The organism is Micromonospora sp. NBC_01638 (assembly GCF_045209745.1).
In the GTDB taxonomy this organism is placed as follows: domain Bacteria; phylum Actinomycetota; class Actinomycetes; order Mycobacteriales; family Micromonosporaceae; genus Micromonospora.
This window is the reverse complement of the sequence record NZ_CP109273.1, coordinates 2,628,178-2,685,848: the sequence shown is the minus strand read 5'-3', so window position 1 is coordinate 2,685,848 and position 57,671 is coordinate 2,628,178. Positions and strand designations below refer to the sequence as shown.

Here is a 57,671-nt window from a genome sequence, read left to right as displayed (position 1 = left end):
CGGGACGGCCGGTACAGCGGCGAGGTCGAGTTCTACGCGGCCGGTCCGCGCAAGGTCGAGGCGGTCGGCGAGTTGGCCGCCGCCCGGGGTTACGACCTGGCCGACTCGTACGCCTACTCCGACTCGTACAGCGATCGCCCGCTCTTGGAATGCGTCGGCCACCCGAGCGTGGTCAACCCGGATCGGCAGCTGCGCAAACTGGCCTCGGAGAACGCGTGGCCGGTGCTGGAGTTCCGGCACCCGATCCCGCTGGGCCGACGCCTGCGGGAGCGGCCGGCGGTCCCAGTCGCCGCGGCGGCCCTGGGGGTCGGGGTGGGCGTGGCCATCGGCATCGCGTGGTACGGCCGGCACCGTCGCACCCGCGCCGCCACCACAACTGCATGATCGACGCCGCAGAGGCGGGGCAGGGCGGGGGCGCAGGGCGGCTCAGGCGGCGGCGAGGATCTCGTCGCCGATGGCGGTGAGCTGGTCGGCGCCGACCTCGACGGCTGCCATGTAGTGGCGTAGCCAGGAGCGCAGCCCGTCCGGGGTGCCGGTGGCGAAGGCACCGGCCGAGCCGACGTACTCGGGCTCCCGCTCGCGGTGCCCGACGTCGACGGCGAGCAGGCCGCGCGGGTCGAGGCCGCTGGCGAGCAGCACCAGCCGGGCGGCACCGCGGGCTACCACGCCGGACGGCCCGGCGAACGGGCGCAGGTTCAGCAACTCCCCGTGTACGACGGCGGCGAGCACCAGCGGGGAGACCTTCGTGCCGCCAGCGACCAGCCCAGCCAGCCCGTCCAGCCGGGTGGCGACCACCGGGTCAGCCACCGGGCGGCCCAGCTCGGGCTCCGGCACCATGTCCCGGGCGGCGAGCACGTGCAGCTTCGCGAGAGCCTGCCGGGGGGCCTTCGGCCACAGCTCGCTCAGGCCGGGCAGCGCCCCGGCGACCCGTAGCGCCCCCTGGAGCACGGGGTCGGTGACGGTGCCGGCGCGGACCGCCTCGCGTTCGTGTGCGGACCCCTCGAGGGCGGCGCTGGCCACCGCGGAGCGGAGGCTGACCTCGGCCGCGACCTGGCCACCATGCCGGCGCAGCGCGCGGTGCCCGAGCGCCTGGTCGAACCGCTCGCGGGCCTGTTCCACAGCGGCGGCGATGTCGGCGAGCGCGAGCAGGGGCGCGAGCGGGTCGGTGGTCACCCCGCCACGCTAGCGACCCAGCCCGATCTCGCGGGTCGCACCCGCCCGCAACGCGACCCGGGCCACCTGACCCGGGTACGCCCACCCGGTATTACCGAACTCGCGTCGATCAAGCGGACGGGGCCAGGCGCGCACAGGGCCAGGCGCGCGGGTGGGCGCGGGCCGCGCCGGCCGTCGGGCGCGCGGCGGGGGCCGCTGGGCGCGACGGAGTGGGCAGTCGTCGCCGGTCGAGAGCCCCGCGACTACCCTCGTGCCCAACGAGACGCAGGTCACCCCGAGGACGAGGAGTCACGGCATGAGCGAGGCATTGGCAAATCTGCTGAACGAGACGCGCCAGTTCCCCCCGCCGGCCGAACTTGCCGCGCACGCCAACGTCACCGTCGACGCGTACGCCGAGGCCGAGGCCGACCGGCTCGCCTTCTGGGCGAAGCAGGCTGATCGTCTGGCCTGGTCGAAGAAGTGGGACGAGGTGCTCGACTGGTCGAACCCACCGTTCGCGAAGTGGTTCGTGGGCGGGCAGCTCAACGTGGCGTACAACTGCCTGGACCGGCACGTCGAGGCGGGCCGGGGTGACAAGGTGGCGATCCACTGGGAGGGCGAGCCGGGCGACACCCGCACCCTCACGTACGCCGACCTGCACAGGCTGACCTGCCAGGCGGCGAACGCGCTGACCGAGCTGGGCGTGACCGCCGGCGACCGGGTGGCGATCTACCTGCCGATGATCCCGGAGGCCGCGGTCGCGATGCTGGCCTGCGCCCGGATCGGCGCGACGCACAGCGTGGTCTTCGGCGGCTTCTCCGCCGACGCACTGACCAACCGCATCCAGGACGCCAGCGCCAAGGTGGTGATCACCGCGGACGGTGGTTACCGGCGGGGCAAGCCGTCGGCGCTGAAGCCGACGGTGGACGAGGCGGTGGCCAACTGCCCGTCGATCGAGCACGTGCTGGTGGTCCGCCGCACCGGCGAGGACGTCGCCTGGTCGGCGAAGGACCGCTGGTGGCACGAGACGGTGGAGACCGCGCCCGCCGAGCACACCGCGCAGGCGTTCGACGCCGAGCACCCGCTGTTCATCCTCTACACCAGCGGCACGACGGCCCGGCCGAAGGGCATCCTGCACACCACCGGCGGCTACCTCACCCAGACGTCGTACACGACGCACGCGGTCTTCGACCTGAAGCCGGAGACGGACGTCTACTGGTGCACCGCGGACATCGGCTGGGTCACCGGGCACTCCTACATCGTGTATGGCCCGCTCTCCAACGGCGCCACCCAGGTGATGTACGAGGGCACCCCGGACACCCCGCACAAGGGCCGGTTCTGGGAGATCGTCGACAAGTACGGCGTCAGCATCCTCTACACCGCCCCCACCCTGATCCGGACGATGATGAAGTGGGGCGACGACATTCCGGCCGGCTTCGACCTGTCGTCGCTGCGGCTGCTGGGCAGCGTCGGTGAGCCGATCAACCCGGAGGCGTGGATCTGGTATCGGCAGCACGTCGGCCGGGGCGAGCTGCCGGTCGTGGACACCTGGTGGCAGACGGAGACGGGCGCCATCATGATCTCCCCGCTGCCCGGGGTGACCGCGGCCAAGCCGGGTTCGGCGATGACTCCGCTGCCGGGCATCGTGGCGGACGTGGTGGACGACCAGGGCCAGTCGGTGCCGAACGGTGGTGGGGGCTACCTGGTGCTGCGCGAGCCGTGGCCGGCGATGCTGCGCACCATCTGGGGTGACGACGACCGGTTCATCGACACGTACTGGTCGCGGTTCCAGGGCATGTACTTCGCTGGTGACGGGGCGAAGAAGGACAACGACGGGCACATCTGGCTGCTCGGCCGGGTGGACGACGTGATGTTGGTGTCCGGGCACAACATCTCGACGACCGAGGTGGAGTCGGCGTTGGTGTCGCACCCGTCGGTTGCCGAGGCGGCGGTCGTCGGTGCGACCGACCCGACCACCGGTCAGGCGATCGTCGCGTTCGCCATTCCGCGCGGCAGCACGGACATCGCTGGCGAGGCGGGTGAGCAGCTCATCGCCGACCTGCGCAACCACGTGTCGAAGACGCTCGGCCCGATCGCCAAGCCGCGGCAGATCATGCTGGTGGCGGAGCTGCCGAAGACCCGCTCCGGCAAGATCATGCGCCGGCTGCTGCGGGACGTCGCGGAAAACCGGTCACTGGGCGACGTGACCACGTTGCAGGACTCGTCGGTGATGGACCTGATCTCCTCGGGGATGAGCGGCGCGAAGTCCGACGAGGACTGACGGTAGGCGTACCCCAGCGGTGGGTGGCGGTCCGGACGGACCGTCACCCACCGTTGTCTTTTGTGGAGGTACGCCCGCAGCACAGCAATCGACGGATAACGCATCGATCACGATCCCGCCGCACGGGATGTTTGTCATTTAGTTTCACGCTGGCCGGGCGGTCTCGATGCGCCTCACCGCACACCGCGACCGGCCGACGTCCTCTGCCGAGAAACGGAGTGGCATGAACAGAAACTCCCATCCGGGGTCGCGCCGACGACTACTCGTCGCGTTGCCCGTCATCGCCCTCGCAGCCACGTCACTGACCGTGACTGGCAGCGCGGCCGCTCAGTCGTCGTCCGGCACCCCCCGGGCGGTGATCGGGGCCGACGAGTACTACATCAACTACGCCGAGCCCGAGGTGCAGCCGGACACCGCCGGCCGCGAGGTCAAGGGCAAGGGCGGCGTCTACACCCCTGCCGTGGACTCCGCGCGCGCGTTCGACCAGAAGCACGCTCGGGGCAACCCCGTGACGGCCCGCCAGTTGGCCAAGGTCGAAGCTGAGTCGATCAAGACGGGCAAGAACCCCCGGAAGTTCAAGAAGGCGCCGACCACGCAGACGGCGAAGCTGCTCACGCTGCTGGTGGAGTTCAACGACAAGGCGAACGACGACTTCACCGGCGTGATGGTCCCCAAGACGGTGTTCGAGGACCGCAGCTGCGTTCCCGGCACCGTGCAGAACGGCCCGAAGCACAACAACATCGCGAACCCGGCGACGCTGCCGCACGAGGACAACAACTCGATGTGGGTGCCGGACTTCTCGCCGTCGCACTACGACAAGATGCTCTACAGCAAGCAGGGCATCACCGAGCGGGTCCGCAAGGACCTGAAGGGCCCGGACGGCAAGAAGGGCGTCGACCTGTCCGGTCGCACCATGCACAACATGTACCTGGAGATGTCCAAGAACGCGTACACGGTGGACGGGCAGGCCAGCCCGTGGATCACCGTGCCGCACTCGGAGGGCTGGTACGCCGCCAACCGCTGCACCCAGGACGCGAACGGCAACTGGGTCCCCGGCCGGCAGCAGTCGATGAACGGCCACCCGGACAACCCGGCTGGCGCCGGCCGGCTGGCGGCCGACGCGATCACCGCGCTCGCCGCGAAGGACCCGAGCTTCCCCTGGGCCGACTACGACATCGAGGACCAGGCCGACCGCGACGGTGACGGCAACCTCTTCGAGCCGGACGGCGTGATCGACCACCTGGTGCTGGTGCACGCCGGCCAGGGCAAGTCGCGCGGCGGCGGCGACCAGGGCGTGTACGCCGTCTGGGCGCACTCCTCCTCGGTTCCGGGTGGCTACAACATCCCGGGCACCAACCTGAAGGTATCGAACTACATCGTGCAGCCGGAGGACGCCGGTGTCGGCGTCTTCGCCCACGAGTTCGGCCACGACCTGGGCCTGCCGGACCTCTACGACACGTCCGGCAACGCCGACTCCGACATCGACTTCTGGGACCTGATGGCCTCGGGCTCACACTCGGGTGAGATCTTCCAGGCGCTGCCGACGCACATGGGCATCTGGGACAAGTGGGTGCTCGGCTGGGCCGACCCGCTGACCATCCGCCCCGGCTCGAACCCGCGTGAGGTCAAGCTCGGGCAGAGCTCGCGTACGCCGATCGACGCCGAGGACGGCATCAAGGTCGACCTGCCGGACAAGATCACCACGCTGGCCACGCCGCACAGCGGCACCAAGATGTGGCACAGCAACAACGACCAGAGCTGGGCCGACGTCAAGTTGAGCCGCTCGGTCGACGTGCCGGCCGCCGCCGACGCCAAGTTCTGGATGTGGAACAACTACATCATCGAGGATGACTGGGACTTCGGCTTCGTCGAGCTGTCGACCGACGGCGGCGCGACCTGGACCGAGCAGAAGGTGTACGCCGAGGGCGGCACCGTGGTCACCACGCCCGACGGCTACCCGGACCCGAACGGCCGGATGACCGACTTCGGCGGCAAGAAGTACGGCCTGACCGGCAGCACCGACGGCTGGCGCCACGACTACCTCGACCTGTCGGCGTACGCCGGGACGACCGTGCAGGTGCGGCTGCGGCAGGCCACCGACGCGGCGTTCGAGGAGCGCAACTGGTTCGCCGACGACTTCTCGGTCACCGGCGGCGGCACCACCACCTGGAGTGACGACGTCGAGGGCGGCGCCAACGGCTGGACCGCCACCGGCGGCACCTTCACCGACACCACCGGGGCGGGCTGGAAGGTCTCCAGCGGCACCGAGATCCACGCCCAGTACTACCTGGCGGAGTGGCGCAACTTCGACGGCTTCGACAAGGGCCTGAAGTACGCCTACGACACGATCTACTCGCACGAGGCGTGGAAGGTCGACCGGATCTCCTACAACGCGCCGGGCATGCTGGTCTGGTACCGGGACACCGCCCTCGGCAACGTCAACCACGTCACCGGGCAGATGACCGCACTGCCCAGCTACGGCGCGAAGGGCGGGTTGCTCATCGTCGACTCGCACTTCGACCCGTACCGGCGCACCGGCAGGGCGGCGGAGAAGGACCCGTCGGTGACGGACAACCTGCCCAGCCGTCCACAGTCGTCCAACGCGGCGTTCGGACTCCAGAAGACGTACCCCTTCACGGAGTGCCTGGAGGCGGCGGGCGAGCCGTACAGCGCGTACTGCACGAAGTTCAAGGCGCAGGCGTCGGTGAAGTCCTTCACCGACGCCAAGGGCTGGTACCCGGGCATCGAGATGCGCGATGGTGCTGCCTACGCCCGGGACAACGACGCGTCGGTGGTCCTGCCGTCGCGCAACAACGCGCCGTACACCACCCGGGTCACCCACCCGGACGGCAGCCCGGCGCCGCAGTTCTACGGCGTCACCCTGGGCGGCGGCGCGATCGTGCTGGGCACCGGTAACCCCGGCGACCAGGGCGTGAACTACGGCGTCTCGCTCACCGTCAAAAAGGCGGCAGGGGACAACTCGTCGGCCACGATCTACGTGACCCCGGCGAAGAAGTGACAGTTTCTGCTCAGCAGTAACTGACAACAGCGGGGTCGGTGGGGCCGGTGGCGGAGACGCCACCGGCCCCACTGTCTCAGGTCGATCAAATCGATCGATAATAGTCGTTGCATACCTTGGCGCCCGGTCCCCGCTGGTCAGCCGTGGCTGATGAAGCGCGGGTGTGTGACGGTGAAAAGCATTCCCAACAAAATCTTGCAACAAATCGACGCGAGCGTCTTCCCACCCGTCCCGCCAGTGTCTAAGTTCACCATTGGTCCCACTAGTGGGATCGTTCTCCCACCGGCCTGTACCCCCGTTGGGCCGGTTCCCTCACACCGGAGGTACCACGTGCGCAAAGTCGCAGTGGGTCTGCTCGGGCTCTCGCTGACGGCGACGGGGCTGGTTTACGGCCCGTCCGCCTCGGCGGCGCCCCAGCCCAAACTGCCGGCAGCAGCACCTGCCACTGCCGAACCGCAGGCGCTGAAGGACGAACTCCCCGACAAGCTCGAGGACAAGCGCCGCGCGCTGCGTCAGCAGGGTCTCAGCGACGTGTTGAGCGGTCGCAGCAAGCCGATCGAGCGCAACGGAAGCACGGTTGTCAAGGTCGGCAAGGCGAGCGAGACGGGTGCCAACGCCCGCACCGCCGCTGGCGCAAAGAAGACCAAGGACCAGTACGTCGAGCTCAAGCGTGAGCGGACCGACAAGATCTTCGTGATCCTGGCTGAGTTCGGTGACGAGCGGCACCCGTCCTATCCGGACAAGGACTTGAACCCGAACATTGCCGGACCGGCGACGTTCGACGGGCCGCTGCACAACAAGATCCCGCAGCCCAACCGGGCCGTGGACAACTCCACGATCTGGCAGCCGGACTTCAGCCCGGAGCACTTCCGCCAGATCTACTTCGGGACCAACCCGGGCGACGAGTCGCTGAAGCAGTACTACGAGGCTCAGTCCTCGGGTCGCTACACGGTCGACGGCCAGGTGACCGACTGGGTCAAGGTCCGGTACAACGAGGCCCGCTACGGTCGCTCCGACGACCCGAAGGCCGACGACGACCCGACCGGCGACCCCGCCGTCTGCGGCGACAGCGTCTGCTCGAACACCTGGGCTCTGATCCGCGACGCCGCCAACCAGTGGGTCGCCGACCAGAAGGCCAAGGGCCGGACGGACGCGCAGATCGCCGAGGAGATGCGCTCCTACGACCAGTGGGACCGGTTCGACTACGACGGCGACGGCGACTTCAACGAGCCGGACGGCTACATCGACCACTTCCAGATCGTCCACTCCGGCGGCGACCAGGCCGACGGTGACCCGCAGCAGGGTGAGGACGCCATCTGGAGCCACCGCTGGTCGGCCTTCAACAGCTCGCCCGTCGGCCCGCCGAACTTCCCGATCGGTGGCACCCAGATCGGCAACACCGGCGTCTGGATCCGCGACTACACGATCCAGCCGGAAAACGGTGGCCGCAGCGTCTTCTACCACGAGTACGGCCACGACCTGGGCCTGCCGGACGACTACGGACCGGCGGACAACAACAACGAGCACTGGACCCTGATGGCCCAGAGCCGGCTCGGTGCCAAGAACGACCAGGGCATCGGCGACCGCGGCGGCGACCTCGGTGCGTGGAACAAGCTCCAGCTCGGCTGGCTCGACTACGAGGTCGTCGTGGCGGGGCAGAAGCAGACGCTGAAGCTCGGCCCGCAGGAATTCAACTCGAAGGAAGCACAGGCCGCCGTGGTCGTGCTGCCGAAGCGGGAATACACCTTCAACTACGGCGCACCCTTCGAGGGCTCGAAGCAGTACTTCTCCGGTAACGACAACAACCTCAACCAGACCATGACGAGGACGTTCGACCTCACCGGCAAGTCCTCGGCGGCACTGTCGCTGAAGGGCAAGTACAGCATCGAGAAGAACTACGACTTCCTCTACTTCGAGGCGTCGACGGACGGCGGTCAGACCTGGACCGACCTGGACGGCACGGTCAACGGCCAGCCGATCGGTGTCGACGGTGCCGGCCGCCCGGCCCTCGACGGCACCAGCAACGGCGCGTGGGCGGACATCAACATCCCGCTCAACTCGCTCGCCGGCAAGGCGGCCCAGGTTCGCCTGCACTACGTCACCGACGGTGGCCTCGCCGCAGGCGGCTTCTTCGGTGACGCGATCACCGTGACGGCTGACGGCCAGACGGTGTTCAGCGACGGTGCCGAGAACGCGAACGCCGGCTGGGCGCTCAATGGCTGGCAGGCCGTGGGCGCGAGCTACAGCCGCCTGTTCGACAACTTCTACATCGCCGGCAACCGGTCGTACGTGTCGTACGACAAGTACCTGAAGACGGGCCCGTACTTCTTCGGCTACGCGAACACCCGCCCCGACTGGGTGGACCACTACGCGTACCAGGAGGGTCTGCTCATCTCGTACTGGAACACCCGCTGGACGGACAACAACACGGTCGCCCACCCGGGTGAGGGTCGCAACCTGTACATCGACGCGCACCCGCGCCCGATCTACAACCTGACCGGCGCTCCGTGGCGTGCCCGCGTCCAGGTGTACGACGCACCGTTCAGCCTGAACAAGGCCGACTCGTTCACCCTGCACCTCAACAGCCAGCCGCAGTACATCCGCGGTCAGGATGCTGCGCCGCTGTTCGACGACACCAAGAAGTACTTCTACGAGGAGCTGCCGAACCACGGCGTCAAGCTCCCCGCGGCCGGTGTCAAGATCAAGGTTCTGGAGCAGGACGGCACCACGATGAAGATCCGGATCAGCTGACCACTGATCCCGCACCAACCAGCGACGCCCGGGCAGGTCACCTGCCCGGGCGTCGCCCGTTGTCGAGCCGGTGACCTTGCCGTGGGCAGCTTCGTCACCCTCCGCATCGCGGCCCGATCGTCCGAGGTCGACTGCGGCCCGGGCGTCCGCGCCCGCATCGTCGCGCGGTGACCCCGCACTTCGGCGCCTCCCGCCGGGTAGGGGACAACCCCGGGCTTTCCCCTGTTCAACGCGACCGCCGGGGTCGTCGGCGGCAATCGGGTCCTAGGCTGTCTGCCATGACCGACCAGCGCGGCGGAGTCGTCGACGAGTCCTGTGTCCTCACCGAGGGGCCGTGGACGCACCGCTTCGTCGGCGCCAATGGCACCCGGTTCCATGTGGTCGAGGCCGGCACCGGGCCGATGGTGCTCTTCCTGCACGGCTTCCCCGAGCACTGGTGGGCGTGGCACCAGATGCTGCCGGCGGTCGCCGACGCCGGCTTCCGGGCGGTCGCCGTCGACCTGCGCGGCTACGGCGCCAGCGACAAACCACCCCGGGGGTACGACGGCTACACCCTCGCCGCCGACATCGCCGGGCTGATCCGCGCACTCGGTGAACGGTCCGCGACGATCGTCGGCAGTGGCGTCGGCGGCCTGGTGGCCTGGACGGTGGCCTCGTTCCACCCGTCCCTGGTCCGCCGGCTGGTGGTGCTGGGGGCGCCGCACCCGCTGCGGTTGCGCGCCGGCATCTTCGCCGACCCGCGCGGGCAGTTCGCCGCCTCCACTCCGGCGCTGAAGTTCCAGCTACCCCGCTACGAGCACGTGCTGACCCGGGACGGCGCGGCGGCCGTCGGGGAGATCCTGCACCGCTGGGGCGGCCCACACTGGGTGGCCGGGCCGGACTTCGAGGCGTACGCCGCGCGGTGCCGGGAGGCGATGCGCATCCCGCAGGCCGCGTTCTGCGCAATGGAGGGGTACCGCTGGGCGTTCCGCTCGCTGCTGCGGCTGCAGGGCTACCGGTTCGTCCGCCTGATGCAGAAGCCGCTGGCCACCCCGACCCTGCAACTGCACGGCGCTCTGGACGTCGCCTCCCTGCCCCGGACCGCCCTGGGCTCCGGCCGCTACGTCGTCGCCCCGTACGAGTGGCGACTGCTCGACGGGGTCGGGCACTTTCCGCACCTGGAGGCACCAGAACTGGTGCTCGGCGAAATCCTGCGCTGGGCCAAGACCTGATCGGTCAGACCCGCTGCTCCCGCAGGTCGGTGACCTCGGCGGCCGGTGCCCAACCCTGGTAGACGCCGAAGTCGAAGACCTCCAGCCGCATCGCCTCAGCCACCGGCCAACGGCCACCGGTGTATTCCACCCGCAGCCAGGCGTCGTGCTCGCCGAGCACGATGAACGGCTGTCCCTGCCAGGTGCAGGTGGTCCGCACGTACGCCAGGTCCTCGATGTCGCTGGCCGGCAGCACCCGGACGTACCGGCCCGCGCGGACCTGCTCGAAGCCCTCGCCCGGCTCGGGCTGGTAGAGGCGGATGTCATTGCCGTCCGGACTGGCCTGGTATTCCCGGCCCTGCCAACGGGCCACGTATCCGTCGCGCATCACGCCTCACCGACCCGTCGCCAGACAACCGCGTCGGTGTCGAGCTCCGCGACCACCCGCTCGGTGCCGTCCGCGCCGATCCGCCACAGCTGTGTGCCGTGCGGGAGGCGCGCGCTGTCCACCTTGAACTCCGCCACCACGTCGCTGCTCTCGCCCGGGGCGAACCCGTTGCCCCGGAACGGCGGACGCTCGATGACCCAGCCCTCCATGGCCCGCATCGCCGGCTCGTTCTGACCGCCGTACGGGATCCGGTAGAGGCTCGGCCGGTGCGCCGGCCAGCGCAGCACGTAGATCTCCTCGGCATCCCGGGTGAACGGCGACCCGGGGTAGCTGAGGCCGAGCGCGTCGTGCACCTGAGCCGGCGTGGTCAGGTGGGCCAGCTCACCGGCCCGGTGCACGAAGCCGGAGACCCGGTCGTACCCCCGATCCAGGTAGTACGCGAGCTGACTGGGCGCGATCGCCTTCTGCATGACCGTCGGTCGGGTCGGGTCGACCGCCGCTGGGGCGTACCGGGGGCGGGCGGTGGGCTCCGCCACGGCCGGCGTTTCCTCCGGGTCCACCTCCAGGTCGTCACCGAGCCCCACCTCGGCGGCCCAGTTGGCCAACGCGACGATCTGCTCTCCGGGCAACTTCGCACCGACCGGGGTGCCCGGGTTGACGGCGAACGACCAGTCCTCCTCGGGCCAGCGCCGGATCAGTTGGGCGAACTTCACCCGGACCGTGTCGACGTCACCCTCGGTGTGGTCGGCGAGGCGCTCCGGCGACGTGTAGACCACCACGTACGTCTCGCCGTCGAGCTGCCCGGTACGCCAGACGAAGCCCGGATCCCCGGGGCGGCTTCCCCGCACCGAGTCGGGTGCCGCCGGCAGCAGCACCCGGGCCAGCAGCAGAGTGGACAGGAACGTGTCCGTGCTGCCGGCACCGGCGGCGCTGAGCAGGTCCTCCTCGACCGTGTTGGCCGGCTCGAACTCGACCGGCGCCGGTTCGTCGGCCGGCGGGCGCTGCCCGTCGCCGTCGGTGATCGTGCTCTCGTCGGTGATCGTGCTCTCGTCGGTGATCGTGCTCTCGTCGCTGCCGACCCGATCCGCGCCGGTCACGCCGGCCGACAGACCGCCGGTGTCGGCGCGATCGCCGCTGACCGGGACGCCGGGGCGGTCGTCGGCGCCGCCCACACCAGCGCCGACAAGGTCGGCCTGCGCCGGACCCGTGGGGCGTGGAGCGGACGGGCCTGGACCGGACTGGCTGGGGCTGAACGACGCGGGGCCGGGAGGGCTGGGGCGCAAGGACGACGGACCGAACAGGCCCGGACCGGAGAGCGCCGAGCCGAACGGCGGCGGGGCAGCCTCGGCGGGGCCGGGCCGGCGGGCCGCATCGACCGGGCCGTTGTTGTCGACCGGGTCGGTGAGGTCGCGGGACTCGATGATGGTGCCCTCGATGACGATGGGCGTGAAGCCGCGGCGCGGCGCGGGCGGGCCGGAGACCGGTTCCGCGGCGGACGCCGACAACTCCTCCACCGGCCCGAATCGGCTCGGCCGGTCGCGCGGAATCGCCTGGGTCTCGTCCGCCGGAGGGCTGGGCCACTCCGACGCCCTGGTCAGCGGAGGCTCACCGGGCATCCGGAAGGCGCGGGTGGGCTCCTCTCCCACCGGGTCGGACCAGCGCGGAGGCAGGGGCTGGGTGATCTCCTCGCCGGGTGCCGGTGCGTGTACCCCTCGGGACGCGGTGACGTCGCCCGCCGGCTGCCGCAGCGGCCGGGTGGCGTCCGGATCCGTCCTGGGAAAGGCCCGTGTCACGGTCTCGTCGGCCAGCGCTTCGGGCGGACGGCGGCGTGGGAAGGGCTGGCTGCCTCGGCCGAAGCGGGTCGGTGGGGCCGCGCGGTCACCGGACCGGCCGGCGCTCGGGGTCGGATCGGGCGCCCGATCCCGGGCGGAAGTGGGTTCGAAGAAGGAGCGCCGAGGGGCCTGGGGTCCGCTGTTGCCGTTACCCGCGGCCAGGCCGTCGACGTCGCCCGGCCGATTCGCCGCCGGCCAGCCCACGCCCGGGCCTGGGTGGTCGGTCGGACCGACACCGGGGCGTTCGGGGGGCGTCAACGGTGCGAACCGGGACGGCCGGTCCGTGCGGGGCAGGGCCCCGGTGCCCGACGGACCGGTTCGAGGCGGGCCGGTCGGGTGCCGCTGACCGGCAGCGGGCATGTCCTCCTCGCCGGATCGGCGCGACGGCTCAGCGGGGCCGGGTGTCCGGGGCGCCGGACCCGGCACCGACGGGGCGCCCACCCGGGGCACCGTGCCCCGCACTGGCCTGCGGGGCGGGATCGGGGCAAGCGGGGTCGGGGCGAGCGGGATCGGGTCGGGCCCGGACGACGCCGCACCCATCGCGGGAGGCGATCCAGCGGCTGGCGTGCCGTCCCGGCCGGGCACGCCGGTCCGGGTGCGGGCCAGGGTCTCCGCCCGTTCCAGCCGAGCGCGGGCGCCCATGGCGCGACCGGGCAGGCGCACGTCGCCCCGGGAGAGTTGAGACACGAACCAGGCCGGCAGGTAGCCCTCGACCGGCAGACCCGGGTTGACGGCGAGCCACCACTCCTGGTTGGGCCAGCTGACCGCGAGGTCGGCGAAGGGGATGCGCCGGTTGCTGCCGGAGTGCTCGCCGAGGCAGGTCCGCAGTGCGGCGGCGGAGGTGAAGGCCAGCACATGGGTCCGGCCGCCGGTGGTCCAGGTGCCCCAGCCAGAGGGTGCCTGGCCGGGCTGCGTTGGCGCGGAGACCGGCAACAACAGATCGGTGCGGGACAGGAGCCGGAAGTAGAGCTCCTGATCGTTGGCGCGCAGCGCGTCGCGCATCGCCACCTCGGCCTCCGTGGCCGGCTCCCATTCGGTCACGGCCACCTCTCCTTCCGAGAACAGGCCACCGGTGTCGCGTACAACCTACAAGGTGGCATCAAGATCACAATGGCTGGCCGTCGGCGGTCTGCCAGGGCGCGGACAAGGCGATAGCATCCCGTCCCGGAGCCGACACGATACGGAGGCTGTCGATGTCCCGATCGATCACGCGCCCGGTCCTCGCAGGTCTGGCCGCCAGCCTGCTGACCGTACCGGCCCTCCCGATCGTCGCCGCCACCGCCAGCCACCGGGCGGCACCGGCCTGCGCGACCCCACTCGCCCCCAGCCGGCCGGTCACGGCCGCACCCTGGCCACAGCAACGGTACGACCCCGCCCGGCTCGCGCCGCTGGCCACCGGCGCCGGGGTGACCGTCGCGGTGGTCGACTCCGGCGTGGACCGGGTGCACCCTCAACTGGCCGGACGGGTGCTGGCCGGCACCGACCTGCTCGACCCCGGCGGCGACGGCAGTCGGGACTGCGCCGGGCACGGCACCGGCGTGGCGAGCATCATCGCGGCGGCACCCCGCGACGGAGTCGCCTTCCGCGGCCTGGCGCCGGGTGCCCGGATCCTGCCGGTACGGGTGAGTGAGCAGCAGGTGGTGCAGGGGCGGGAGTCGGGGCGTACGGTCAGCGCCGACGAGTTCGCCCAGGCCATCCGCTGGGCCGTCGACCACGACGCCGACGTGGTGAACCTGTCCGTGGTGCTGTACACGGACGACCCGGAAGTCCGCTCGGCCGTGCGGTACGCGGTCGACCGGGACGTGGTGCTGGTGGCCGCCGCCGGCAACCTGCACGACGGCGGGGACCCCCGGCCGTTCCCCGCCGGTTACGACGGGGTGCTCGGGGTGGGTGCGATCGGCGCGGACGGTGGGCGGGCGACCTTCTCCCAGACCGGTTCGTACGTCGACCTGGTCGCACCGGGCAGTGCGGTGCTGACCGCCGCACCCGGCGCGGGCCACCATCGGGTCGAGGGCACCAGCTATGCGGCGCCCTTCGTGGCCGCCACCGCTGCGTTGCTGCGTGAATACCGGCCGGATCTGACCGCCGCCCAGGTCACGGAGCGGATCGTCGCCACCGCTGATCCCGCTCCTGGCACGGGCCACGGCGGCGGGTACGGCGCCGGCGTGCTGAACCCGTACCGTGCGGTCACCGAGACCAGCGGCGGCCGTGCGGCCGACCCTCGGCCGGTGGCCGTGCTCGCCGACGACCGGGCCGACCCGGCGCTGCTCGCCCGCCAGGTCCGCCGGGCGACCGCCCGGGATCGGGCCCTGCTGGTCGGCGCGGTGGTCGGCACGACGGCGGCCACCGTGGCGCTGCTCGCCCTGGTGTTGCCCCGTGGCGCCCGCCGACGCTGGCGCCCGGCCGGCCAGGCCTGACCCCGCCAGCTCACCGCACTGACCGCCGACGCGCAGGGGCCGGGGCGCCGACCCGGACACGGTCAGCGCTCCCGGCCCACCGCGGTCACTGGAACAGCCCGGCGTTCTTCTTTTCGGTGTCCAGATAGTCGGTGGCGGAGTCGTCCACCGCGAACTTGATGTCACGCAGCATCGCCTGGAGGTCCTGCGAGGCGGACCGCCACCGCGCCTGCCGCTGCTCGTAGGCCTGTCGGGCCTCGCCCGTCCAGCTCGACACCAGCGGGGCGGCATCCCGTTCGAGTTGGCCGAGCTGCGAGTCGAGGGTGTTCAACGCCTTCTGGATGTCCGCGCCGGCCTGCTGAAGCGCGGCGAAGTTGACGACCAGCACACCATGGTCCATCGGATTTCCCTCCCGAGCGGGATCAGAGCGGCAGCTGGATGCCGCCGCGGTTGGTGCCGGCCACCCGGCTGGCGACGTCGTCGTCGGAGGCGTCGTAGTGCCGGCCGGCGGTGCGGATCGCCCCGGCGGTCTCCCGCAGGACCCGGTGCAGCGCCGCCTGGTCCTGTGACCACTGACGCTTGACCTGCTCGAACGACCGGCCACCGGCGCCACGCCAGGCCTGCTGCAACACCTCCAGCTCGGCCAGCAGACCGGTCAGCATGGACTGCAACGACTGGTCGACCTGCTCGAACTTCGCGGCGGTCTGCTGCATCACCGCGGCTTCTGCCTGGGTCTGGGACACCCCGACGTCACCTCGCCTCTCTGATCGCACCTGGCCGTCAACGCGCCCGCTCTGGGGACGCGTCGTTCGCTTGGCCCGGCCGTCGAGCACTGAGACACGGGTCAGCGATGAGCTTCGTGGCTGACGGTAGCGGCCTCGTAGCGGTTCTGCTACCCCGCGCACCTCCCCTGTGGACAACCACGTCGGCCATCGTTCGCTTACGATGTGCCGGAGCCACGTCGCGGCGCGTGACGGGCCGTCGAAGGACGGCCGGCCGCCTGACATGGTCCGCACTGGTCGAGGAGGCACGGTGCCGGCGATCACCACCGGAGGACCGCACCCGGCGCCCCCGGTCGGGCCCGGGCCGAGCGTCGTCCCGCAGGCAGTCGGGCCGGGCGCGCCCGCCGATCGCAGCCTTGACTCAGTCGATCAGCGCACACCTCGTCGTCGGTCGCCCGTCGACCGCTGGGCCGCAGTGGCTCGACGCACGGGCGCCGGAGTGCGCGCCGGCCAACTTGTCACCGCACAGGTCGCGGCGGCGCTCGTCCTCACCGCCCTCGGCCGGGGCGCACCGGTCACCACGGCGGCCGTACTGGTGGCGGTGCTGCTGGTGGGGGCCGCCTGGGTCCGGGTCCGGGGCCGGTGGCTCTTCGAGTGGTTGGGCACCGCCGTCGGGCACCTGACCCGTCGTCGGGCCTTGACCGGGGCGGCCGGAGCGGCCGAACTGCTCGATCTGGTCGCTCCCGGCACCGTCGTCCGGTCGACGGAGCTGACCGGCGGGCCGGCGGCGGTGCTGGAGGACCCCGCCGGCCTGGTGGCGCTACTGGAGCTCGGCGACCCCGGCGACCTGCTCGGCGACGTGTCCCGGGCGATCCCCGCGCCGTCCGCGTTGCTGCCCCCGGCCGGGTCGGACGTGCCCCCACTGCGGATCCAACTGCTGCTCGCCGGGGCACCGGCACCGGTGCCCGCCGCGGGTGGCACGGTCGGCACGTCGTACCGGCAGCTCACCGACGGGCGGCTCGCCGGGCGGGAGCGGGCCGTGGTGGCGGTCCGGGTGCTGCGGGTGGACGGCTGGTCTGAGGAAGACCTGCGCCGCGTACTCGCCGGCACGGTACGCCGGATCGTCCGCCGGCTCGGGCCGCTGACCGCGCGACCGCTCGGCGTACCGGCCGCGCTGCGCGTCCTGGGCGAGCTGGCCCACCACGACGGCCAGGCGGTGCGGGAGTCCTGGCCGTCGCTCCGGTCCGGCAACCTGGTCCAGGCCACCTTCCGGCTGGTCCAGTGGCCGGACGCGGGCAGCCCGGGTGGGCGGCGGCTGGTGCCCCGGCTGCTCGCGCTGCCGGCGACCGCGACGACGGTGTCGATCTCCGCGGCTCCGTCGCCGAGCACTGGCGCCGTCGGCGTGCCAACCGGGCTGACCGTACGCCTGGCCGCCGGAACGGCGACCGAGCTGGCCACGGCCAGCGAGGCGCTGAACCGTCTGGTGACCGACCTGGGCGGGGAGTTGCGACGGCTCGACGGCGCGCACCTGAGCGGGCTGGCCGCCACGCTGCCGTTGGCGCTGACCGCACCCGGGGCGCAGCCCCAGCCTGCGATGGACGACTGGGAGCTGACCCTGGGCGACGCGGGGATGATGGTCGGCACGAACCGGCACGGCGGAGCTGTCACCGTGCGGCTGTTCCGGCCGGAGAGCACCCGGGTGCTGCTGGTCGGCGGGGTGCGCGCCGCCCAGTTGGTGGCCCTGCGCGCCTTGGCGCTCGGTGCCCTGGTGGTGGTGCAGACCGCACGGCCGCGCGCCTGGGAGCCGTTCGTCCGCGGGGTGGGCGCGCCGGGCGGCACGATCCCGTTGATCCCACCCGGTCGGCCGGTCGCCGACGGGGTGGGCACGGCGCTGCAACCGTTGCTGCTGGTCGTCGACGCCGGGCCGGTGGCAGCAGAGGCCGAACCGGGCCCGCCGTGGCGGGCCACCCTGGTCGTACGGGACGAACTGACTCCAGCGGACGTGGACGCGTTGAGCCGGGCCGACCTGGCGTTGTTACAGCCGCTGAACGCCGCCGAGGCCGCGCTGGCCGGCGTCGCGTTGGGGCTGGGCGGCTCGGCCGAGTGGCTGACCCGGATCCGGGACGACATGGTGGCGGTGGTCAACCGCCGGGCGCTGCGCTGGGCACTGCTCTCCCCCACTCCGATCGAGTCGCAACTGATCGGGCGGCCGGCGCGCGGCTGATCCACCCGGGTGGTCAACTGCCGGGTTACGCCGGTGCGCGGTCCGTGGCACGATCCCCGCCATGGGTTTTCTGAAAGGTCTGCTTATTCGGCTGGCCAGCACAGCGCTGGCTTTCTGGCTGGCCACACTCCTCATTCCGGGCATCTCTCTGGAGTCGAACTCCGCCGTCGAGACGGTGACCACGCTGCTCCTGGTGGCGGTGATCTTCGGTGTGGTCAACGCGGTTCTCCAGCCGATCATCAAGACCGTCGGCTGTGGCTTCTACCTGCTGACCCTGGGTCTCATCGCGCTGGTGGTGAACGGGCTGCTGTTCCTGCTCACCAGCTGGATCGCCGACCAGGTCGACCTGCCGTTCTTCGTGGACGGTTTCTGGCCGGCCGCCGTGCTCGGTGCTCTCTTCGTGAGCATCGTGACCTGGATCCTCGGCGCCGTCCTCGACCGCGACTGACCGGTCACCGGCCAGCACCGACCCGGTCCGCCCGGGGCTCCGACCACGGTCGGGGTCCGGGCGGGCCACTGACCAGAGTTCGGGAATTGGCCGGCGTGGGTGCCCGCCCCGGCAGTTAGCGTCGCAGCGTGTTCTCGCTGACCCGCACCGACGGCCACCTGCTCAGCACCGACCCCGCCCGGCTCGATCTGGACCTGGTGCACCACTGGTTGTCCACCGACGCGTACTGGGCGCTCGGACGGGACCGGGAGACCACCGCCCGCGCGTTCGCCGGCTCACTGCCGTTCGGCGTCTACCGGCCCGAGGACGGCAGCCAGGTGGCGGTGGCACGGGCGGTCACCGACGGCGCCACGTTCGCCTGGCTGTGCGACGTGTACGTCGACCGCTCCGCCCGGGGCCGCGGGTTGGGCGGGTGGCTGGCCGGCGCGGTCCGCGACCACCTGGCCGAGCTCGGCGTACGCCGGATCCTGCTGGCCACGAACGACGCACACCAGGTGTACGCGGGTGTGGGCTTCACGCCGCTGGAGGTGCCGCAGCGGTGGATGCAGCTCGACCAGCGTCCGCCGGTGAGCCGGGTCACCGGAAAGGAACAAAGCGGCGGTACGCCCCTTACGGTGGAGACGTGACGTCACTCCGCCAGGGATACCTCTACGGCCTCGGCGCGTACCTGCTCTGGGGTTTCTTTCCTATCTATCTCAAGCTGTTGCGACCGGCTGGCCCGCTGGAGATCCTGGCCCACCGGATCGTCTGGTCGGTGGTCTTCGTGGCCCTGCTGTTGGCCGCGCTGCGCAACGTCGGCTTCCTGCGGGCGCTGCTGCGCCGCCCCTGGGCGGTGGCCGGGATCATCGCCGCCGCCGCGCTGATCGCGGTCAACTGGGGCACCTACATCTACGGGGTCAACTCCGACCGGGTGGTGGAGACCGCGCTCGGCTACTTCATCAACCCGCTGGTCGTGGTGCTGCTCGGGGTGACGGTGCTGCGGGAGCGGCTACGTCCGGCGCAGTGGGTGGCGCTGGGGATCGGCGCGTCGGCGGTCGCGGTGCTCACCGTGGACTACGGCCGGCTGCCCTGGCTGGCGTTGACCCTGGCGTTCAGCTTCGCCGGCTACGGCCTGGTCAAGAAGCGGCTGGGGCTGCCGCCGGCGGAGGGGCTCTTCGTCGAGTCGGCGGTGCTGGCGCTGCCGGCGCTGGGTTATCTCGCCTGGCTGATGAGGAGCGCCGACTCGACCTTCGGGCACGTCTCGGCCGGGCACACCGCGCTGCTGGTGCTGGCCGGTGCGGCCACGGCGATCCCGCTGCTCCTGTTCGCCGGGGCGGCCAACCGGCTGCCGCTGAGCAGCCTCGGCATGGTCCAGTATCTGGCGCCGATCATCCAGCTCGGCTGCGGTGTGCTGATCTTCCACGAGCCGATGCCTCCGGCCCGCCTCGCCGGCTTCGCGCTGGTCTGGCTCGCCCTCGTCGTCTTCACCGCCGACGCCGTCCGCACCTCCCGCCAGGCCCGCCGAACCCGCACCCCCACCCGCACCCCCACCCGAACCCCCGAGCCCGTCCCCACCCCCTGACCCACCCCCGAACCCACCCCCGAACCCGCCGCGATCTTGCAGTTTCGGTCGCCATTATGGGCGCTATACCCCTTATGGCAGGACAGAAAGTGCAAGATCGCGAGGAGCAGGGTGGGGCGGTCAGGGGACCGCGTAGGTGAGGATGGGCGTGCCGTCGGCTCGTTGGAGCTCGACGCTTATCAGCTCGGCGTCGGTGAACCTCGTGGCACCGGTGAACTGGAGAGCGTCACCGGGCGCGGCGAGCCAGGAGCCGATCTGCTCGCTCGCGCCGTTCGGGCCGTGCGCCACCAGCCGGAACGGGTACGCCTTGCCATAGCTCGCCCGCGCGTCGTACCCGCAGCGCATGGTCACCTCGGTGCCCCACTTGGTGCCGGTCAGCCCGAGGTCGGCGTGCACCGGCCCGGCGGCAGCCACCGGCCGCATGGCGACCATCGACAGCTGCGGGGCAGGCGTGGTGCCCTGCGCCCCGGGAGGGCCGGGCGGGCCGGCGGGCCGAGGCAGCACCACGGCTGTGCCCACGCCGACCATCAGGGCCAGCCCGGCGGCGGCCAGCGTGGTCAGCGCGTACCGTCGCCGGCCCGCGGAGCGTTCCCGACGCCGACGGCGCCGGGCCTCCTCCAGGAGCGCGGGCACCCGGGGTGGGGCCGGCGGCGGCAGGATCTGCTCCAACCCCGTCGGGTCGAGACGCCCGAGCAACCCGGGCAGAACGGCGATCTCAGCGACCGCCTCCCGGCAGGAGGCGCAGCCGGCGAGGTGCCGCTCGTAGGCCGCCCGCTCGGCGGGGGCCAGGGCACCCAGCACGTACGCGCCGTCGTCGTACGCGAACTCGCACCGGGTCATCCCGTCACCCCCATCTCAGCCAGGACCAACCGTAGAGACCGCAGCGCGTAGTGGGTGCGGGACTTCACGGTCCCCGGCGGTACGCCCAGGCGGGATGCCGCCTCGGCCACCGACCGCCCCTGGTAGAAGCACTCGACCAGCACTTCCCGATGGGTCGGGCTGAGCCGGTTCAGTGCCTCGGCGACAGTCCACGCCTCCACCGCCCGCTCGGCCTCGTCGATAGCCTCGGGCGGCTCGGGCAGGTCGTCGGTGAACACCTCGCCGACCCGGGTGGACCGCCGCCGCCACGCGTCGATGGCCAGGTTGCGGGCGGTGGTGAACAGCCAGGACCGCACCGACCCGCGCCGCGGGTCGAGTGACTCCGGATGTCGCCAGGCCCGCAGCAGCGTCTCCTGCACCAGGTCCTCGGCCCGCTGCCGGTCCCCGTTGACCAGCCGCAGGGCATGGGCGTACAGCGCGTCCGCGTGCTCGTCGTGCAGCGCGCGCAGCAGTTGGGCGTCATGGTCGCTGATGGCGGTCTCCTCGCTTCCGGCGCGCGTCCGGCGGTGCGTCCGCTCGTGAATACGTGCGGTCACGCCGATCGGTTCAGCCCGAGGTCAGACCGGCTGCGTGCCGGTGGCCGCCCACAAGGGTGTTCATGCCCGGTTCACATCGTGGCCGGCGTGCGCTCACCACGTCCTCCTAGCGTCCGGCTGGTACGTCGCCTGTCGTGCCACCGACTCCCTGGAGGCTTCTCCCATGAGCGACCGTCCCCGGCTGCTCCCCCTGTTGAACGGCAACCGCCATGGCACCCGAGACGCCATGACCTGCCTGTACCGCTGCGGAAACGCCTGTGACCACCCGGTACCGAACACCTCCGACAACGCGTACTTTTCAGACGTGGTGAACGCGGAGGTCTCGCGGCGTGGCGTGGTCCGGGCCGGCGCGGTCGGCGCGCTGGTCCTCGGCTTCGGCGGCGCGGCAGCCGGTGCGCTCGCCGGTGCGGCCCCCGCCATGGCGGCCCCCACGACCCCGGACGTCCCGGAGGCCTTCGGTTTCGGCCGTCCCAGCACCGGCGTCGGCAACGGCGCGCTGACCTTCAAGCCGATCCCACCGAACAAGCTGGACACCCTGGTCGTCCCGAATGGCTACGACCACGCTGTGGTGATCAAGTGGGGTGACCCGGTCCTGCCGGGCGCACCGGAGTTCAACCTGCATCACCAGACCGCCGCCGCGCAGTCCAAGCAGTTCGGTTACAACAACGACTTCGTGGGCGTGCTGCCGCTGGACAAGCAGGGCAAGCGGGCGCTGCTTGTGGTCAACCACGAGTACACCAACGAGGACCTCATGTTCCCGGGCTTCCCCGGCCTGGACGGGCTCTCCGTGGAGCAGCTGCGCACCGCCATGGCCGCGCACGGCATGTCCGTGGTGGAGTTGGAGCGGGTCGCCGGCACCGGGCAGTGGAAGCCGGTCGACAAGGGCCCCCGGGCGTACAACCGGCGGGTCACGGCGCTCAGCACCAAGTTCGACCTGACCGGCCCGGCCGCCGGCTCGGCCTGGCTGAAGACCGCCGCAGACCCCAGGGGCCGTACGGTCGTCGGCACGCTGAACAACTGCGCCGGTGGCGTGACCCCGTGGGGCACGGTGCTCTCCGGCGAGGAGAACTTCAACCAGTACTTCGTGGGCGCCGACGCCGCTCCGGCCGACCTGAAGCCGAAGCTGGACCGCTACGGCATCAGCACCGCCAGCCGCTACCCCAGCGGCAGCCGCAAGTGGGAGCGCGCCGACGAGCGCTTCGACCTGGCCAAGCACCCCAACGAGGCGCACCGGTTCGGTTGGGTCGTCGAGATCGACCCGTTCGACCCGGAGAGCCGCCCGCGCAAGCACACCGCGATGGGCCGGTTCAAGCACGAGGGCGCAAACGTGATCGTGGCCAAGGACGGCCACGTGGTCGCGTACATGGGCGACGACGAGCGGTTCGACTACCTCTACAAGTTCGTCTCGGACAAGAAGTTCCTGAAGGGCAACTCCTGGGCTGCCCGCAAGCACAACCTGACCCTGCTGGAGTCCGGCACGCTCTACGTGGCGAAGCTCGACCAGACCAGCGCCGCCGAGATCGACGGGTCGGGCAAGCTCCCCACCGACGGCGCGTTCAACGGCCGGGGTCGCTGGATCAAGCTGGTCAGCGGCAACCGCTCGTTCGTCGACGGGATGACCGCCGCGGACGTGCTCACCTTCACCCGACTCGCCGGTGACAAGGTCGGCGCGACCAAGATGGACCGCCCGGAGGACGTCGAGCCGAGCCTGCTCACCGGCAAGGTGTACGTGGCGCTGACCAACAACACCAACCGAGGCGTCGGCAGCAACCCGAAGCCGGACGAGGCCAACCCGCGCAACGCCAACAAGCACGGGCAGATCCTGGAGCTGGTCGAGGACCGCAACGACAACGCCGCAGAGACCTTCGCCTGGTCGCTGCCGATCGTCTGCGGCGACCCGACCGACGCGTCGACCTTCTTCGCCGGGTACGACAAGACCAAGGTCTCCCCGATCTCCTGCCCGGACAACGTCGCCTTCGACGCCACCGGCAACCTGTGGATCTCCACCGACGGCAACGCGCTGGGCAGCAACGATGGCCTGTTCGCCACCGCCGTGGAGGGCCCGGAGCGGGGTCACCTCAAGCAGTTCCTGACCGTGCCGCTCGGCGCGGAGACCTGCGGCCCGTTCATCACCGGCGACAACCGCTCGGTCTTCGTGGCGGTGCAGCACCCGGGTGAGATCACCGGCGCCTCGGTGGAGAACCCGGCCTCGAACTGGCCCGACGGTGACTACGCCAAGCCGGGCGTGGTGGTCACCTGGCGCCTCGATGGCGGCCCGGTGGGCAGCTGACGTCGCCCCTGCAACCGGTGGGCCGCTGACTCTGCTCGGGCGGTCCGGCGCTGGACCGCCACGTGAGGCCCTCTCCCAGCCCGGGAGAGGGCCGCACGGCGTCGGTGCGGTCAGGTGTCGGAGGCGATGCCGTCGGCGATGCTGCGGGCCACGGTGAGCAGCTTGGCTCGTACCACCCGGGCGGAGGTCATCATCTCGCTGGCCGGCAACGCGCAGGCCAGCACGACGCGGCGTTCCATGTCCTTGTCCGGCGCGACGAGCACCGCCGCGCAGGCCACCCCCTGGCGGAACTGCCCCAGCTCCAACTGCATGCCGCGCCGGTCGCCGGCGGCCAGGTCGGCCTCGAACGCCTCGGTGGTGGTCAGCGTGGCGGTGGTGAACGGGCGCATGCCGTACTCCCGCAGATAGCGGTGGCGCTGGTCGGCGGTGAGGGTGGCGAGCAGCGACTTGCCGAGGGCCGTCGCGTGCGCCCCCTCGTCGAAGCCGGGGACCAGGTCTTCCAGGTAGGGCGAGCGGTGCCCCTCGGCGACCGCCGTGAGGGCCACCTGACCGCCGACGAAGCGACCCAGGTAGTGGCTGTAGCCGGTGTCCAGAGCGGCCCGCCGCAGCGTCTCACCGACCGCTGGCGGCCCGCGGAACGCGGTCACCAACTCCCGGTACCGGTCGGCCACCTCCAACCCCACGATGTACGTGCCGTCCTCGCGACGGATCACGTAGCCCTCGTAGGCGAGCGTGCGGACCAGGTGGTAGGTGGTGGCCACGGTCAGCTCGCACCGCCGGGCTATCTGCTTGACAGTCAGGCCTTTCGGGGCGCGACCGACCGACTCCAGCACCCGCAGCGCTCGGGACACGCTGCGGATCAGGTCCGAAGGTTCTGCCAAGGGGTCGCGCACAACCACCTCCGCCGCCGGGGACTTACACCATATGAAAAACAGGCCCGGTGCGAAATGCCTGTTCGGGTCGAGGATGCCAGATCACCATCCACAGCTTGTGCCCCGGCGGTCACCAGGAGTGGTCTGAGGGAGTCTCGCGTAGGTTTGCCGCACGATGACCAACACCTCCACCCCCGACCCGAGGATCGCCCGACCCCAGCCGGTCAGGGCGAGTGCCGGCGCAGTCGTCACCACCGTGGCCTGCGTACTCCCCGTCTTCCTGCTCGGTGGTCTTGCCGTGCAGATGGGCAGGGACCTCGGCTTCTCCCCGGCCGGCCTGGGCCTGGCCGTGGCCGTCTACTTCGGGGTCAGCGCGCTGGCCTCGGTGCCCTCCGGCCGCCTGGTCGAGCGGTACGGACCGGCCCTGGTGGCCCGCTGCGGCATCGTGCTGGCCGCCGGGTCGATGCTGGCCGTGGCCGCGCTCGCCCGGTCGTACCCGGTGCTGGTCGGGTTGCTGGCGCTCAGCGCCGCAGCGAACGCGCTCGGCCAGTTGGCCAGCAACGCCGTGCTGGCCCAGCACGTGCCGGCCCGACGGCAGGGGCTGTCGTTCGGCGTCAAGCAGGCTGCCATCCCGGTCTCCACCCTGCTGGCCGGGGCTGCGGTGCCCACCATCGCGCTCACCGTCGGCTGGCGCTGGGCGTTCGTGGCCGCCGCCGTGGCCGCGTTGACCACCCTGCCCGCCGTACCCCGGCCGTTGCCCGGCCCGGCGGGGCGGGCCGGCGCCACGCGCGCTGGCCGGGCGACGGCGGCGCTGGTCGTGATCGGCGCGGCGGCGACGTTGGCCGCAGCCGCAGCCAACGCGCTGGGCACCTTCCTGGTGGACTCGGCCGCAGCCCGGGGCCTGTCGCCGGGCCTCGCCGGCCTCACCCTGACCCTGGGCAGCGCGGTGTGCGTGACGGCCCGCGTGGGCGCCGGCTGGCTGGCCGATCGTCGCGACACCGGTCACGTCGCCCTCATCGCCGCGATGCTTGTCGTCGGCGCGGCCGGGCTGGGGATGCTCGCGTTGACCAGCCCGGTGCCGCTGGTGGCCGGCGTGGTGCTCGGCTTCGGCCTGGGTTGGGCCTGGCCCGGCCTGATGAACTTCGCGGTGGTCCGGCTCCACCCACAGTCACCAGCCGCCGCCACCTCGATCACCCAGACCGGGGTGTACGCGGGCGGCTGTCTCGGCCCGTTGAGCCTCGGCCCGCTCGCCGCCCACCTCGGTTACCCGGCCATGTGGACCACTGCGGCGGTGGCCATGCTGCTCGCCGCCGCTCTCATGCTCGTCGGTAGCCGCCTGTTGACCCGCGCCGCCGCCGGCGCGAGCCGGCACGTGGATCAACTGGTGCGGTCGGCGATGTAGTCGCAGAGCGATTCGAGCGCGTGGCGGGACGGGCCCTGCGGAAGAGGGGCCAACTGCGCGCGGGCGTCCTCGGCGTAGCTGCGGACGGTCTCCCGGGCCCGCTTGAGCGCCGGGCTCTCCCGGAGCAGCCCCAACGCCTCGGCGTGCAGCGCGTCGTCGGTCAGCGGGCCGGTCGCCAGGATCTCCCGCAGACGCACCGAGGACGCATCGGAGTCGTCCGCCGCGCGGGCGTAGAGGACCGGCAGCGTCGGGACGCCCTCGCGCAGGTCCGTGCCGGGGGTCTTGCCCGACTGCACCGACTCGGAGGCGATGTCCAGCAGATCGTCGGAGAGTTGGAACGCGACGCCGATCGTCTCGCCGTACCCGGCGAGGGCGTCGACGTGCTCTGCGGAGGCACCACCGAACAGGCCGCCGAACAGGGCCGACGTGGCGATCAGCGAGCCGGTCTTCTCGGCGATCACGTTCAGGTAGTGGGCCACCGGGTCGTCGCCGGCGCGCGGCCCCACGGTCTCCGCGATCTGGCCGTGCACCAGCCGGGCGAAGGTACGCGCCTGCAACCGGACCGCCACGGGGCCCAGGTCGGCGGCGATGTCCGCCGCGCGGGCGAAGAGGTAGTCGCCGACCAGGATCGCGACCGAGTTGGTCCAGCGGGAGTTCGCGCTCGGCGCGCCCCGGCGGACGGCGGCCTCGTCCATCACGTCATCGTGGTAAAGGGTGGCGAGGTGAGTGAGCTCCATCACCACGGCGGCCGGGACCACCTGCGCGTTGGTGGGGTCACCGAACTGGGCGCCGAGCGCCACCAGCAGCGGCCGGAAACGCTTCCCCCCGGCCTCGACGAGGTGCCGGGCAGCCTCGGTGACGAACGGGTCGGCGCTGGACACACTGGCCCGCAACGAGACCTCGACCGTGTCCAGCAGACCCAGCACGGACGCCTCGACGCGGGGATCGGCGAGGTTGAGGCCGAGCGCGCCGAACTGACTCGTGCTCGCCCGACCCCGCCGACCGCCGGAGCCGGAGGAACCTGAACGCTCGCCCGCCGGAATCACCACGCCATCAACCATGCCACACCCGTTCGACCTGCTCCGGGCCGGGGATACGCACCGAGGGCCGGCACGTGAACACGCGCCGACCCCCAGTGACCGTTCCTTCGGTCATCGCACGAATTCGGCAGCTCCAGTGGCCAGATCGAGCAGCGGCGCCGGGGCGATGCCCAGCACCAGGGTGGCCAGCACACCGATCATCAGCGCGGCGGAGGTGAGCCCACCGGGCACGGTGACGGTCGGGGTGGACTCGCCCGGCTCGGAGAGCCACATCAGCACCACGACCCGCAGGTACGGGAACGCCAGCACCATGCTGGTCAGCACACCGGCGATCACCAGCCAGACCTGACCACCCTCCAGCGCCGGCGCGAAGATGGCGAACTTGCTGGTGAAGCCACTGGTCAGCGGGATACCGGCGAAGGCCAGCAGGATGAAGGTGAACAGCGCGGCGAAGAACGGCGACCGCCGGCCCAGCCCGGCCCAGCGGGACAGGTGGGTGGCCTCCCCGTCGGCATCCCGCACCAGGGTCACCACCGCGAACGCGGCCAGCACCGAGAAGCCGTACGCGACCAGGTAGAACATCGTGCCGGACAGCCCGTCGCGGCTCGGCGCCAGCACACCGACCAGCAGGTAGCCGGCGTTGGCGATCGAGGAGTACGCGAGCAGCCGCTTGATGTCGGTCTGGGTGACCGCGAGCACCGCACCGACCAGCATGGTCAGCACCGCCACCACGCCGAGGACCGGAGTGAAGTCCCAGTTGGCGTCGGCAAACGCGACGTGGAAGACGCGCAGCAGAGCACCGAACGCGGCGACCTTGGTGCAGGCGGCCATGAAGCCGGTGACCGGGGTCGGCGCACCCTGGTAGACGTCCGGGGTCCAGACGTGGAACGGTGCCGCCGCGGCCTTGAAGAGCAGGCCGATGGAGAGCAGCGCCATGCCGGCGAAGAGCAGCACCTGACTGGCCGGAGACTCGCTCACCGCCGCGTGGATGGTCGCGAAGTCGACGCCGGCCGGACGGCCCGGGATGCCGGCGGTGAAGCCGTAGATCAGGGCCAAGCCGAACAGGAAGAACGCCGAGGCGTACGCGCCGAGCAGAAAGTACTTCATCGCCGCCTCCTGGCTCAGCAGGCGGCGGCGACGGGCCAGCGCGCAGAGCAGGTAGAGCGGCAGGGAGAAGACTTCCAGCGCGATGAACATGGTCAGCAGGTCGTTCGCCGCCACGAAGATCAGCATGCCGCCGATCGCGAACGTGGTGAGCGGGTAGACCTCGGTGAGGCCGTTGCGCCCCTCGGCCTGCCGCCGGTCGTCGGCCGACTCGGGGGTCACCGCGGCCTGGGCGACGAACGCCCCACCCCGCTCGACCGAGCGGTCACCGATCAGCAGCAGCGCCATCGCGGCCAGCACCAGAATCGCGCCCTGGAGGAACAGCGCCGGCCCGTCCACCGCGAGGGCCCCGCCGGCGGTGATGATCCGCTCGTCGGCGTTGAGGACCACCATGGTCAGCGCCGCGAGCACCGCCAGCAGCGCCAGCGTCAGCTGCACCACATGGCGCGAGCGCCGGGGCACGAGGGCCTCGACCAGCACGCCGAGCAGGGCGGTGCTCAGCATGATCAGGATCGGAGAGAGCGCCGCGTAGTCGATCGACGGCAGTTTCAACTCGGTCACTTTGCTGCCTCCTGGACGGTGCCCACCGACGGGGCCGGGTCGGTCCTGCCGATGTCGTCCATGGTCGCCTGCACGGCCGGGTTGATCACGTCAGTGACCGGCTTGGGAAAGAAGCCGAGCAGCACGATCAGTGCGATAAGTGGGGCGACCACGACCTTCTCGCGCAGGTTGAGGTCCCGACGCATGCCGTCGACCTCGGTGAGCGCAGGGTTGAGCGTGCCCTGGGTGGTGCGCTGAATCATCCACAGCACGTACGCGGCGGCCAGGATGATGCCGAGCGTGGCGATGATCGCGACCGGCTTGTTCACCGTGAAGGTGCCGATCAGCACCAGGAACTCGGAGATGAACGGTGCCGTACCGGGCAGCGCGAGAGAGGCGAGACCGGCGAAGAAGAACACCCCGGCGAGCACCGGGACCAGCTTGCCGGCACCACCGAAGTCACTGATCAGCGACGAGCCGCGCCGGGAGATCAGCATGCCCACCAAAAGGAAGAGCAGACCGGTGGCCAGCCCGTGGTTGAGCATGTAGAGCACCGCGCCGGTGCCGGCCTGGGTCGTGAAGGCGAAGATGCCCACCCCGATGAAGCCGAAGTGCGCGATCGAGGTGTACGACACCAGCCGCTTGAGGTCGTTCTGGCCGACCGCCAGCAGCGCGGCGTAGACGATGCCGATCACGCCCAGCGCCAGCGCCCACGGGGCGAACCACTTCGACGCCTCAGGGAACAGCGGCAGGCAGTAGCGCAGGATGCCGAACGTGCCGACCTTGTCCAGCACACCGACCAGCAGCGCCGCAGCGCCTGCCGGGGCCGCGCCACCGGCGTCGGGCAGCCAGGTGTGGAACGGGAAGAACGGCGCCTTGATGGCGAACGCGAGGAAGAAGCCGAGGAACAGCCAACGCTCGGTGCCGGTGCTGATGTCGACCTGCGACAGCGCCTGCCAGTCGAAGGTCTTCCCGCCGACCACCCACAGGCCGATCACCGCGGCCAGCATGAACAGACCGCCGACGAGCGAGTAGAGGAAGAACTTCACCGCCGCGTACTGCCGCTGGTGGCCGCCGTAGCTGCCGATGAGGAAGTACATCGGAACCAGCATGACCTCGAAGAACACGTAGAACAGGAAGACGTCGGCGGCCGCGAAGACGCCGATCATCGTGCACTCGAGGACCAGCAGCAGCGCGAAGTAGACGGGCACCGACCGCTTCGAGGACTCGGCGTCGTGCCACGACGCCAGGATCACCAGCGGCACCAGCACCGCGATCAGCATCAGCATCACCAGCGCGATGCCGTCGGCGGCGAAGGTGAAGCTCACACCCCAGTTCGGGATCCACGAGTATGACTCGCGGAACTGGAACCGGTCACCGCCAGCGTTGAAGCTGACCCACATCACCACCGAGAGCACCAGCACGAGCAGCGACCAGGCGAACGCCACCTGCTTGGCCAGCTCCGGCCGGTGGCGCGGCAGGAAGGCCACCACCAGGGCGCCCACCAGTGGTGCCACGGTGAGCACCGAGAGGAACGGGAAGTTGGACATTATGCGGCCTTACCTCCGTCGTGGATGCGTGGTCCGCCGGCGGGGGCGGCCGGGAAGAGGTCGATCACGCCAACCACCCCGCCTGCACCGCCAGGAACGCCGCCATCACCAGCAGCGCACCGGCCAGGATCGAGGTGGCGTACGAGCGGACGAAGCCGGTCTGCATCCGTCGGAGCCGACCCGAACCACCGCCGACAGCGGCGGCGAGCCCGTTGACAAGCCCGTCGATGCCCCGGTTGTCGAGGTACACCAGCGCCCGGGTGAGGAAGATGCCCGGCTTCTCGAAGACCGCCTCGTTGACCGCGTCCGCGTAGAGGTTGCGTCGGGCGGCGGTGACCAGCACCCCGGCCGGCTGCGGCGCGGTGGCCGTGCCGGCCCGGAACAGGAACCAGGCCAGCCCCGCGCCGAGCACGGTGACCAACAGCGACAGCGTGGTGATCACGGCGTGCGAGAGGACCGCCTCGTGCTCCGCGTGCTCGATGTCCAGCCCGGCGGTCGCCGTCAGCCAGTCCGGCACGGAGGTGGACAGCAGGAAGCCGGCACCGACCGAGCCGACCGCCAGCAGGATCAGCGGGATGGTCATCAGCTTCGGCGACTCGTGCGGGTGCTCGATGTCCTCGGTCCACCGCTTCGGGCCGTGGAACGTGAGCACGAAGAGCCGGGTCATGTAGAACGCGGTCAGCCCGGCGCCGAGCAGCGCCGCCCCGCCGAAGAGCCAGGCGGTCCAGTCCTCCCGCTCGAAGGCGGCCACGATGATGGGCTCCTTGGAGAAGAAGCCGGAGAACGGGAACATGCCGATGATGGCCAGCCAACCCATCATGAAGGTCAGCCAAGTGATCTTCATGTACTTCGAGAGGCCACCGAAGCGGCGGATGTCGACCTGGTCCTTCATCCCGTGCATCACCGAGCCGGCACCCAGGAACATGTTGGCCTTGAAGAAGCCGTGCGCCAGCAGGTGCACGATGGCCAGCGCGTACGCCCCACCACCGAGACCGACGCCGAGGAACATGTAACCGATCTGGCTCACCGTCGACCAGGCGAGCACCCGCTTGATGTCGTCCTTGGCCGCACCGATGATGCAGCCCATCAGCAGGGTGAGCGCGCCGACGCTGACCACCACGAGCTGGAGCGTCGAGTTGGCGGAGAAGATCGGGTTGGAGCGGGCGATCAGGAAGACGCCCGCGGTGACCATGGTGGCCGCGTGGATGAGCGCCGACACCGGAGTGGGGCCCTCCATCGCGTCCGGCAACCACGCCTGCAGCGGGAACTGGCCGGACTTACCGGCAGCGCCGAGCAGCAGCAACAGGCCGAGGATCAGCACGGTCGCACCGGTCAGCGCACCGACACCGTTGAACACCTCGTCGTACTGGGTGGTGCCCAGGGTCGCGAACATGATGAAGATCGCGATGGCCAGGCCGGCGTCGCCGACCCGGTTCATCAGGAACGCCTTCTTGCCGGCGGTGGCCGCGCTCGGCCGCTCGGTCCAGAAGGAGATCAGCAGGTACGACGCCAGACCGACGCCCTCCCAGCCGACGTAGAGCATCACGTAGTTGTTGCCGAGCACCAGCAGCAGCATGGCCGCGACGAACAGGTTGAAGTACGCGAAGAACCGGCGACGGCCCGCGTCATGCGCCATGTACTCCACCGCGTACAGGTGGATCAGGAAGCCCACCCCGGTGATCAGCAGCACGAAGACCGCGGCCAGCGGGTCGAACAGCAGGCCGAAGTCGACGCGCAGGTCACCGACCGCGATGAAGTCCCAGAGGCTCAGCTCGACCGACTTGTTTTCCAGGCCACGCAGCTGGAGGAAGTAGGTCAGGCCGAGCACGAACGCAGCACCGATGGCGGCGACGCCCAACCAGTGCCCCCACCGGTCGGCTCGCCGGCCGAGCAGCAGCAGGATGGCCGCGCTGAGCAGCGGGATCGCCACCAGCAGCCAGACGCCCCCGAGCAGCCCCGTGGCCTGGGCGTATTCCACAGTCTTCTCCACCGGTGGACCCCTCTAGTACTTGAGCAGGTTGGCGTCGTCGACACTCGCCGAGCGTCGCGTCCGGAAGATGGACATGATGATCGCGAGCCCGACCACGACCTCGGCCGCCGCCACCACCATCACGAAGAACGCCATGATCTGACCGTTGAGGTCACCGTTGATCCGGCTGAAGGTGACCAGCGTCAGGTTGGCCGCGTTGAGCATCAGCTCCACGCACATGAACAGCACGAGCGCGTTGCGCCGGACCAACACCCCGGTGGCGCCGATGGTGAACAGCACCGCCGCGAGGACCAGGTAGTAGTTCGGCTCGACCGAGAAGAACGTTTCCATTACTTTTCCGTCCCCTTCAGCGAGGTCTCCTCGGCGGTCAGCTCGCGCTGCGGAAGGATCGCCGAGGTGCCGCGGTCGGTCAGGCGCCCGTCGGGCAACCGCGCCGGGGTGGCCACCGAGGAGGACGTCGCGAAGACGCCCGGACCCGGCTTCGGGCCGGGGTAGTTGCCCGGGGCGAAGCGAGCCCGCATGGTCGACGGCTGGTCGACCTTGTCCTGCTTACGCCGCTCGACGTGAGCCAGCACCATGGCACCGACCGCCGCGGTGATCAGCAGCGCCGAGGTCAGCTCGAACGCGAAGACGTACTTGGTGAACAGCAACCGGGCAATGCCCTGCACGTTGCCCTCCGCGTTGGCCTGCTCCAGGCCGACTGCGGTGGTCTTGTCCAGCGCCTGGTAGACGCCACTGCCGACCAGGCCGGCGAAGCCCAGGCCGAGCACGATCGCGGCGACGCGCTGGCCGCGCAGCGTCTCGATCAGCGAGTCCGTGGAGTCCCGACCGACCAGCATCAGCACGAAGAGGAAGATCATCATGATCGCGCCGGTGTAGACGATGATCTGCACCATGCCGATGAACGGACCGGCCTGGAGCACGTAGAACACGCCCAGACAGAGCATGGTCAGCACCAGCCAGAGCGCCGAGTGCACGGCGTTGCGCGCGGCCACCATCCCGATCCCGCCGATCAGCGCGAGCGGGGCGAGGATCCAGAAGGTGACCGCCTCGCCGACGGGTACCGAACCCGCCGCGGCGAGCACCGTAGACGTGGTCATGCTTGCTCTCCCTTGCCGGCCGCCACGCGCTGGGCGGCCTGCTCGGCGCCCGGGAACGTCACGCCGGGGTGCTCCTCGACCTGGTAGCGGCCGGGACCCATCGGGGACGCCTCCGCACCGGCGGACGTGCCCGGGTTGTCCAGCGCGCCGACGTAGTAGTCCTTCTCGCTGTCGCCCAGCCGCATCGGGTGCGGCGGCTGCTCCATGCCCTCGAGCAACGGCGCGAGCAACTGCTCCTTGGTGAAGATCAGGTCCTGCCGGTTGTCCCGGGCCAGCTCGTACTCGTTGCTCATGGTGAGCGACCGGGTCGGGCAGGCCTCGATGCACAACCCGCAGAAGATGCACCGGGCGTAGTTGATCTGGTAAGTGCTGGCGTACCGCTCACCCGGCGAGAAGCGCTGCTCGTCGGTGTTGTCGCCACCCTCGACGTAGATCGCGTCCGCCGGGCAGGCCCAGGCGCACAGCTCACACCCGATGCACTTCTCCAGGCCGTCCGGGTGCCGGTTGAGGATGTGCCGCCCGTGGTAGCGCGGCGCCGACACCGGCGGCTTGAACGGGTAGTCGGTGGTGACGACCTTCCTGAACATGTGCGAGAAGGTGACACCGAATCCCTTGAACGTTCCGGTGATCGCGCCCACGTCACACCTCCCTGGAGTCCGAGCCGGCGACGATGTTGGCCGGCTCCCGCTCGGCGACCACGCGCGTGATGCGCGGGCTCGGTGGTACCTGTAGATCCATCGGTGGCAGCGGGAAGCTCCCGTACGGCCGGCTGTCGACCTGTTCCTGCGCCGTCGGCTTGGGCTGCGGGCGGCGGCTGGGCCAGAGCAGCGTGCCGAGCAGCAGGATGCCGGCCGGGATGCCGACCGCGACCATCTTGCCGGTCGTGTCCCAGTCCTCGATGGAACGCAGGCCCGACAGGACCAGGATCCAGACCAGGCTGATCGGCAGCAGCACCTTCCAACCGAGACGCATGAACTGGTCGTAGCGCAGCCGGGGCAGCGTGCCGCGCAGCCACACGAAGACGAAGACCAGCGCGATCACCTTGCCGAAGAACCAGAGCATCGGCCACCAACCGGAGTTGGCGCCCTCCCAGATGGTGATCGGCCACGGCGCCCGCCAGCCACCGAGGAACAGCGTGGCGGTGACCGCGGACATGGTCACCATCGCGACGTACTCGCTGAGCATGAAGAGCGCGAACTTGAGCGAGCTGTACTCGGTCATGTAGCCGGCGACCAGCTCGGACTCGGCCTCGGGCAGGTCGAACGGCGCCCGGTTGGTCTCGCCCACGGTGGCGATGAAGAAGATGATGAAGCTCGGCAGCAGCAGGATCGCGTACCAGCCAGGGGCCGGGATCGTCTGCCCGAAGAGGCTCAGCTCGGTGCCGTGCCCCTGCTTCGCGACGATCCCGCTCGTGCTCATCGTCCCGGCGGTCATGAAGACCGCCACGATGCTCAGCCCCATCGCGACCTCGTAGGAGATCATCTGGGCGCTCGACCGCAGACCACCGAGCAGCGGGTACGTCGAGCCGGAGGCCCAGCCGCCCAGCACGATGCCGTAGACGCCCATCGAGGAGCAGGCCAGCAGCAGCAGTACCGCCACCGGCACGTCGGTGACCTGCAGCGGCGTCTGGTGGCCGGCGATGCTCACCATCGGGCCGAACGGCACCACCGACAGCGCGGTGACCGCGCAGATCACCGAGATGGTCGGGGCGAAGAAGAAGACGACCTTGTCGGCCGCCTTCGGCAGGATGTCCTCCTTGAAGGCCATCTTCAGACCGTCGGCGAGGGTCTGCAGCAGGCCGAACGGGCCGACCTGGTTGGGGCCGGGCCGCACCTGCATGTAGCCGACCACCCGCCGCTCGAACCAGACACCCAGCAGGGTGGCGAGCAGACCGAAGGCGAACGCGAAGACAATCTTGCCGAGAACCAGCCACCACGGATCCCGGCCGAAGTCGGCCAGCGTCGGATCCTGCGCCAGGTAGATCGGACTCACTGGTTACCCCCGGTGTTGAGGAGCGGACCCGGGAGACCGGTCTCGTCGGCCGCCACGCGCCCGGCCGGGATGGCCGTACTCGCTGCGGGGACGGAGATCCGGACGACCGTGCCGGACGTCGCCCCGAGGCTGCGTCGCACGGTCGAGCCGGGTGAGTTGGTCGGCAGCCAGACCACACCGTCCGGCATCTCGGTGAGCTCCGCCGGCAGGGTCAGTGCCCCCCGGTCGGTGCCGACCGTGACCGCGTCGCCGTCGGCGACACCGAGTGCCTCGGCGGTGCCCTTGCCCAGCCGGACCACCGGCGGGCGGGCGGTGCCGGCGAGGTGCTCGTCGCCGTCGGTCAGGGTGCCCAGGTCGACCAGCTGGTGCCAGGTGGCCAGCACGGCCTCCCCGTCACCCGGGTGCGGCACCCGGCCCGGCGCCACCGACGGCGGAGACGGCCGCTGGGTGCGGGTCGCCGGCAGCGTGCCCAGCTCGCGACGCACGCTCGGCACGTCCGCGGTGCCGAGCCGCACGTCGAGCAGCGCGGCCAGCGCGTCGAGCACCCGACCGTCGGTCATCGCGGCCGTGTTCAGCACCGCCTCGAACGGACGCAGCCGGCCCTCCCAGTCCAGGAAGCTGCCGGCCTTCTCGGCCACTGGGGCGATCGGCAGCACCACGTTCGCCCGCCGGGTCACCGCGCTGCTGCGCAGCTCCAGGCTGACCAGGAACGGCACCGCGTCCAGGGCGGACTCGGCCAGTCGCGGGTCAGCCAGGTCGGACGGGTCGACACCGCCGACGACCAGCGCGCCGAGCTGGCCGTTGGCCGCGGCGGCGAGGATGCCGTCGGTGTCCCGACCGGCCTGGCTCGGGATCACCCCGGCCGGAATGTCCCACGCCTCACCCAGCTCGGCCCGTGCGGCCGGCTCGTTGACCAGCCGTCCACCGGGGAGCAGGTTGGGCAGACAGCCCGCGTCGACCGCGCCGCGGTCACCCGCGCGCCGCGGCACCCAGGCCAGCTTCGCACCGGTACGCCGAGCCACCTCCGCCGCGGCGGAAAGCCCGCCCGGCACCGTGGCCAACCGCTCGCCGACGATCAGGATCGCGCCCGGTGCGCTCAGCGCCTCGGTGACCGTGGCGTGCTCGGCGAGCACGCTGGCCTCCTCGCCCGGCACCACCCGGGCCAGCTTGGCACCGAGCTTCTCCAGGCCGCGGGTGGCGAACGGCGCCAGCGCGTACACCGTCAGGGTCTTCTTCAGGTACGCCTTGCGCAGCCGCAGGAAGAGGATCGGGCACTCCTCCTCCGGCTCCAGGCCGACCAGCACGACCGCGGGCGCGTTCTCCACGTCGGTGTAGGTGACGTCGGTGACCCCGGCGACCGAGCTGGCCAGGAAGTCGGCCTCCTCGCGGGAGACCGGCCGGGCCCGGAAGTCGATGTCGTTGGTGTTCAACGCGACCCGGGCGAACTTCGCGTACGCGTACGCGTCCTCGACGGTCAGCCGACCGCCGGTGAGCACCGCCGTGCCCTGCCCGCTCTCCCGAGCCGTGTGCAGCCCCTCGGCGGCCACGGTGAGCGCCTCGCTCCAGGACGCCTCGCGCAGCTCACCGGTGTGCTCGTCGCGCACCAGCGGGGTGGTCAGCCGGTCGGTGGCCCGGGTGTACTGGAAGCCCCACCGACCCTTGTCACAGTTCCACTCCTCGTTCACCGCCGGCTCGTCGCCGGCCAGCCGGCGCAGCACCTTGCCGCGCCGCCAGTCGGTGCGCTGCCCACAGCCGGCCGAGCAGTGCTCGCAGACACTCGGGCTGGAGACCAGGTCGAACGGGCGGGCCCGGAAGCGGTACTGGGCACCGGTCAGCGCACCCACCGGGCAGATCTGCACGGTGTTGCCAGAGAAGTAGGAGTTGAACGGGACGTCCCCGGCGTCGCCCTCTTCGCCGTACGCGTCGTCCCGGTAGATGTTGATTTCCTCGGCGGACGACCGGCCCATCAGGTCGATGAACTTGTCGCCGGCGATCTCATCGGAGAACCGGGTGCACCGCTGGCAGAGCACGCAGCGCTCGCGGTCCAGCAGCACCTGGCTGCTGATCGCCATCGGCTTCTCGTACTCCCGCTTGTGCTCGTGGAAGCGCGAGTCGGTGCGGCCGGTGGACATCGCCTGGTTCTGCAGCGGGCACTCGCCGCCCTTGTCACACATCGGGCAGTCCAGCGGGTGGTTGAGCAGCAGCAGCTCCATCACCCCCTCCTGCGCCTTCTTGGCCACCGGGGAGGTGATCTGGGTACGCACGACCATGCCGTCGGCGACCGTCTGGGTGCAGGAGGCGACCGGCTTACGCTGGCCCTCCACCTCGACCAGGCACTGCCGGCACGCTCCGGCCGGGGCCAGTAGCGGGTGGTCGCAGAACCGGGGGATCTCGGTGCCCATCTGCTCGGCGGCCCGGATCAGCAGCGTCCCCTTGGGGGCGGTGACCTCGACGCCGTCGATGGTGAGCGTGACAGTCTCGGTCTGCTTGGCTACGTCCGTCATTAGTGGGCTCCCACCAGCTGCTTGTCCGACAGCTTCGGCGCGGTACGTCCCTCGATGTAGTCGAGGTAGTCCTGCTTGAAGTACTTCAGCGACGAGGTCACCGAGCTGGTCGCGCCGTCACCCAGGCCACAGAACGAGCGGCCGAGGATGTTGTCGCAGGTGTCCAGCAGGGTGTCCAGGTCCTCGTGGGTGCCCTGACCGGCGAGGATCCGCCGATAGACCCGGACCATCCAGTAGTTGCCCTCGCGGCACGGGGTGCACTTGCCGCACGACTCGTGGTGGTAGAACTCCAGCCACCGGTACGTCGCGTAGACCGGGCAGTCCTGGTCCGAGAAGATCTGCGTGGCCGTGGTGCCGAGGATCGAGCCGGCCGCTGCCACTCCCTCGAAGTCCAGTGGCACGTCCAGGTGCTCGGCGGCGAGCAACGGCGTGGACGAACCGCCCGGGGTCCAGAACCGCAGGTTGTGCCCGGGCTGCATCCCACCGGCCAGCTCCAGCAGCTCGCGCAGCGTGACGCCCATCGAGCACTCGTACTGGCCCGGGTTGACGATCCGGCCGGACAGCGAGTAGATCATCGGCCCGGAGGACTTCTCGGTGCCCATGGTCTTCCACCAGTCGGCCCCACCGAGCACGATCGGCGGCACGCTGGCGATGGTGCCGACGTTGTTCACCACGGTCGGGCTCGCATACAGGCCGTGGGTGGCCGGGAACGGCGGGCGCAGCCGGGGCTGACCCCGGAACCCCTCCAGCGAGTCCAGCAGCGCCGTCTCCTCGCCGCAGATGTACGCCCCGGCGCCGGAGTGCACCACCAACTCCAGGTCGTAGCCGCTGCGCAGGATGTTCCGGCCGAGGTATCCCTTGTCGTACGCCTCCTGGACGGCGTTGCGCAGCCGGCGCGCGGCGTGCACCGCCTCGCCGCGGATGTAGATGTAGGCGCGGTTGGCCCGGATCGCGTACGACGAGATGATCACGCCCTCGACCAGCGCGTGCGGGTCGTGGGTCATCAGCGGCAGGTCCTTGCAGGTGCCCGGCTCGCCTTCGTCGGCGTTGACCACCAGGTAGTGCGGCTTCCCATCGCCCTGCGGGATGAAGCCCCACTTGAGGCCGGTGGGGAAGCCGGCGCCGCCCCGGCCACGCAGCCCCGAGTCCTTGATCAGCTGGATCAGGTCGTCCGGGTGGGCCTTGAGCGCCTTGCGCAGCGCGGCATAGCCGTCCAACTGCTCGTACGTGCCGATGCGCCAGGCGTCCGGCGACAGCCAGCGCTTGGTCAGCACCGGCGTCAGCTTGGCCAGCGTCTCCGGGCGGGGAGTGGTCACTTCTGGGCCCCCGTTTCGCTCGCGGCGGCGGAGTTCGCGCCACCGGCGCTCGCCGACGCTTCGTTGAGGTTGCGCTCCTGCGGGCCGGTGGAGTCACCGGCGGGCTTGCCGTCGCTGGCGGGCTCGTTGGTCGCCACGCCGGCGACCTCCGCCTTCTGCGCGTCACGCGGGGCCGGCGGCGAGGTCTCCGCTGGCACCTCGGCGGAGGCGCCGTCGCCACCCTTCACCGGGCTGGCCGGCTTGGCCGGCTCGGCGGCAGGCTTCGCGGGGGCCTCGGCGGCCTTCGCCTTCGCGGCTGCCGTGTCCGCCTCCGCCTTGCTGCGGATCGGGGTGTTCGGGTCGAAGCCGGGCACCGAGACACCGTGCTGCTGCGCCAGTCTCAGCCCGCGCAGGGTGGGCTCGCCCGGCCCACCGTCGGCGACCGCGCCGTCGCGTTCGTCGGCGAAACCGGCGAGCTGCACGGCCATTTCCTTGAGCGTGCAGAGTCGGGCACCGCGGGTCGGCATCGGCCGCGAGCCTGCCCGCAGCTCGTCGACCACGCCGACGGCGGTGGACGGGTCCACGCCGTCGAAGAAGTCGTAGTTGACCGTCATCACCGGGCCGTAGTCACACGCCGCCAGGCACTCGGCGTGCTCCAGGGTGATCGTGCCGTCGGCGGTCGTCTCGTCGTGCCCGACGCCCAGGTGCTCGGAGAGGGTGTCGTAGACCTCCTGGCCACCGAGCACATTGCACATGGTGTTGGTGCAGACGCTGACCAGGAAGTCACCGGTCGGCTTGCGCTTGTACATCGTGTAGAAGGTGGCCACCGCGCCGACCTGGGCCTTGTTCAGCCCCAGCACCTCGGCGCAGAACGTGACCCCGGCCGGAGAAACGTAACCCTCTTCGGCCTGCACCAGGTGCAGCAGCGGCAGCAACGCCGAGCGGGACCGGTCCGCCGGGTAACGGGCGATGATCTCGCGCGCCCGCTCCCGGGTCTCTTCAGTGAAAGTCGTCATCGGTCACAACCACCCATCACGGGGTCCAACGAGGCACCGCCGGCGATCACGTCGGCGATCAGGCCACCCTCGGCCATCGCCGGGAGAGCCTGGAGGTTGACGAAGCTCGGCTCCCGGTAGTGCACCCGGTACGGGCGGGTGCCGCCGTCGGAGACCGCGTGTACGCCCAACTCGCCGCGGGGCGCCTCGATGCCGACGTACACCTGGCCGGGCGGAACCCGGAAGCCCTCGGTCACCAGCTTGAAGTGGTGGATCAGCGACTCCATCGACTGACCCATGATCTTCGCGACGTGCTCCAGCGAGTTGCCCAGGCCGTCCACGCCGATGGCCAACTGCGCCGGCCAGGCGATCTTGCGATCGGCGACCATCACCGGGCCCGGACGGAGCCGGTCCAGCGCCTGCTCGACCAGCTTCATCGACTCCCGCATCTCGGCGAGCCGGACCTGGTAGCGGCCCCACACGTCACCGTCGGGGTGGGTCGGCACGTCGAACTCGTACGTCTCGTAACCGCAGTACGGCATGGTCTTGCGCAGGTCCCAGGCGAGGCCGGCGGAACGCAGCACCGGCCCGGTGATGCCGAGCGCCACGCAGCCGGTCACGTCCAGCACGGCGACGTTCTTCGTCCGCTCGATCCAGATCGGCTGACCGGAGAGGAGGTCCTCGTACTCCTTGAGCTTCTTCGGCATCATCTTGAGGAACTCGCGGATCTTGACGATTGCCTCGTCCGGCACGTCCTGCGCCACACCGCCCGGCCGGACGTACGCGTGGTTCATCCGCAGACCGGTGATGGTCTCGAAGATGTCGAGGATGTACTCCCGCTCGCGGAAGCCGTACAGCATGATCGAGATCGCGCCCAGCTCCATGCCGGTGGTGGCCAGCCAGACCAGGTGCGACGAGATCCGGTTGAGCTCCATCATCAGCACGCGGATGGTGGTGGCCCGCTCGGTGATGTCGTCGGTGATGCCGAGCAGCTTCTCGACCGCCAGCGCGTACGCCGTCTCGTTGAAGATCGGGGCGAGGTAGTCCATCCGGGTCACGAACGTCGAGCCCTGGACCCAGTTACGGTATTCGAGGCTCTTCTCGATGCCGGTGTGCAGGTAGCCGACGACGGAGCGGACCTCGCGGACCGTCTCGCCCTCCAGCTCCAGGATCAGCCGCAACACCCCGTGCGTGGACGGGTGCTGCGGACCCATGTTGACCACGATCCGCTCGTCGTTGATCGGGTCGGTGCCCGAGACGATCGTGTCCCAGTCCCCACCGGTGACGGTGAAGACCCGACCCTCGGTGGTCTCGCGTTCGGTCGCGTAGTTCGACGTGGTCACTGGTATGACCTCCTCCGGTCCGGCGGCGGGATCTCGGCGCCCTTGTACTCGACCGCCACGCCACCGAGCGGGTAGTCCTTGCGCTGCGGGTGGCCCTCCCAGTCGTCCGGCATGAGGATCCGGGTCAGGTTGGGATGGCCGTCGAAGACGATGCCGAACATGTCGTACGCCTCACGCTCCTGCCAGTCCGCGGTCGGGTAGATCGCGGTCACGCTGGGCAGGTGCGGGGCCTCGACGGAGACCGCAGCCTCCAGCCGGACCCGCCGCCGGTACGTCATCGAGGTGAGCAGGTAGATCACGTGCAGCCGGCGCTCGTCGGCGCCCAGGTAGTCCGCACCGGACACCGAGGAGCACAGCTCGAACCGCAGCGCCAGGTCGTCCCGCATCACCTGGCAGACCTCGGCGATTCGCTCCGGGCGGACGTGCAGGGTCAGCTCGCCCCGGTCGACAACGACCTTCTCGATCGCGTCACCGAAGGCCGGGTACGCCTCCTCCAACGCGTCGCGGACCTCGTCGAAGTAGCCCCCGTACGGCCGGGGCGCCTCCTCGATGGGCTGGCGCTGGCGGACCAGACCGCCGTAGCCGGACACGTCGCCGGTGCCGTGGTTGCCGAACATTCCGCGTCCAGCCGGGCTGGCGGGTGGCAACTCGGCGGGGGCACCACTGGAGGCGCCGGCCGGCACCACCGGCACCGGTACGCCGCCGTCGTTGGGCTTGTCGCTCATTTGGGGCCTGCCTGCGGGTGGAGGTGGTTCTGAGCGTTCATCCAGTTCTCGATCCGCAGCTGCTCCTCGCGGCCCTCGCGGACCGCCCGGGTCCACTCGGCACGCCGGGCCTTGTCGCTGCGGTACGAGGAGGGCATGGAGCCGTAGGGCACGACCGGAACATCGCCGCGCGCCTGACGGGCAGCCAGCATCTTGCGGCCGTTCGGGCCCAGCGGCTCGTACATGATCTTCTCGCGGAGCTTGAGGATCGCGTCGATGAGCATCTCCGGCCGGGGTGGGCAGCCGGGCAGGTACATGTCGACCGGCACCACGTGGTCGACTCCCTGCACGATCGCGTAGTTGTTGAACATGCCGCCGCTGCTGGCGCAGACGCCCATCGAGAGCACCCAGCGGGGCTCGGCCATCTGGTCGTAGATCTGGCGCAGCACGGGGGCCATCTTCTGACTCACCCGGCCAGCCACGATCATCAGGTCAGCCTGCCGGGGCGAGGCCCGGAAGACCTCCATGCCCCAGCGGCCCATGTCGTAGTGCGGACCACCGGCGGCCATCATCTCGATGGCGCAGCAGGCCAGGCCGAAGGTCGCGCCCCACACGGACGACTTCCGAGACCAGTTGACCAGCTTCTCCACCGAGGTGAGCAGGACGCCGGCGGGAAGCTTCTCCTCGATGCCCATCTGACGTTCCTTCCTCAGTCCCAGTCCAGGCCGCCGCGCCGCCAGACGTAGGCGTACGCAACGAAGACCGCGACGATGAACAGGACCATCTCCACGAAGCCGAAGATCGGCAGGGCGTCGAACGAGACCGCCCAGGGGTAGAGGAAGATGATCTCGATGTCGAAGACGATGAAGAGCATCGCCGTCAGGTAGAACTTGATCGGGAACCGGCCGCCGCCGACCGGCTGCGGGCTGGGCTCGATGCCGCACTCGTAAGCCTCGAGTTTGGCCTTGTTGTAGCGACGGGGACCGGTGAAACGGGCGGCGCCAACGGAAAACAGCGAGAACGCCGCGGCGAGGGCGAACAGCCCGATGATCGGTGCGTAAGGCGAGAGCGACATCGTTTTCTCCTGCTCGTCCTTCCCTGCCCTCGGTGCTTGACAAAAATCACACTATTCACGTCCCTCGCAGGGGCAGCCGGCGGGGGTCGATCTTTGTCGGCGTAGGGGCTCTGACCAGCCAAAACGCCAGTCACCTATACGGCTGGTGCTGCTTTCGTCATCGCGTTGATGACCCGGTCCATCGCATCTCCGCCGCGCGGATCGGTCAGGTTGGCCAACAGCTTGAGCACGAAACGCATCAGCGTCGGGTGCGGCATGCCGTGCTTGGTGGCAATCCGCATGATCTCCGGGCGGCCGATCAGCTTCACGAAGATGCCACCCAGCCGGTAGTAGCCGCCGAGCCGAGCCTTCAGCTCGTTCGGGTACGCCATCAACGCCCGCTCGCGCTCCGGACCGGCCGGCCGGGCGAGAGCCTGAACGGCGACCTCCGCGGCCAGTTCGCCGGACTCCATCGCGTACGCGATGCCCTCGCCGTTGAACGGGTTGACCATGCCGCCCGAGTCGCCGACCAGCATGACGCCGCGGGTGTAGTGGGGCACCCGGTTGAAGCCCATCGGCAGCGCCGCACCCAGAATCGGGCCGTCGGCGTTGGTCTCGTCGGTCATCCCCCAGTCTTCCGGGGTGTTGGCGAGCCAGTCGGTGAGCAGCCGGCGGTAGTTGGTCTTACCGAACGCGGAGGACGAGTTGAGGACGCCGAGGCCGACGTTGACCCGCCCGTCACCGAGGCCGAAGATCCAGCCGTACCCGGGCAACAGGTTGTCGCCGCTGTCCTTGCTGCGCAGCTCCAGCCAGGACTCCAGGTAGTTGTCCTCGTGCTTGGCTGGCGAGCGGTAGTAGCGGCGGACGGCCACGCCGATCGGCCGGTCCTCCCGCTTGGCCAGCCCGAGCGCGAGCGGGAACCGGCCGGAAACCCCGTCCGCCGCAACGACCAGCGGGGCGTGGAAGGTGGCGGGCTCCTTGCCCGGGCCGACCTCCGCCTCGACACCGGTGACCCGGCCGTCACCGTCGAGCACCGGGCCCAGCACGTTGACGCTGGTCCGCAGCTTGGCACCGGCGGCCACCGCCCGCTGGGCGAGCAGGTCGTCGAAGTCCAGTCGCGTTCGCACCAGGCCGTAGTTGGGGAAGCTGGCGAGCTCCGGCCAGTCCAGTTCGAGGCGCACCCCGCCGCCGATGACCCGCAGGCCGCGGTTGTGCAGCCAGCCCGCCTCGGGCGAGGTGTCCACACCCATCCGGATGAGCTGGCGAACCGCGCGCGGGGTCAACCCGTCGCCGCAGACCTTCTCCCGTGGGAACTCGGTCTTCTCCAACAACAGCACCCGTACGCCGTGCCGGGCCAGGTGGTACGCAGTCGCTGATCCACCGGGACCGGCGCCCACGACAATGACGTCGGCGTCATGTTCTACCGCGGTCATTCGCGCCTCCTCCCGCACGCTCGTGAAATGCTTCACAAGCCAGACGGGACGAGTGTATGACCGGTGTCATACCTGCCCAGGCTCAGGGGTGCCTAACTCGCTGATGTGACAGCAAGGGACCGTCCTCAGCGGTCAGGTGTCAGGCCGGGCTAGGGGCGTCCAGGCCCGCGTCGACCCGGATGGCCTCCGGCAGATGCTCGCGCAGCGCACCACCCGCCGCCCGATCCAGCGCCGCCAACACCTCGGCGACCACCTGCCGGACCTCCACCGGATCAGCTCCGGCCAACGCGCGCAACTGCGCGACGAGTTCGGCCGCGTCGTCGTCGGTGGCGGCCACCGGGTCCGCACGGTCTGGTCGGGTCATGCGAACGAGCGTACGGGGCAAAGTGGACTAAAGGCCGATATTCACGAAATTTGAATAATGTCCGTGGCGTCCCCGCGCAACACCGGCCACTGCTACTCGCGGATTCCCCGGTGCAGCGCGACCACGCCACCGGTCAGGTTCCGCCACGCCACTCGTCCCCACCCGGCTGCGGCGACCCGACCGGCCAGCGCGGCCTGCGCCGGCCACACCCGGATCGACTCGGCGAGATAGACGTACGCATCGGGGTTGCTCGACACCGTGCGGGCGACCGCCGGCAGCGACCGCATCAGGTACGACAGGTAGACCGTCCGGAACGCCGGGTTGACCGGGGTGCTGAACTCGCAGACCACAAGCCGGCCGCCTGGCCGGGTCACCCGGGCCAACTCCCGCAGGGCCGCGTCGGTGTCGTTGACGTTGCGCAACGCGAAGGAGATGGTCACCGCGTCGAAGCTCGCGTCGGCGAACGGCAGGCGCAGTGCGTCTCCCGCCAGCAGCGGCACCTCGGGACGGACCCGCTTGCCGGCGTACAGCATGCCCAGCGACAGGTCGGCCCCGACCGCGTACGCCCCGGACTGCGCCAACTCCCGCGTCGAGACTCCGGTGCCCGCGCCCACGTCCAGCACCCGCTCACCAGGCCGCAGCCCGAGCGCCGCGCGAGTGGCCCGACGCCAGGAGCGGTCCTGGCCGAAGGAGAGCACCGTGTTGGTCAGGTCGTAACGCTCCGCCACGCCGTCGAACATCGCGGCGACCTCGTGCGGCTGCTTGTCCAGACTGGCGCGCTGGCCCTGCGGGGTACGGCTCACCCCTCCACTCTGCCAGCCGCCCTCCGGCCGACCCTCAGTGGGTCGTGCGGCACCCAAGCCGTACGCGAAAGGGCGGGGTGGTCGCCCACCCCGCCCTCGCGTCGTGCCAGCGTCACGGTGCCTGTTCTCCGGGCGCCGCTGTCACGGCGCCTTTGTCAGAGCGCCTTGTCAGTCGGTCGACTTCTCGTCGCTCGGGGCGACCAGGACGACCTTGCGCCGGCGGGAGAGCACCAGCAGCGCCCCACCCACGAGCAGGATGATCGCGCCAATGCCGCCGATCAGGCCGACCTGCACACCGGTCACCGGCAGGCCACCACCGATGGAGCCGCCGCCACCGGCAGCCGGCGACGTGGTCACGCCCGGCACCGGCGTACGGCTCGGACTCGGCGTGTCACCCGGCGTCGGAGTAGCCGTCGCGGTCGGGGTGACCGTCGGCGTTGCAGTTGCAGTTGCCGTCGGCGTTGCAGTCGGGGTTGCCGTCGGCGTCTCCGTCGGCGTGGGCGACTCAGTCGGCGTCGGCGTCGGCGTGGGCGTCTCCGTTGGCGTCGGCGTCGGCGTGGGCGTGGGCGACTCAGTCGGCGTCGGCGTCGGCGTGGGCGTCTCCGTTGGCGTCGGCGTCGGCGTGGGCGTGGGCGTGGGCGTGGGCGTCTCCGTTGGCGTCGGCGTCGGCGTCTCCGTCGGCGTGGGCGTCTCCGTCGGCGTCGGCGTCGGCGTCTCCGTTGGCGTCGGAGTTTCCGTCGGCGTGGGCGTCTGCGTCGGCGTCGGCGTCGGCGTCGGAGTTTCCGTCGGCGTGGGCGTCTGCGTCGGCGTCGGAGTTTCCGTCGGCGAGACCGTGGGCGTCGGGGTGGCCGTGGACGTCGAGGTCGGGGTGGCCGTGGGTGTCGGCTGCACGGTCAGGTCGACGAAGACGTCGAAGATCGCCTGGTTGTCGCCCTCGTCAACCTCGGTGAAGGTCTTCTGCTGCGCCTTGGTGGCCCGCTCAGACTTCTTCTCAGGCTGGCCGGCAGCGGCGTCCAGACCATGTGCCACCAGCTCACCGACCCGCAGCACCGGCTCGGTGACGTCCTTGCCGACCGTCACCTTGATGTCCGCCGTGTAGTACTCACCGGGCCGGATCACCGCGCCGTCGTCCTGGCAGAGCGCTTGAGCAACGCCGAAGGTCTGCGAGGTGCAGGTGTCGGGCAGGGTGTCGAAGGTGACGCCGGCCGGGAGCGTGAGCACATAGGAGATGCCGGTGGCCTTGCGGCTGCCGTCGTTGTAGACCGCCCAGTCGACCGGCACCGTCTCACCCGGACGCACCGGCCGCAGGTCGGGGTCGTCGCCGGTGACGCCGTTCACCACGACGTTCGCGTTGACGTCCTGCACCCAACTGGTCAGGTCGTAGCCGGGCTCGGTGACGGTGATGTCGTGCTCGACCTTGTTGTCTTTCTTGTTGGGGTCGTCGGTGGACGAACGGATGGTGACCACCAGCGTGCCGGCCGCGCCCCGACCGCCGGTGGAGAAGATTGGGATGCCGAAGTCCTCGCTGGTGCCGGCGGGCAGGTCGCCGAGGCTGCAGGTGAACTTCGTGCCGTTCACCCGGCAGCCGTCGGGCACCACGACCCGCACCTTGTTCGTCTTCAGCTTGCTGGTGTCCACGGTGTAGCTGACACCCTTGGCGCCTTCCTTGCTCCGGGTGTTGTCGACCAGGAACTTGAACGGCTTGCTCTTGGCCTCGGTGACACCCTTGGCCAGGTTGTAGCTGAGCGGCACCAGGGCCAGATCGGCCTGTTCGGCCGCCAGCACCGGGGCCGCCACGGCGGCCAGGCCACCGGCCGCGAGCAGCGCCACGAGGCTGGCGCGGACCACGGTCGAGCGGTGGAACGCTGTCATCAGTCCCCCGGGGGTAGGGAAGAAAGAATGGTTGCGGAACGAGCGGACGCTATCGGAGGCCGATCTTCCACGCCAGCGGGCGGACCCGTTTTCATCCGTCCGGCCTGAGGTCGGCAAACGGTACGGGCGGAATGGTCACCCATCCCGCCCGTACCGCCGTGCGTTATATGAACGACCCTCAGCGGGCCGATGGAGGACAGCCCACGACCAGGACCATCAGACCACCCGCCACCAGCACGGTCACGCCGATTCCGGCGATCGACGATGGCGACGGGTATGAGCCGGGACGCTAGCCGCCGACGATCATCTCCACCAGCCCCGCGCCGGGCAGCCTGACGCTGCGGCGGCGGGGACCACCCGTACCGCCGGGGCGACCGGGCGGGAGCATGAGCCTCGGTCAGCCGAACGGCCGGACGAAGACCCGCGTCAGCTGACGTCGACCAGTGGCAGGGATCGGCCCGCACCGCCGCCGGGCAGCGCGATCGAGGAGAAGTGCGAGACCACCCGCTCGTCGGTCGGGTCGTCGGCCGGCGTGTGGTGCACGGCGAGCCGGTTGTAGAGGGTGTCCCGCTGCGCGGGGATCCGGTCCGCCGAGCGGATCATGCCGATCAACTCGTGCAGGTTGGAGCGGTGCCGCGCACCGGCGGAGGAGATCACGTTCTCCTCCAGCATGATCGAACCGAGATCGTCCACGCCCATGTGCAGCGCGAGCTGCCCGACGTCCTTGCCGGTCGTCAGCCAGGACGCCTGCAGGTGCGGCACGGTCTCGAAGAAGAGGCGGGCCACCGCGACCAGCCGCAGGTATTCGAGCGTGGTCGCCTGGGTGCGACCCTTGAGGTGGTTGTTCTCCGGCTGGTATGTCCAGGGAATGAAGGACCGGAAACCGCGGGTGCGGTCCTGCACGTCCCGGATCATGCGCAGGTGCTCGATCCGCTCGGCGTGCGTCTCGCCGGTGCCCATCATCATGGTGGCGGTCGACTCGATGCCCTGCCGGTGAGCCAGCTCCATGACCTCCAGCCAGCGCTCGCCCGACTCCTTGAGGGGCGCGATGGCCTTACGCGGTCGCTCGGGCAGCATCTCGGCGCCAGCGCCAGCGATCGAGTCCAGGCCGGCGGTCTTGATCCGGGCGATTGCCTCGTCCAGGCTCACCCCGGAGACCTTGGCCATGTGCAGGATCTCGCTGGGGCCGATCGAGTGGATGACCAGCTGCGGGTACGCCTGCTTGACCGAGGAGAACAGCTCCTCGTAGTACTCCACGCCGTAGTCCGGGTGGTGCCCGCCCTGGAGCATCACCTGGGTGGCGCCCAGCTCGACCGCCTCGGCGCACCGCCGCAGGATCTCCTCGGTCGGGTGGGTCCACCCTTCCTTGTGCTTGGGCGCCCGGTAGAACGCGCAGAACTTGCACGCCGTCACGCAGACGTTCGTGTAGTTGATGTTGCGATCGATCAGGTACGTGACGACGTTGTCCGGATAGCGCCGCCGGCGCACCGCGTCCGCCGCCTCGCCCAACGCGTGGAAGGGCGCCTCGGTGTAGAGCAGCAGCGCCTCCTCAGGCGTGATCCGCCCGCCGTCCGCGCCACGCTGCAGGATGTCGTCGATCTCCCGGCTCACCGTCACCCCCCGAGCCTACGTCGCCCACTCAGGGGCCGGCATTCCGCTCCGCTTCCCGTGACGCGCACCAGCGCCTGCGAACTGTCCGGCGGTCCGGATCTTGGACAGTTTCCGTTAGCTGCTGACGGAAACTGTCCAAGATCTGCGCAAGTTGCCTTCCCCTTCGACGGGGCTCAACGCCACCTCGGCGAACCGATCGACGAACTGGCGGTCGTTCGGTGCGCTCACGCGTCGTAGTCGACCGTGAGCTTGTCGGTCGTCGGGCTGGACTGGCAGGTCAGGACGTAGCCGGCGGCCAGCTCGTCCGGCTCCAGGGCGTAGTTGCGGGCCATCGTGACCGCCCCGTCCACGACCTTCGCCTTACAGGTCGAGCAGACACCGCCCTTGCAGGCGTACGGCAGCTCGCCCCGCACCTTCAGCGCGGCGTCCAGCACCCGCTCCTCGCGACCCATCGTGAAGCGCGACGATCGGCCGTCCAGCACGATGGTGACCTCGGCCCCGGCACCCGCCTGATCGACGGGGCGACGCACCGGCTCCGGCGGAGCGTCGACGTGGAACAGCTCGGTGCGAACCGCCGACTCGGGCAGCCCACGTGCGGTCAGCACCTCCCGGACGTCGACCACCATGGCGTACGGGCCGCAGAGGAACCACTCCTCGATGAGGTCGCCCGGCACGATGGTGCCCAGCAACCGGCCCAGCCTCTCGGCGTCGATCCGTCCGGAGAGCAGCGGCGACTCACCCTGCTCCCGAGAGAGCACGTGCACCAGGTGCAGCCGGGTGGGATAGCGGTCCTTCAGGTCGGCCAACTCCTCGGCGAACATCACCGTGTTCGCCGTGCGGTTGCCGTACACCAGGGTGAAGGTGCTGGCCGGCTCGACGGCCAGGGCGGTCGCAACAAGCCCGAGCACCGGGGTGATGCCGGAGCCGGCGACGACCGCGCCGTAGTGCCGCACCCGGTCCGGCGCGAACGCCGTGGTGAAGGTGCCCAGCGGCGGCAGCACCTCGACCGTGTCGCCACCGCGCAGCGCCCCGCAGGCGAAAACCGAGAACGCGCCGCCCGGGATCTCCCGCACCCCGATCCGCAGCCGGCCGTGCCGGGCCAGGTCGTCAGGGGTGGAGCAGATCGAGTACGACCGGCGCACGTCCGTACCGTCCTCGGCCACTCGCCGTACCGTCAGGTGTTGGCCCGCACGGAACGCGAAGGTCTCCCGCAGATCCTCCGGTACGGCGAAGGTCACCGCCACGGCGTCGTCGGTGAGCCGGTCGACGGCAGCGACCGACAGCGGGTGGAAGACCGGCCGCCGGCGGACCGGGCGGGTGATGGTGACAGTCACAGCGCCTTCAGGTGGTCGAAGGGTTCGGAGCAGGAGCGGCAACGCCACAACGCCTTGCACGCGGTGGAGCCGAACCGGCTGACCTGCTCGGTCTCCGGCGAGCCGCACTGCGGGCAACGGACCGCGAGGGTCAACGACACGACACCGGCGGCGGGCACCGGGGCCGGCGGGGCGATCCCGGCGGCAGCCAGCTTGGCCCGCCCACCCGCGGAGATCCAGTCGGTGCTCCACGGTGGGCTGAAGACCGTGCGGACCTCGACATCGGGGTGGCCCGCGACCGCGAGCGCGCGACGGATGTCGGCCCGGATCACGTCCATCGCCGGGCAGCCGGTGTAGGTCGGGGTGATGGTGACGGTGACCCGACCACTTGTCGAATCCTCCTCGACCGCCCGCAGGATGCCCAACTCGTCGATGGTGATGACCCGGATCTCCGGGTCCACCACGCTGGCCGCAGCCGTCCTCGCGTCAGTCACCAGTGCGCTCCGGGGTGAGCGCGGTGCAGCACCTGCATCTCGGCGAGCAGGTAGGCCAGGTGCTCGGTGTGCACGCCGGCCCGCCCGCCGGCCGGGGACCAGCGGCTCTCCGGCCGGGTGAGCGTCGCCTCGGCCAGCACCGGGCCGACGGTCTCGTCGAACGCCGGCCGCAGGGTGGCCGGGTCGACCGGCGCCGCCGGGTCCGCGGCGAACAGCTCGTGGGTGTACGGCCACACCTGATCGACGGCCGCCTGCATCCGACGGTGCGACTCGTCGGTGCCGTCACCGAGCCGCTTCACCCACAGCGCGCCATGGTCCAGGTGGTACGCCGACTCCTTGCGCGCCTTGGCGCCGATCGCGGCCAGCCGCTCGTCCGAGCAACCGGCCAGCGCCGTGTACAGCGGCAGCTGGTACGCCGCGAGGAAGAACAGCTTCGCCATCGTCACCGCGAAGTCGCCGTTGGGCAGCTCGACCAGGAGCGCGTTACGGAACTCGCGGTCGTCGCGCAGATACGCCAACGCGTCCTCGTCGCGGCCGGCACTCTCCAGCTCACCCGCGTACGACAGCAGCAGGCGGGCCGCGCCGAGCTGGTCGAGGGCGATGTTGGTCAGCGCGATGTCCTCTTCCATCTCCGGGGCGCGGGTCGTCCACTCGGCCAGTCGCTGAGCGGCGATCAACGCGTCGTCGCCGAGGGCGAGAGTGAAGTCGAAGGGTCCGTTCACAGGTGGGCCACCCCGTCCGGCACCTCGTAGAAGGTGGGGTGGCGGTAGACCTTGTCGGCGGCCGGGTCGAAGAAGGCATCCTTCTCGTCCGGGCTGGACGCGGTGATCGCGCTGGCCGGCACCACCCAGATGGACACGCCCTCCTGGCGGCGGGTGTAGAGGTCCCGGGCGTTACGCAGGGCGAGCTCGGCGTCGGGGGCGTGCAGGCTGCCCACGTGGGTGTGCGACAACCCGCGCCGGGCCCGCACGAAGACCTCCCACAGAGGCGAATGTTCGGTACTCACGCGACTGCCACCTTTTCCCTCTTCTCAGCCCGCTTCGCGGCGTATGCCGCAGCGGCCTCGCGTACCCATGCGCCATCGGTGTGCGCGGCCCGGCGGTGCGCAATCCGCTCCCGGTTGCAGGGTCCGTCGCCGGAGATCACCCGCATCAGCTCGTCGTAGTCCGGCTGGGTGTAGTCGTACGCCTGCCGCTCCTCGTTCCAGCGCAGGTCCGCGTCGGGGATGCGCAGCCCGAGGATCTCGGCCTGCTGGACGCACATGTCGACGAAACGCTGCCGCAGGTCGTCGTTGGAGAAGCGCTTGATCTTCCACGCCATCGACTGGGCGGAGTGCGTGGAGTCGCCGTCCGGAGGGCCGAACATGGCCAGTGACGGGTACCACCAGCGGTCCACCGCGTCCTGGGCCATCGCCTGCTGCGCCGGGGTGCCGTGCGCCAGTGTGTGCAGGATCTCGTAGCCCTGACGCTGGTGGAACGACTCCTCCTTGCAGACCCGGATCATCGCGCGGGCGTACGGGCCGTACGAGCAGCGGCACAGCGGCACCTGGTTGACGATCGCCGCGCCGTCCACCAGCCACCCGATCGCGCCCATGTCGGCCCAGCTCAGGGTCGGGTAGTTGAAGATCGAGCTGTACTTCTGCCGCCCGTCGAGCAGCAGCTGGACCAGCTCGTCGCGGCTGATGCCGAGAGTCTCGGCGGCGGCGTAGAGGTAGAGGCCGTGGCCGGCCTCGTCCTGCACCTTGGCCAGCAGGATCGCCTTGCGCTTGAGCGACGGCGCCCGGCTGATCCAGTTGCCCTCCGGCTGCATGCCGATGATCTCGGAGTGGGCGTGCTGGGCGATCTGCCGGATCAGCGTCCGGCGGTACGCGTCGGGCATCCAGTCCCGTGGCTCGATCTTCTGCTCGGCGTCGACCACCTCGGCGAAGTACGCCGCCAGGTCCTCGTCCGGCGCCGGCCCGCCTCGCCGCCCGCGCGCTGCCGCCGCCCGCAGCTCGGCCTCGGCGGCCTCGACCTCGCCCAGCAGCCCACCGCCCGGCCCGTCACCAACGGCGTTGGCCGCGGCGTCAGCCGGGGCGTCGGCCGGGGCGTCGGCCGGGGTGGAGAAGTCGTTGCCATACATGGGGACAAGTGTTACAGCTTGCGACCCAAGAAACCAGAGCGTGTAACAGGAATCCGAGGATCCCATCCGTGATGGAATGAGTGCTTTGCGTTACCTGGGCACCCCGATTTCTCAGTGACTTAGGCCACGAAACAAAGGTGAATCACCGCAAGAACCGCATACCAGGTCTATATCCTGCCTTTATCGCAGGTTGCCTGGTGTCGACCCCTGGCGCGTCACGCAACCGGACGTAGACTTTCGGCCGTCGCACCGATCGATCGGAGACGGTCGCCGCCAGACAAAGGCCACTTCCCCCGGCCTCGCGATCAGCCGATCTGTTCCGGACAAACAAGACGGTCCCCCGGCCCTGACACACCTGGAGCTCGCCCACTCATGCGATCCCGCGTGACCATGGTGCTCGCCATCACAGCAATCCTCCTCGGCGGCGTCCTACTGGTCCCCACCGCGTACGCCCGGCTCTCCGATGGCGGCAGCAGCGGAGGCGGTGGCGGCGGTGCCGCCTCGACCGTCGCCGCGCCCTCGCCCACTCCACCGCCACCGCCCACGCTGGCGGCCGGCCCGGTGTCGGTGAGCTTCAACGGCGACTTCTTCTCGTGGGCGCTGCTGGATCGGCAGACGGGCAAGATCTCCGGGTCGGCGAACATGACCGCGACCAGCTCCACCGAGTCGATGATCAAGGCGTGGATCGTCTCGGACTATCTGCGGCAGCTCAAGGACAAGGAGCCGACCGCGGCGCTGAAGGAGGCGGCCCGGCTCGCCATCATCGACAGCAACGACACCGCGGCCAACAAGGTCCACGCGGCAGCGGGCGGCTCTTACAAGAAGTCGACGAGCAGCACACCTGACGCGGTGATCCAGCGGGCGATCACGATCTGCGGGCTGACCGACACCAAGCGCGGCAACATCGAGCCGTACACCGGCTTCTGGAGCTTCACCCGGATGTCCCCCCGCGATGCGGTCCGGCTCGGCGACTGCATCGCCGACGGCAAGGCCGCCGGCCCGAAATGGACCAAGTGGGTGCTTGACCAGATGAGCAAGGTCCGCGGCACCACCTCGGCCAAGGACCAGAAATCCAGCTCGGGCGGCGGTCGCTGGGGGATCATCGACGGCCTGCCGAAGTCGATCACGGCCCAGGGCCCGGTCGGCATCAAGAACGGTTGGACCCCTCTCAACTACGACGGCAACTGGCACGTCAACTGCCTTGCGGTCAACGGCAAGTGGAGTCTCGCGGTGATGTTGCGCTACCCGCAGAAGAGCGGGCTGGACTATGGCGCGAAGGTCTGCGCCAGCGTGGCCAGCCAGTTGGTCACCCCGCAGCCGGGCGCCGCGCTCAAGGTGCCGCAGCAACCGGTCGGAAAACTCTGATGGCCGGCAGTCGTCGGGCCGACCGACGCGGCGGCGGTGAGGCGTCCCCGCTTCGGCTGATCGCCATCGCGGTCATCCTGATCGGGCTGGTGCTGGTGTCACTGCGACTGCTGCCCGGGTCGCCGTTCGCGTCGTCCGCCGCCGCCAGGTGGGGCAACGCCGGCACCACCACGAGCGATCGGTCCGCAGGCGCGGCCACCGATCGCAGCGCCCGCCAACCGGCCTCGCCGTCGCCGAGCCCCAGCCCGTCGCTTGAGCCGCTGCCGTTCGTGGCCAAGGACCTCAACCTGGACATCGAGGGCTGGTACTCCTGGAGCGTGCTGGACCGCCGAACCGGGAAGATCATCGGCTCCAAGAACATGGACGAGACCAGCACCACCGCTTCGATGATCAAGTCCTGGATCGTCGCCGACTACCTGCGTCGCGCCGCCGACGCAGGCCAGACGCCGAGCGATGCGAAGCTCGCCGACGCGACGCGGATCATCCGGGACAGTGACAACACCCGGGCCGAGCAGTTCTACAACCTGGTCGGCCGGGACGCCTCGATCAAACGGCTGATCTCCATGTGCAAGCTGACCGACAGCAGCGTCGCCCCCGACAATGGCTGGAGCCGGACAGCGCTCTCCCCCCGGGACACCGCCCGCCTCGGCAACTGCATCGCCGACGGCACCGCCGCCGGCCCGAAGTGGACCAAGTGGCTGCTCAACGAGATGAAGCTGGTGCGGGGCGCGGGCGACTTCGGCATCCGCAAGGCCTTCCCGGCCGCCGAGCAGAAGCAGATCGCCATCAAGAACGGGTGGATCGACCGGACCAACGAGCAGGAGATGCACATCAACTGCCTGGCCATCGGCGACACCTGGACAATGGGCGTGATGGTCAAGTACCCGATCAACATGGGCTACGACTACGGCATGAAGAACTGCGAGAAGATCACCGAGGCGCTGCTCCGCCCCGGCGTCTGACCCGCCCTCTCGGCTGATTCGGCTAGCTTGGCTGGTCTCGGCCGTCCCCGCTGCCGGCTGAGCCCTCCGGAGGGCTCAGCCGGCGAAGAACTCCGGGCCGCCGTCCGGCAGTGCCGGGGCCTCGCCGATCGCGGCGGCCCGCCGGGCCCACTCGCGCAGACCCGCGACCTGCCGGTCACCGAGGGAAAAGTCCAGGGTCCGGAAGTACGTGACCAGCGTCGCCGCGTCGAACGCCTCCCAGCGGGCGGCAGCCTCGGCGACCTGGTCCAGCTCGGCAAGGCAGAGGTCCCGGGAGCGTAGGAACGCCTCGTGCACCTCCTTGACCAGGCCCGGATGAGCGGCGGCGAAGTCACGACGAACCGCCCAGACGGCGAAGACCATCGGCAGACCGGTCCACTCCCGCCACGCCTGCCCGAGGTCGGTGACCGTGAGGCCCCGTTGCGGCGCCTCATGGAACGCCCGCAGCGCCACGTCCCCGATCAGCACCCCGGCGTCGGCCTCCAGCAGCATCTGGGTCAGGTCCGGCGGGCAGCGGTAGTAGTCCGGCCGAACGTTGTAACGCTCAGCAAGCAGCAGCTGGGCCAGCATCACCCCGGTCCGCGAGGTCGAGCCGAGCGCCACCCGAGCGCCATCCAGCTCGGTGAGCGGTCGCGTGGAGACCACGTTGACCGAGAGCACCGGCCCGTCGCTGCCCACGGCCAGATCCGGCAGGAGCAGCAGCTCGTCGGCGTGCCTCAGGTACTCCAGCAGCGAGATCGGCCCGATGTCCAGGTCGCCGGCGACCAGCGCGGCGTTCAGTTGGTCGGGCGAATCCTTGTGCAGGTCGACGTCGAGCAGGGCGCCGGAGCGCATCAGACCCCAGTAGATCGGCAGGCAGTTCAGGAACTGGATGTGCCCGACCCGCGGGCGTGCGATGCGCTCAGCCATGACCCGACCGTATCCCCGGCCTCCGGCTCCGGCTCGGCGGGCCGGCCCGGAGTGGCCAACCCCGCATCCGGCGCTGTCGTCCGTCGACGTCGCCCAACGACAACGGCCGCACCACCCGGGCCACGACCGGCACGCAGGCCAGCATCACCAGCAGGCTGCACACAGCCAGTGTGGCCAGCACCCCGCGAATGAACGCCGCGTCGTCGTCGAGCCGGCGGGCAAACGTGCGGCGAGCCAGCTACCGGGCAGCAGCGCGAGCGGGCGGCGGGCGGGCGGCAGGCGGGCGGCGGGCGGATTGGCCAATGCGCAGCCGAGGCATCGATCAACATGACCAGAAAGTGTCGTACGTGCGTTCTAATCTGTCTCCATGTTGAGGGCGTTGGCGCAGGCGGGTGGTGCCATCGACGACTGCGCCCAGGCCTCGCTGTGGGCACTCTCCGACGACGAGTTGCTCGCGTCCCTCGATGCGACGCACGTGGTGGCGCAGCGGCTGGCCGCCGTCCAGCTCGGTCTGGTGCGCGAGCTGGATGCCCGCGGCCTGGCAGTCGCCCAGGGCGCTTCGTCCACGGCCGTCTGGCTGCGGGAGCGACTCCGGGTCTCCGGTCGCTCCGCGCGCCAACTGGTCCAGCTCGCCGGCACCGTCGATGCCGCTCCAGGAGCAGTGCGCGACGCGTTGTTCAGCGGCGCCATCACCGTCGAGCAGGGTCGGGTGGTGGCCGAGACAATCGCGACCCTTCCGGCCGAGGCTGGTCCGGAGGTGGCGGACAAGGCCACCGCACTGCTGATCGCCTGGGCCGACCGTTTCGATCCGACCATCCTGAGCCGGCTCGGAGAGCGCATCCTCACGCACGTCGCACCGGACTTGGCCGACCAAGCCGAGCTGGCGGCCCTCGAACGGGCCACCGAGCGAGCCGAGGCTCGCCGGCACGTCACGCTCTCCGATCAGCAAAACGGGCAGGTACGCCTCAGCGGCAACCTCGACACCGAGACCGCGGGCCTGCTGCGCGAGGCGATCGATCCGCTTTGCGCCCCCGCCGGTGAGCACGACGACCGCAGCCCCGGTCAGCGCCGGGCCGACGCGCTGGGCGAAGTCTGTCGATTGGCGCTACGCACCGGTCAGCTGCCCGACAATGGCGGGGACCGGCCGCAGCTCGTGGTGACCGTCTCGCTGGATGACCTGGTCAGCGGCGCACGTGCCGGCACTCTGGAGACCGGAGCGCCCCTCACACCGGGCGCGATCCGCCGTCTCGCC

49 protein-coding genes (2 of these 49 only partly in view) are annotated in these 57,671 nt (G+C 70.5%); 15 read left to right on the top strand and 34 right to left on the bottom strand.

The window, feature by feature from the left end; all coding sequences use genetic code 11:
* Positions 1-384, top strand: the 3' portion of a protein-coding gene (locus OG811_RS12700) for an HAD family hydrolase (protein WP_406074375.1). 423 nt of this gene lie to the left of the window's left edge; 384 of the gene's 807 nt are visible here — the last part of the coding sequence; the start codon falls outside the window, past its left edge; it ends in the stop codon at positions 382-384.
* A 42-nt stretch (positions 385-426) separates the two neighbouring features.
* On the opposite strand, the gene OG811_RS12695 is transcribed toward OG811_RS12700, so the two are convergent.
* A complete protein-coding gene (locus OG811_RS12695) occupies positions 427-1,173 on the bottom strand; it encodes an oxidoreductase (protein WP_406074373.1) in 747 nt (248 codons plus the stop codon).
* 295 nt (positions 1,174-1,468) lie between these two features.
* Here OG811_RS12695 and acs point away from each other — a divergent pair, with 295 nt between their 5' ends.
* The 4 genes from acs to OG811_RS12675 all read left to right on the top strand — a co-directional run bounded on the left by acs (position 1,469) and on the right by OG811_RS12675 (position 10,414).
* A complete protein-coding gene (gene acs / locus OG811_RS12690; protein WP_406074371.1) occupies positions 1,469-3,433 on the top strand; it encodes an acetate--CoA ligase in 1,965 nt (654 codons plus the stop codon).
* Positions 3,434-3,656: 223 nt separating this feature from the next.
* Positions 3,657-6,452: an immune inhibitor A domain-containing protein gene (locus tag OG811_RS12685; RefSeq protein WP_406074369.1), complete on the top strand. Its 2,796-nt coding sequence runs from the start codon at positions 3,657-3,659 to the stop codon at positions 6,450-6,452.
* A gap of 345 nt (positions 6,453-6,797) precedes the next feature.
* Positions 6,798-9,203 (top strand): immune inhibitor A domain-containing protein, encoded by a 2,406-nt coding sequence (locus OG811_RS12680; protein WP_406075690.1) that lies wholly within the window; start codon positions 6,798-6,800, stop codon positions 9,201-9,203.
* A gap of 278 nt (positions 9,204-9,481) precedes the next feature.
* Positions 9,482-10,414 carry an alpha/beta fold hydrolase gene (locus OG811_RS12675; protein ID WP_406074367.1) on the top strand — a complete coding sequence of 311 codons (933 nt, stop codon included), beginning with the start codon at positions 9,482-9,484 and terminating at the stop codon, positions 10,412-10,414.
* 4 nt (positions 10,415-10,418) lie between these two features.
* On the opposite strand, the gene OG811_RS12670 is transcribed toward OG811_RS12675, so the two are convergent.
* Complete coding sequence (locus tag OG811_RS12670; protein ID WP_406074365.1) at positions 10,419-10,784, bottom strand: hypothetical protein; 366 nt, start codon at positions 10,782-10,784, stop codon at positions 10,419-10,421.
* Entirely contained in the window at positions 10,781-13,654 is a 2,874-nt protein-coding gene (locus OG811_RS12665; protein ID WP_406074363.1) for an SseB family protein, read from the bottom strand. The genes OG811_RS12670 and OG811_RS12665 overlap by 4 nt, the downstream gene beginning before the upstream one ends.
* A 152-nt stretch (positions 13,655-13,806) precedes the next feature.
* Here OG811_RS12665 and mycP point away from each other — a divergent pair, with 152 nt between their 5' ends.
* The gene (mycP, locus tag OG811_RS12660) at positions 13,807-15,030 is read left to right on the top strand and encodes a type VII secretion-associated serine protease mycosin (protein WP_406074361.1); all 1,224 of its coding nucleotides are present in this window, start codon (positions 13,807-13,809) and stop codon (positions 15,028-15,030) included.
* Positions 15,031-15,115: 85 nt separating this feature from the next.
* On the opposite strand, the gene OG811_RS12655 is transcribed toward mycP, so the two are convergent.
* A complete protein-coding gene (locus OG811_RS12655; protein WP_406074360.1) occupies positions 15,116-15,409 on the bottom strand; it encodes a WXG100 family type VII secretion target in 294 nt (97 codons plus the stop codon).
* 22 nt (positions 15,410-15,431) lie between these two features.
* A complete protein-coding gene (locus OG811_RS12650) occupies positions 15,432-15,752 on the bottom strand; it encodes a WXG100 family type VII secretion target (protein ID WP_272614898.1) in 321 nt (106 codons plus the stop codon).
* 262 nt (positions 15,753-16,014) lie between these two features.
* Between OG811_RS12650 and eccE the strand changes: the two genes are divergently transcribed.
* The 4 genes from eccE (at position 16,015) to rarD (ending at position 19,964) form a co-directional block, all read left to right on the top strand.
* On the top strand, positions 16,015-17,955 hold the full coding sequence (eccE, locus tag OG811_RS12645; protein WP_406075689.1) for a type VII secretion protein EccE: 1,941 nt from the start codon (positions 16,015-16,017) through the stop codon (positions 17,953-17,955).
* Positions 17,956-18,016: 61 nt separating this feature from the next.
* Positions 18,017-18,403 (top strand): phage holin family protein, encoded by a 387-nt coding sequence (locus OG811_RS12640; protein ID WP_406074357.1) that lies wholly within the window; start codon positions 18,017-18,019, stop codon positions 18,401-18,403.
* A 128-nt stretch (positions 18,404-18,531) separates the two neighbouring features.
* Positions 18,532-19,029, top strand: coding sequence for a GNAT family N-acetyltransferase (locus OG811_RS12635; RefSeq protein WP_406074355.1), 498 nt, complete (start codon positions 18,532-18,534; stop codon positions 19,027-19,029).
* The gene (gene rarD / locus OG811_RS12630; RefSeq protein ID WP_406074353.1) at positions 19,026-19,964 is read left to right on the top strand and encodes an EamA family transporter RarD; all 939 of its coding nucleotides are present in this window, start codon (positions 19,026-19,028) and stop codon (positions 19,962-19,964) included. The genes OG811_RS12635 and rarD overlap by 4 nt, the downstream gene beginning before the upstream one ends.
* A gap of 120 nt (positions 19,965-20,084) precedes the next feature.
* Here rarD and OG811_RS12625 read toward each other — a convergent pair whose 3' ends face one another.
* Both OG811_RS12625 and OG811_RS12620 read right to left on the bottom strand, forming a co-directional pair.
* On the bottom strand, positions 20,085-20,804 hold the full coding sequence (locus tag OG811_RS12625; protein WP_406074351.1) for an anti-sigma factor family protein: 720 nt from the start codon (positions 20,802-20,804) through the stop codon (positions 20,085-20,087).
* Positions 20,801-21,316 carry a sigma-70 family RNA polymerase sigma factor gene (locus tag OG811_RS12620; protein ID WP_406075688.1) on the bottom strand — a complete coding sequence of 172 codons (516 nt, stop codon included), beginning with the start codon at positions 21,314-21,316 and terminating at the stop codon, positions 20,801-20,803. The genes OG811_RS12625 and OG811_RS12620 overlap by 4 nt, the downstream gene beginning before the upstream one ends.
* 226 nt (positions 21,317-21,542) lie before the next feature.
* On the opposite strand from OG811_RS12620, the gene OG811_RS12615 reads away from it, so the two are divergent.
* Positions 21,543-23,669 carry a PhoX family protein gene (locus OG811_RS12615; protein ID WP_406074350.1) on the top strand — a complete coding sequence of 709 codons (2,127 nt, stop codon included), beginning with the start codon at positions 21,543-21,545 and terminating at the stop codon, positions 23,667-23,669.
* A gap of 110 nt (positions 23,670-23,779) precedes the next feature.
* On the opposite strand, the gene OG811_RS12610 is transcribed toward OG811_RS12615, so the two are convergent.
* Positions 23,780-24,562, bottom strand: coding sequence for an IclR family transcriptional regulator (locus OG811_RS12610; protein WP_406074348.1), 783 nt, complete (start codon positions 24,560-24,562; stop codon positions 23,780-23,782).
* A 154-nt stretch (positions 24,563-24,716) separates the two neighbouring features.
* Between OG811_RS12610 and OG811_RS12605 the strand changes: the two genes are divergently transcribed.
* Positions 24,717-25,943 carry an MFS transporter gene (locus tag OG811_RS12605; RefSeq protein ID WP_406074347.1) on the top strand — a complete coding sequence of 409 codons (1,227 nt, stop codon included), beginning with the start codon at positions 24,717-24,719 and terminating at the stop codon, positions 25,941-25,943.
* Here OG811_RS12605 and OG811_RS12600 read toward each other — a convergent pair.
* The 25 genes from OG811_RS12600 to paaA form a co-directional block, all read right to left on the bottom strand.
* Positions 25,919-27,004 carry a polyprenyl synthetase family protein gene (locus tag OG811_RS12600; protein WP_406074346.1) on the bottom strand — a complete coding sequence of 362 codons (1,086 nt, stop codon included), beginning with the start codon at positions 27,002-27,004 and terminating at the stop codon, positions 25,919-25,921. The two genes, OG811_RS12605 and OG811_RS12600, sit on opposite strands and share 25 nt — an antisense overlap.
* Positions 27,005-27,094: 90 nt before the next feature.
* Positions 27,095-28,648 carry an NADH-quinone oxidoreductase subunit NuoN gene (gene nuoN / locus OG811_RS12595; protein WP_406074345.1) on the bottom strand — a complete coding sequence of 518 codons (1,554 nt, stop codon included), beginning with the start codon at positions 28,646-28,648 and terminating at the stop codon, positions 27,095-27,097.
* Positions 28,645-30,177: an NADH-quinone oxidoreductase subunit M gene (locus OG811_RS12590; protein WP_406074343.1), complete on the bottom strand. Its 1,533-nt coding sequence runs from the start codon at positions 30,175-30,177 to the stop codon at positions 28,645-28,647. Before OG811_RS12590 ends, nuoN begins: the two co-directional genes overlap by 4 nt.
* A gap of 64 nt (positions 30,178-30,241) precedes the next feature.
* A complete protein-coding gene (gene nuoL, locus OG811_RS12585) occupies positions 30,242-32,167 on the bottom strand; it encodes an NADH-quinone oxidoreductase subunit L (RefSeq protein WP_406074342.1) in 1,926 nt (641 codons plus the stop codon).
* A 12-nt stretch (positions 32,168-32,179) separates the two neighbouring features.
* Positions 32,180-32,497, bottom strand: coding sequence for an NADH-quinone oxidoreductase subunit NuoK (gene nuoK, locus OG811_RS12580; protein WP_272614882.1), 318 nt, complete (start codon positions 32,495-32,497; stop codon positions 32,180-32,182).
* Positions 32,497-33,267: an NADH-quinone oxidoreductase subunit J gene (locus OG811_RS12575; protein WP_406074340.1), complete on the bottom strand. Its 771-nt coding sequence runs from the start codon at positions 33,265-33,267 to the stop codon at positions 32,497-32,499. The genes nuoK and OG811_RS12575 overlap by 1 nt, the downstream gene beginning before the upstream one ends.
* Positions 33,264-33,905, bottom strand: a complete 642-nt coding sequence (gene nuoI, locus OG811_RS12570) for an NADH-quinone oxidoreductase subunit NuoI (protein WP_406074338.1) — start codon at positions 33,903-33,905, stop codon at positions 33,264-33,266. Before nuoI ends, OG811_RS12575 begins: the two co-directional genes overlap by 4 nt.
* Before the next feature lies 1 nt (position 33,906).
* Entirely contained in the window at positions 33,907-35,259 is a 1,353-nt protein-coding gene (gene nuoH, locus OG811_RS12565) for an NADH-quinone oxidoreductase subunit NuoH (RefSeq protein WP_406074337.1), read from the bottom strand.
* Positions 35,256-37,763 carry an NADH-quinone oxidoreductase subunit G gene (locus OG811_RS12560; protein WP_406074336.1) on the bottom strand — a complete coding sequence of 836 codons (2,508 nt, stop codon included), beginning with the start codon at positions 37,761-37,763 and terminating at the stop codon, positions 35,256-35,258. The genes nuoH and OG811_RS12560 overlap by 4 nt, the downstream gene beginning before the upstream one ends.
* Positions 37,763-39,079, bottom strand: coding sequence for an NADH-quinone oxidoreductase subunit NuoF (gene nuoF / locus OG811_RS12555; RefSeq protein ID WP_406074334.1), 1,317 nt, complete (start codon positions 39,077-39,079; stop codon positions 37,763-37,765). Before nuoF ends, OG811_RS12560 begins: the two co-directional genes overlap by 1 nt.
* Complete coding sequence (nuoE, locus tag OG811_RS12550) at positions 39,076-40,074, bottom strand: NADH-quinone oxidoreductase subunit NuoE (RefSeq protein WP_406074333.1); 999 nt, start codon at positions 40,072-40,074, stop codon at positions 39,076-39,078. The genes nuoF and nuoE overlap by 4 nt, the downstream gene beginning before the upstream one ends.
* Positions 40,071-41,396: an NADH-quinone oxidoreductase subunit D gene (locus tag OG811_RS12545; RefSeq protein ID WP_406074331.1), complete on the bottom strand. Its 1,326-nt coding sequence runs from the start codon at positions 41,394-41,396 to the stop codon at positions 40,071-40,073. Before OG811_RS12545 ends, nuoE begins: the two co-directional genes overlap by 4 nt.
* Positions 41,393-42,121, bottom strand: coding sequence for an NADH-quinone oxidoreductase subunit C (locus OG811_RS12540; protein ID WP_406074329.1), 729 nt, complete (start codon positions 42,119-42,121; stop codon positions 41,393-41,395). Before OG811_RS12540 ends, OG811_RS12545 begins: the two co-directional genes overlap by 4 nt.
* A complete protein-coding gene (locus tag OG811_RS12535) occupies positions 42,118-42,795 on the bottom strand; it encodes a NuoB/complex I 20 kDa subunit family protein (protein WP_406074327.1) in 678 nt (225 codons plus the stop codon). The genes OG811_RS12540 and OG811_RS12535 overlap by 4 nt, the downstream gene beginning before the upstream one ends.
* Before the next feature lie 14 nt (positions 42,796-42,809).
* Positions 42,810-43,175, bottom strand: coding sequence for an NADH-quinone oxidoreductase subunit A (locus OG811_RS12530; protein ID WP_203150078.1), 366 nt, complete (start codon positions 43,173-43,175; stop codon positions 42,810-42,812).
* A 134-nt stretch (positions 43,176-43,309) separates the two neighbouring features.
* Positions 43,310-44,587, bottom strand: coding sequence for a geranylgeranyl reductase family protein (locus tag OG811_RS12525; RefSeq protein ID WP_406074325.1), 1,278 nt, complete (start codon positions 44,585-44,587; stop codon positions 43,310-43,312).
* A 139-nt stretch (positions 44,588-44,726) separates the two neighbouring features.
* Entirely contained in the window at positions 44,727-44,951 is a 225-nt protein-coding gene (locus OG811_RS12520; RefSeq protein WP_406074323.1) for a hypothetical protein, read from the bottom strand.
* Between the two features lie 92 nt (positions 44,952-45,043).
* A complete protein-coding gene (locus OG811_RS12515; protein ID WP_406074322.1) occupies positions 45,044-45,754 on the bottom strand; it encodes a demethylmenaquinone methyltransferase in 711 nt (236 codons plus the stop codon).
* A 168-nt stretch (positions 45,755-45,922) separates the two neighbouring features.
* Complete coding sequence (locus OG811_RS12510; protein ID WP_406074320.1) at positions 45,923-47,626, bottom strand: hypothetical protein; 1,704 nt, start codon at positions 47,624-47,626, stop codon at positions 45,923-45,925.
* Positions 47,627-48,052: 426 nt separating this feature from the next.
* The gene (gene mqnC, locus OG811_RS12505) at positions 48,053-49,243 is read right to left on the bottom strand and encodes a cyclic dehypoxanthinyl futalosine synthase (protein ID WP_406074319.1); all 1,191 of its coding nucleotides are present in this window, start codon (positions 49,241-49,243) and stop codon (positions 48,053-48,055) included.
* 218 nt (positions 49,244-49,461) lie between these two features.
* Positions 49,462-50,571: a 1,2-phenylacetyl-CoA epoxidase subunit PaaE gene (gene paaE, locus OG811_RS12500; protein ID WP_406074317.1), complete on the bottom strand. Its 1,110-nt coding sequence runs from the start codon at positions 50,569-50,571 to the stop codon at positions 49,462-49,464.
* On the bottom strand, positions 50,568-51,044 hold the full coding sequence (gene paaD / locus OG811_RS12495) for a 1,2-phenylacetyl-CoA epoxidase subunit PaaD (protein WP_406074315.1): 477 nt from the start codon (positions 51,042-51,044) through the stop codon (positions 50,568-50,570). The genes paaE and paaD overlap by 4 nt, the downstream gene beginning before the upstream one ends.
* Positions 51,041-51,766 (bottom strand): 1,2-phenylacetyl-CoA epoxidase subunit PaaC, encoded by a 726-nt coding sequence (paaC, locus tag OG811_RS12490; protein WP_406074314.1) that lies wholly within the window; start codon positions 51,764-51,766, stop codon positions 51,041-51,043. Before paaC ends, paaD begins: the two co-directional genes overlap by 4 nt.
* Positions 51,763-52,050, bottom strand: a complete 288-nt coding sequence (paaB, locus tag OG811_RS12485; protein WP_053652215.1) for a 1,2-phenylacetyl-CoA epoxidase subunit PaaB — start codon at positions 52,048-52,050, stop codon at positions 51,763-51,765. The genes paaC and paaB overlap by 4 nt, the downstream gene beginning before the upstream one ends.
* Complete coding sequence (gene paaA / locus OG811_RS12480) at positions 52,047-53,165, bottom strand: 1,2-phenylacetyl-CoA epoxidase subunit PaaA (RefSeq protein WP_406074312.1); 1,119 nt, start codon at positions 53,163-53,165, stop codon at positions 52,047-52,049. The genes paaB and paaA overlap by 4 nt, the downstream gene beginning before the upstream one ends.
* A 372-nt stretch (positions 53,166-53,537) precedes the next feature.
* On the opposite strand from paaA, the gene OG811_RS12475 reads away from it, so the two are divergent.
* Both OG811_RS12475 and OG811_RS12470 read left to right on the top strand, forming a co-directional pair.
* The gene (locus OG811_RS12475; RefSeq protein WP_406074310.1) at positions 53,538-54,530 is read left to right on the top strand and encodes a hypothetical protein; all 993 of its coding nucleotides are present in this window, start codon (positions 53,538-53,540) and stop codon (positions 54,528-54,530) included.
* Positions 54,530-55,492, top strand: coding sequence for a hypothetical protein (locus OG811_RS12470; protein WP_406074309.1), 963 nt, complete (start codon positions 54,530-54,532; stop codon positions 55,490-55,492). Before OG811_RS12475 ends, OG811_RS12470 begins: the two co-directional genes overlap by 1 nt.
* 75 nt (positions 55,493-55,567) lie before the next feature.
* Here OG811_RS12470 and OG811_RS12465 read toward each other — a convergent pair whose 3' ends face one another.
* On the bottom strand, positions 55,568-56,419 hold the full coding sequence (locus OG811_RS12465) for a menaquinone biosynthetic enzyme MqnA/MqnD family protein (RefSeq protein ID WP_406074307.1): 852 nt from the start codon (positions 56,417-56,419) through the stop codon (positions 55,568-55,570).
* A 367-nt stretch (positions 56,420-56,786) separates the two neighbouring features.
* Here OG811_RS12465 and OG811_RS12460 point away from each other — a divergent pair, with 367 nt between their 5' ends.
* Positions 56,787-57,671 carry the 5' portion of a DUF222 domain-containing protein gene (locus tag OG811_RS12460; protein WP_406074306.1) on the top strand. It continues 366 nt past the right edge of the window, so 885 of the gene's 1,251 nt are visible here — the first part of the coding sequence; it begins with the start codon at positions 56,787-56,789; its stop codon lies off the right edge, out of view.

Bases quoted from the DNA above. Each gene is read 5' to 3' on its own strand.
- OG811_RS12520 (WP_406074323.1), bottom strand. From the start codon at position 44,951: ATGACCCGACCAGACCGTGCGGACCCGGTGGCCGCCACCGACGACGAC.
- acs (WP_406074371.1), top strand. From the start codon at position 1,469: ATGAGCGAGGCATTGGCAAATCTGCTGAACGAGACGCGCCAGTTCCCC.
- OG811_RS12605 (WP_406074347.1), top strand. From the start codon at position 24,717: ATGACCAACACCTCCACCCCCGACCCGAGGATCGCCCGACCCCAGCCG.
- OG811_RS12465 (WP_406074307.1), bottom strand. From the start codon at position 56,419: ATGGCTGAGCGCATCGCACGCCCGCGGGTCGGGCACATCCAGTTCCTG.
- OG811_RS12540 (WP_406074329.1), bottom strand. From the start codon at position 42,121: ATGAGCGACAAGCCCAACGACGGCGGCGTACCGGTGCCGGTGGTGCCG.
- OG811_RS12510 (WP_406074320.1), bottom strand. From the start codon at position 47,626: ATGACAGCGTTCCACCGCTCGACCGTGGTCCGCGCCAGCCTCGTGGCG.
- eccE (WP_406075689.1), top strand. From the start codon at position 16,015: ATGGTCCGCACTGGTCGAGGAGGCACGGTGCCGGCGATCACCACCGGA.
- OG811_RS12655 (WP_406074360.1), bottom strand. From the start codon at position 15,409: ATGGACCATGGTGTGCTGGTCGTCAACTTCGCCGCGCTTCAGCAGGCC.
- OG811_RS12675 (WP_406074367.1), top strand. From the start codon at position 9,482: ATGACCGACCAGCGCGGCGGAGTCGTCGACGAGTCCTGTGTCCTCACC.
- OG811_RS12590 (WP_406074343.1), bottom strand. From the start codon at position 30,177: ATGTCCAACTTCCCGTTCCTCTCGGTGCTCACCGTGGCACCACTGGTG.
- OG811_RS12525 (WP_406074325.1), bottom strand. From the start codon at position 44,587: ATGACCGCGGTAGAACATGACGCCGACGTCATTGTCGTGGGCGCCGGT.
- OG811_RS12685 (WP_406074369.1), top strand. From the start codon at position 3,657: ATGAACAGAAACTCCCATCCGGGGTCGCGCCGACGACTACTCGTCGCG.
- OG811_RS12530 (WP_203150078.1), bottom strand. From the start codon at position 43,175: ATGTCGCTCTCGCCTTACGCACCGATCATCGGGCTGTTCGCCCTCGCC.
- OG811_RS12470 (WP_406074309.1), top strand. From the start codon at position 54,530: ATGGCCGGCAGTCGTCGGGCCGACCGACGCGGCGGCGGTGAGGCGTCC.
- nuoE (WP_406074333.1), bottom strand. From the start codon at position 40,074: ATGACGACTTTCACTGAAGAGACCCGGGAGCGGGCGCGCGAGATCATC.
- OG811_RS12625 (WP_406074351.1), bottom strand. From the start codon at position 20,804: ATGACCCGGTGCGAGTTCGCGTACGACGACGGCGCGTACGTGCTGGGT.
- OG811_RS12575 (WP_406074340.1), bottom strand. From the start codon at position 33,267: ATGACCACGTCTACGGTGCTCGCCGCGGCGGGTTCGGTACCCGTCGGC.
- OG811_RS12615 (WP_406074350.1), top strand. From the start codon at position 21,543: ATGAGCGACCGTCCCCGGCTGCTCCCCCTGTTGAACGGCAACCGCCAT.
- OG811_RS12475 (WP_406074310.1), top strand. From the start codon at position 53,538: ATGCGATCCCGCGTGACCATGGTGCTCGCCATCACAGCAATCCTCCTC.
- OG811_RS12560 (WP_406074336.1), bottom strand. From the start codon at position 37,763: ATGACGGACGTAGCCAAGCAGACCGAGACTGTCACGCTCACCATCGAC.
- nuoK (WP_272614882.1), bottom strand. From the start codon at position 32,497: ATGGAAACGTTCTTCTCGGTCGAGCCGAACTACTACCTGGTCCTCGCG.
- OG811_RS12640 (WP_406074357.1), top strand. From the start codon at position 18,017: ATGGGTTTTCTGAAAGGTCTGCTTATTCGGCTGGCCAGCACAGCGCTG.
- OG811_RS12600 (WP_406074346.1), bottom strand. From the start codon at position 27,004: ATGGTTGATGGCGTGGTGATTCCGGCGGGCGAGCGTTCAGGTTCCTCC.
- mycP (WP_406074361.1), top strand. From the start codon at position 13,807: ATGTCCCGATCGATCACGCGCCCGGTCCTCGCAGGTCTGGCCGCCAGC.
- OG811_RS12535 (WP_406074327.1), bottom strand. From the start codon at position 42,795: ATGGGCATCGAGGAGAAGCTTCCCGCCGGCGTCCTGCTCACCTCGGTG.
- paaA (WP_406074312.1), bottom strand. From the start codon at position 53,165: ATGTATGGCAACGACTTCTCCACCCCGGCCGACGCCCCGGCCGACGCC.